We start from the raw sequence: 57,054 nt of genomic DNA, 5'->3' as shown, positions 1-57,054 counted from the left end.
GGTGGTAGTCGCGCGGGCTCAGGTACAGATTGGCGAAGCTGCCGTGTTCGAACTGGGCCGCCAGGGCCGCATCGCCGCCCACCAGGGCCGTGGTGCTGAAATTGTGGCCCTTGGCCTGGAAGATCTGGTCCTTGTCGATGCTGCCGAACTGGCTGATGCGGCCATCGACGGGGCAGATGTAGTCGGCCTTGGCCAGCGGGCGGGCATCGGGGCGCAGCGCGCGCGTGAAAAAGTCGTTGAAGCTCGTGTAGTGCGTGATGTCCGGGTCCAGCGCCTCATCCATGTTGACGTTGTAGCGGCCGACGAACCAGCGGATCAGCCGCGTGGTCATGGCGCCGCCCTTGGCACCGGCAATCCGGCCGGCAAAATTGGTCAACGCTCCCTTGGGCAGCAGATATTGAGGCAAAACGGCAAGACGGTCAGACACGATGGGAAGCCTTTGACGGGGATGATGGGAATTGGTGAAAACGCATTATAGCGGCGATGTGGCGCGCAATGATATGTACCGTATGCAAGGGTGCGTAGCACAGTCTGCCGCCGAATTTAATTTGCTATAGGAAATATTTTCAGGAAACTGTGCCAGTCGGAAAAAATTGCAGCACAATACGGCGGCCTGTTTTTTAGCTTTTAGCCATTTTTATTCAGCCAACTTTTTTAGCCAGGTCATGATGCCACGCCGTTGCCTTCGCCTTACCGTTGTTTGTTCCGCTGTCCTGTTTGCCTGGAATGCCCAGGCCCAGCAATCCGAAACGCCAGCCCCCACTGATGCCGCTGCCGCGCCGCTGAAGGCCGAGAAGCCCATGCAAACCGTGGAAGTCAAGGGTAGCGGCTATGATCCGCGTCGCGACGATACGGCCAGCAAGATGGTCGTGGGCAGCGAGGAAATCCTCAAGTATGGCGACACGAATGTCACCGACGTGCTCAAGCGCCTGCCCGGCATTACCGTGTCTGGCGCGGCCGGGCGCTCGGGCGGCGAAATCCGCATGCGGGGCCTGGGTAGCGGCTACACGCAGATTTTACTCAATGGCGAACGGGCGCCGGCCGGTTTTTCGCTCGATACCCTGTCGCCCGACGTCATCGAGCGCATCGAAATCCTGCATGCGGCCAGTGCCGAGTACAGCACCCAGTCGATCGCCGGCACCATTAACGTGGTGCTGAAAAAAGCCGTGAAAACAGCGCAGCGCGAGCTCAAGCTGGGTGTGCAGGGCAGCGACGTGAGCTTTTCGCCCAGCGTGAACGTGCAACTGTCCGACCGCGACGGCAATTTCTCCTACTCGCTGGCCGCTTCGCTGTTCCGCTACGACTACCATTACGACAATCCCGGACTGGAACTGGGCTTCGCGCCCGATGGCCGGCAAAATCTGCTGCGCCGCACGAATGGCACGGGCGATGGCCGCCCGGAAGGCATCAATCTGTCGCCGCGCCTGAACTGGGTGCTGGCCAATGGTGACAATGTGACGGCGCAATTCTTTTTCAATGGCGGGCGCTCGAACCACCGCAATTTCAGCCGCGCCGAGACGGAGCAGGGCTTGCGCCCAGACTACGACACCAACGCGGGCAGCTCGAGCAACCATAATGCCTTCGGCCGCAGCGACCTGACATGGATGCATAAGCTGGCTGGCGGCGCCCGGCTGGAATTGAAAGTGGGCGCCTCGGCCGCCCGCAATACGTCCGATAGCCTGCAGCAAGGCTTTATCGATGGCAGCGGCCTGGCGCTCGACCGCAAGGTGGGCGTGAAGGCGACGGAAAACGGCGTCAGTTCGACTGGCAAATATTCGACGCCCTTGCTGCCCGGCCACGCCCTGTCGATGGGCTGGGATGGCGCGTACACCGAGCGCGAGGAATCGCGCCGCCAGCGCGAAGCGGCCCTGGGCACCTTGGGCGCGCGTCCGCCCGTCAACAGCGACGAAGGTTTCGACGCCACGATCAAGCGCCTGGCCCTGTTTGTACAGGATGACTGGGAAATCACGCCGCGCTGGTCGATGTATGCGGGTGTGCGCTGGGAAGGCATCGATACGCGCAGCGCGGGCGACACTTATGACGAAGTGCAGCAGCGCACCAGCGTATGGAGCCCGCTGCTGCAAACCCTGTGGAAGTTGCCTGATACCAAGGGCGACCAGGTACGCCTGGCCTTGACGCGTACCTACAAGGCGCAGCCCACGTCGAGCCTGATTCCGCGCCGCAATACTTCGACCAACAATAGCCAGACGGACCCCGACCGCGAAGGCAATCCGTATCTGAAGCCGGAGCTGGCGCTGGGTATCGATGCCTCGTACGAGCACTACTGGGCCGAAGGCGCCTTGCTCAGCGCGCGTGCCTCGGCCCGCCGCATCGACGGCTACACGCGCCAGGGCTTGCTGTTCATCGATGACCGCTGGGTATCCACGCCCGTCAACGATGGCCGCGCAAATACGCAGACACTGGAACTGGAAGCGAAGTTCCCGCTGCGCGCCATGCTGGCCGCACCCGTGCCGGCCATCGACCTGCGCGCCAGCGTCAGCCGCAACTGGTCGCAGGTGGAACAGGTGCCGGGGCCGGACAACCGTCTCGACCAGCAAACGCCCGTCAGCGGCAACTTCGGTCTCGACTACAAGACGCCCGATGGCATGTTGACGACGGGCGGCAGCTTCAATTTCCGCAATGGCGGCCCCGTGCGCATCACCGAACGCCAGAGCGCCTACACGTCGCCGCGGCGCGACCTTGACATTTATGCGCTGTGGAAGTTCGATGCTAAGAATCAATTGCGCCTGGCCGTGTCGAACTTGCTGGCGCAAGACTTCGAAAGCACCACCACGTATGCGGACGCCAGCGGCACGATCGTGCGCAACAGCATTTCACCGAGTTCGCCGCAGGCGCGCGCGACCCTGGAAATGAAGTTCTGATGGCGATGTTTTCATGCTGAAAACTCCGGCCCGCATGCCCGCTGGCCTATAATCTCGGCAATCGCGCGCACGGCTGGTCCGTGCGCGCCACCTTTTCCTTTGCCAAGATTGCTTTCCCCATGACGTTTTCCTCCCTCGGCCTGATCGATCCCCTGGTCCGCAAACTTGACGAGCTCGGCTATGCCAAGCCTACGCCCGTGCAGGCGCAAGCGATTCCCGCCGTGCTGGCCGGGCGCGACCTGATGGCCGCCGCCCAGACGGGCACGGGCAAGACGGCCGGCTTTGCCGTGCCGCTGCTGCAGCGCCTGACCCTGGAAGGCGTGGTGGCGCCCCAGTGCGTGCGCGTGCTGGTGCTCGTCCCCACGCGCGAACTGGCCGAGCAAGTGTATGCCAGCTTCCGCAGCTATGGCGGCAACTTGCCGCTGCGCTGCTTTGTCGCCTATGGCGGCGTGCCTATCGAGCCGCAGATCAGCAAATTGCGCAAGGGCCTCGACGTGCTGGTCGCCACGCCGGGCCGCTTGCTGGATTTGCAGACGCAGGGCGCCGTCAAGTTCGAGCAAGTGCAGACTTTGGTGCTGGACGAGGCGGACCGCATGCTGGACCTGGGCTTTGAGCGCGAGCTCGATATATTGCTGATGACCATGCCCAAGCAGCGCCAGACCCTGTTGTTCTCGGCCACCTTCTCGGACGCCATCCGCGCCATGGCGAAAACCATGCTGAAGGATCCCGTCTCGGTGGAGGTCAGCGCGCGTAACAGCACAGTCAAAGCCGTGAAGCAATCGGTCATCGTGTGCGACAAGAAACGCAAGCCGGAACTGTTCCTGCACTTGCTGAAGAAAAAGCGCTGGGGCCAGGTCCTGGTCTTCGTCAAGACGCGCAAGGGCGTCGAGCTATTGGTGAATACCTTGCTGGAGCAGGGCGTGCGCGCCGATTCCATCCATGGCGACAAGACGCAGCCGAACCGCCTGCGCGCGCTGGCCCGTTTCAAATCCGCCGAGGTGCAAGTGCTGGTGGCTACCGACGTGGCCGCCCGTGGGCTCGATATCGACCAGTTGCCCGTCGTTGTCAATTTCGACTTGCCCACCGTGGCGGAAGACTATATCCACCGCATCGGCCGCACGGGCCGCGCGGGCGCCTCGGGTGTAGCGATTTCTCTCGTCTGCGCCGATGAAGTGGAGTTGCTGTCGGCCGTGGAAGCGCTGACCCGGCAAACCCTGAAACGCAACGAGGAGCCCGGTTTCGAGGCCGAGCACCGCGTGCCAGGCACGTCCGCCGGCGGCACCATCGAGAAAAAGGCCGTCAAGGTGCTGGCGCCGAAGGCGGCGGAGCGGGCCAAGAAAAGGCGCTTTTACAAATAATCAGGGACGCAAGGCGCGCTGCACGGATATGCCATTCGTGCCATCATGCGCTATGACCTCGATACCTTTGTTCCCGCTCAATACGGTGCTGTATCCCGATGGCTATCTGCCCCTGCAGATCTTCGAGGTACGCTATCTGGACATGATACGTCAGTGCATCATGGGCGAGCAGCCGTTCGGCGTGGTGCAACTGCTGGACGGCGCGGAAGTGCGTAAGCCGGGCCAGCAGGAAACCCTGGCGCCTGTGGGCACGTTGGCGCGGGTCGTCGACTGGGCCGCGCCCCTGTCGGGTTTGCTGCAAATCAAATGCATGGGCATGCTGCGCTTTCACATCGTTTCCAGCGAGCAGATGAAGCACGGCTTGTGGATGGCGCAGGTCGAAACCTTGCCGCCGGATAAAACCATTCCCATCCCGCAAGAGCAGCAGAACGTGGCTGACGCGTTGGGCGCCCTGATCCGCACCTTGCAGGAGGAAAAAATCCCGCCTGAACAAATGCCCTTGCAGCCGCCGTATCGCCTCGACGAGTGCGGCTGGGTGGCGAACCGCTGGTGCGAGCTGCTGTCCCTGAACGCCATGCAGAAACAGCTCCTGCTGAGCCAGGACAATCCCGTGCTGCGCCTGGAACTGGTGCAGGATATGCTCACGGAAAATGGCTTGCTGGAAGAGTAACACCTATCAAAACCTACTGCGCGTCGCGATTTGCGGCCTCCGATGCTCACTGTGCATCCGCACAGCTCCGCCTCTCAGCCACAACTCACATCCGCTCGCTACGGTTTTGTTAGGTGTCCTAGACACCGCATGCCGCATGTTTGCACACGTTTCCGTTGTGCTATTGCAATTTCTATTGAGAAATACTTTACGCTTTGCCTCCGCTGGCATAAGATAATGCCCCAGGGCAAGATTGCCTTGGGCAACATTCACGAGTACACGACAATGGCAAAAGTAAGCGCGGAACAGATCAATGCGGCAATGGAGGCGATGGCGGGCGAAGGCTTGGCGATCACGGTGCGCGCCTTGCGCGAACGGCTGGGCAACGGTGCCTGCCTGGGCACCATCAGCAAGCTCTTGCAGCGCCGCAAGGCGGGCGCGCAGCGCCAGATCGCTGCCGCTGCCGAACTGTCGCCCGTGCTGCAGCAAGCCATCCTCGATTATGTAGGACAGGAATTAAGCGCCAGCCACAGCGCGCATGAAGCCGAGATGAACGACAATCAACAGGAATTGATGGACCTGGCCAGCGAGAACGAGCGCCAGCAAGAGTTGCTCGACCTGCAGGCGGGCGAGCTGGAAACCTTGCGCGAGGAGCTCGAACGGGAGAGGCAGGTGGCGAACCAGGCCCGTACGGACCTGGCCAAGGCGCAACTGCGCCTGGAAGGCTTGCCGCGCCTGGAAGAGGCGGCCGAGCAGGCGCGCATGGACCTGGCCAAGGCGCAATTCAAGCTCGAAGGCATCCCCCGTCTGGAAGAGGCCGCCGAAGCGGCGCGCGCCGAACTGATCCAGGCCCAGCTGAAGCTGGAAAGCCTGACGCGCGTGGAAACGGAGCTGGCGGCCGCGCGCCTGGAACTGGAAGCGGAACGTGAAGAGCTGGGCGAAACGCGCGCCGAGCTGGACGAGGAGCGCACCCTGCGCATCAAGGCGCAGCAGTTCATCGTCGATCCCATCTTCAAAACCCCTGTCTGAGGACACCTGACCAAACCTGCTGCGCGTCGCGCTTTGCGGCCTGCGATGCTCACCGTACTGCAGTACGGTTGCGCTTCTTAGCCACAAATCACTGCCGCTCGCGACGGTTTTGTCAGGTGTCGATGCGTCGTAGGGATTGTGTCATGCGTGCTGAAACGGGCCTTGCTGGCTTAAAATGGCGCACTGTCGCGCCATGCCGTGCGATGCCTTGATCGCAAAGAAGGTTTATGTCTGTAGAAAAAGAAGTGCCGCTCCCGCTTGCGGCCACCCCCATATCGCCGCGCGCCTTGCCGCCCAGGCCGCCAGCAGCATTCAGCTCACCCGAAGCGGCACTTGCGCGCAAACAGGCACGCGAAGCCAAGGATGCGCAGGTGCGCGGCGTCACGTCCATCGAGGCCATGCGCGAGGCCATCAAGCAGGCGGCGCGTGACTTGCCCACCATCACCGAAGTGCCGCGCCTGGCCATGCTGGATGCCGCCGCCTTCCGCGCGCGCGCCGCGCTGGGCTTGCCCTTCTTGATGCGCGGGCTGGTGCAGCGCTGGCCCTTATCCCAGCTGGAGCCTGGCATCTTGCGCGAGCAGTTCAGCCACGTGCCCGTGCGCGCGCGCGTGGGCGACTACGTCAATACGGCGTTTGCGGCTGACCGCGCCATGCAGGATATGTCGATGGGGCAATACCTGGATCTGGTGGCAGAGGGAAAGTACGTGCTGCCGCCGTACCTGGGCAACCTGGAATTGCGCGAGCTGAACCGCCTGTGCCACTGGCCCACGTATTTCGACAAGATGGGCCCGCCACGCTTCTGGGTGGGGCCGGCCGGCACGGTGACGCCTTTGCATTGTGATTACGACGACAATATCTTCGCCCAAGTGTGGGGCCGCAAGCGTATCTTCCTGTCGCCGCCGCACCACGATGCCTTTCTCTATCCCAGCGAGGCGAACGCCATCCTGTTCGGCTCTCCGTTCGACCCGGAAGCGCCCGATTTCGAACGTTTTCCCCTGGCGCGCCAGGCCACCATGATCGAATGCCTCGTCGAGCCGGGCGACATGCTGTACGTGCCCGCCGGCTGGTACCACCAGGTGCGCGCGCTGACGTTTTCGCTGTCGTCGAATCGCTGGGCCAGGGCCGTGCCGCTGGCCTTGCACGGAGATGCGGTGCTGCGGCGGGCCGAGGAATAAACCTTATGACTGGACAGCCTTGCCGGCAGCGCGCACGCGGCGCTTGGGCCGCCACTCGCTGAGTATGCCTGCTGCGATGATCAATATCGCGCCCACGATGGCCAGGGCCGGCAGGCGCTCGCCGGCGATGCGGCCGATCACGCCGGCACACACGGGTTCGCCTGCGTAGATCAAGGTAGCCTTGGTGGCGGAGATGCGCTTTTGCGCCCAGTTCATCACATATTGAATCAGCGCGCTGGCGCAGCCCAGGGCCAGGACGCTGAGGAGGAAGGTCTTGCTGAGGACGGGTGGTGCTTCGCCCATGACGGGCATCAGCAGCAGGGCGATGAGGGATGCCGTCGCAAGTTGCACGATGGTCACGCGCAAGATGTTCAATTGCGGCGAGACGCGGCTGATGAGGATGATTTCCAGCGCGATGGCGATGGCGCCCACGGCCGTGATCAGCTCGCCCGTGCCAAAACCCATGCTCAAGCCATCCGTGCCGGTGAGCAGCAGCAAGCCGGCGAAAGCCAGCACCACGGCCGCCCACACGGCAGGGTGGGGCCGCTGCTTGAAGACCAGCCATTGCACCAGCGGCACGATGGGCACATAGAAGGCCGTGATGAAAGCCGACTTGCTGCTCGTGATATACATCAAGCCATAGGTTTGCAGCGCGTAGCCGCCAAAGATGCTCACGCCGATGGCCACACCCGTCAGCAACTCCGCTTTCGTCAACTGACGCAGCTGGCCGCGGCAAATCAGGGCGCCGATGCTGGCGGCCACCGCAAAGCGGGCGGCCACAAAGGCCAGCGGCCCGCTGACCGTCACGGCGTGCTGCACGATGAGAAAAGTGCCGCCCCAGATGAAGGTAATGGCGATCAGGGCCAGTTCGGGCAGGCCGACGGCGGGCGGGGGACTTGCGTGTGTTTTCATGGGACGCTATGCTATGAGCAAAATATTTCCCATCATCATAGGAGCAATATATTGCGCAGTCAAGCCGAGGCCGGTGGCGTGCTGGCACACCTGGCCAGAAATCTGCGGCGCTTGCGCCTGGCTGCCGGCCTGAGCCAGGAAGAGCTGGCGCGCAAGTCGGGCCTGAGCCGGCGCATGGTCAATGGCGTCGAGGCGGGCAGCACCAACATCAGCCTGGCCAACCTCGACCATGTGGCGGCCGCGTTGAACGTGGCCTTTGTCGACCTGGTCCAGCCGCCGCAGCAGCCGCACGACAGCCTGCGCGTGCTGATGTGGCAAAGCGCCTCGCAGGCAAGCCAGGCCGTGCTGCTGGGCGCGGCGCCCGCCAGCCGCCAGGTGGAACTGTGGTCGTGGATCCTGGCGCCGGGCGAGCGCTACGATGCCCAAGCCGATCCGGCCGGTTTCAGCGAAATGCTCTACGTGCTGGAAGGTGAGTTGCAGCTCGTGCTGGCGGCGGAAACCAGACGGCTGGCTGCGGGCGATTTTCTTGTTTTCAGCAGTGCGCAAGCGTATGCCTACGTCAATGCGGGCGAATCCACCTTGCGCTTTACGCGCAATGTGGCCAGCTGACGGCGCAGTTACTTGACGCCACACCCCACCAGCAACAGCATCGGCCGCTCACGCTCTTCCGCCAGGGCCGGCAACTGCGCGACCTGTGCGTCGGTGGGACCCCATTCTTCCACATGTTCCAGCTGGAAACCTGCGTGTAGCAAGGCATTCAAGGTCGTGCCCAGGGTGCGGTGCTGCTTGATCACGCCGGGCGCCAGCCAGTCCGACACGCGCGGGCCCTGCTGCTGGTAGCTGTCGACGGGCCAGCGCTTGCGGCCTTGCGCATCCGTCAGCCAGCCGGGCTGGCGGGGCGCCATGAAGATCGGGTGTTCGATGGAAAACACCAGCTTGCCGCCCGGTTGCAAACTCTGGCGAATGGCGGCCAGCAAGGTGGCAAAATCCTCGATGTAGTGGAACGCCAGCGAGCTGTAGACGAGGTTGTAGCTGGCGGGCGGCAAGGCCAGTTGTTCCAGGTCAAGCCGGGCATATTCGAGCGCCGCGTGCGTCCCCATGGCGTGCGCCTGCACCAGCATCTTTTCCGACACATCCACGCCCAGCACCCGCGCCGCGCCAGCCTCGGCAGCCCAGCGGCAGAACCAGCCATAGCCGCAGCCCAGGTCCAGCACGTTTTTTCCCTGTACCTCGGGCAGCATGGCGCGCAGGGCTGGCCATTCGGGGGCGCTGTCGAGTCCGCCGATGGAGCGGGGCAGTTGGCTGTAGGCCGTGAAGAAGGCGTCGTTGTCGTAGATATTCTGTGTCATGTGTCGAGATCCTTGGCCGGATGGCGCTTGGCGTGGCCGTTGCGTTGCGCCCGGTAAATGCCCGCGTGGCCGGAAAACAGATAGGCCACGACGCAGGCGATGGCCGCGTACACGCCGATCTCCGCGCCAAACAGTTCCATCGCCATCAGGGTCGAGGCGATGGGCGTGTTGGCGGCGCCAGCAAATACGGCGACAAAACCGATGGCGGCCAGCAGGGTGACGGGCTGGTGCAGCAGCGGGCCCAGCGCATTACCCAGGGTGGCCCCGATGAAGAACAGGGGCGTCACTTCGCCGCCCTTGAAACCCGTGCCCAGCGAGACGATGGTAAACGCCATCTTGCCCAGGAAATCGTATGCGGGCAGCGGTCCCTTCAGGGCATCGACGATGGTGGGAATGCCCAGACCGAGGTAGCGATCGGTGCCGATCAGCCACACGGCAAGTGCGATGATCACGCCACCGGCCAGCGGACGCAGCGGGGCGTAGCTGATCCAGCGCTTCATCAGCCCGCTCAAGCCGTGCGTGGCTTGCGCAAATATCTTACCGGTCACGCCGAACAGCACGCCCGCGATCACCATCGCGCACAGGGTCCAGGCGGAGAGGGCGGGGATCAGTGGCATGGCGTAATGCGTATGCTGGACGCCCCACAGCAGGCCCACCTGGTCGGCGATGACGGCGGCTGCCAGGCAAGGCAGCATGGCTTCATAGCGCAGGCGGCCGATGGCCAGCACTTCCAGGCCGAAGAGGGCGCCCGCCAGCGGCGTGCCAAAGACGGAGGCAAAGCCGGCGCTGATGCCGGCCATCAGGATGATGCGGCGGTCTTCATTGTTCAAGCGAAACATGCGGGTCAGCTGGTCGGCCAGCGCGCCGCCCATCTGCACGGCCGTGCCTTCGCGCCCGACAGAGGCGCCGAACAAATGCGAGAAGACGGTGCCGCCCAGTACCAGCGGCGCCATGCGCAGCGGGATGATTTTTTTCGGGTCGTGGATTTCATCGATGAGCAGGTTCGCGCCGCCTTCGACACTGCTGCCGTAGCGCAAATACAGCCAGCCGACGGCAAAGCCCGCCACGGGCAACAGCCAGATCAGCCAGGCGTGCGCCAGCCGCGTGCGCGTGGCCCAGTCGAGGGCGAACAGGAAGCCGGCCGAGGCCGACCCGGCCAGCACGGCAACAACAAAGGCCAGCAGCAGCCATTTCAACAGATGCCGTAACAGATCGGTGAGGGCGCTGAGGCGGTGCATCGTGCATCCAGTCAAGGCTGATGGGTGGGTGGTTCCTTAGAGGCCCAGTTCCGCCACCAGCGCCTGGCCGATGGCGCGCTGCTCGGCCAGGATGGCGCGCAAATGGTGGGGGCGCGTCTTGACATTCGTCATGACCACGCGCAGCACATTGGTCGGGCCAGGATAGCGCGTCGATTCCAGTACCGTGCGCGATACAAAGCTGTGGCCTTGCGCCTTTTGCCGGTTTTGCAGCTTGGCGTTGAGCGTGTTCAGTTGCGTGTTCAGTTCGGTCGCCGCGTCCACCTGGCCGCTGGCCAGCAAGCTTTCCATGCGCTGGCGCAAGTGCGCGGGCACGTAGCGGTAGGTCAGAATGAAGGTGTCGGAACGCGTGACGAGTTCGAAGTCCTGCTGGTCGGCCAGCAAGTCCTGCAACTGGCCCGACAGGGTGGCCGCCTGCTGCAGCAAGGTCGTGTAGCCGGAGACGCCCAGCACCTTGAACGAAGTCCACAGTTTCAAGGCATCGAAGCGGCGCGACCCTTCCAGCGACGTCTGGCCCAGGTCGCCCGAGTTGTCGCGCAAGATGTAGTTGGCGTTATGTTTCAGCAAGTTCAGGCTGGCGCTGTCCTTGAACAGCACCATGCTTTGCGCCATCGGCACCCACAGCAGCTTGTGCCCATCGATGACGACGGAGTCGGCCAGGGCTATGCCGTCATACAGCGCGCGGTATTGTTCCGCGATCAGCAGGGCGCCGCCCCAGGCCGCGTCCACATGGAACCAGATGCTTTCTCGCGCGGCAATGGCCGCCATGGCGGCCAGCGGATCGATGGCGCCCGTTTCCGTCGTGCCGGCGATGCCGATCATGGCGATGACCTTGATATTGCGCTGTTTTAAATCGGCAATGCTTGCTTCCAGCGCGGCGATATCGATGCGGTTGTCGCGGTCGACGGCCACCAGGTGCAGCGCGTTTTCGCCGAGCCCCAGGGTCGCCAGCGCCTTTTTCACGGAATAATGGCTGCGGGCCGAGCCGATCACGGCCAGTCCCGCGTAAGCTGATTCCTGCATGGCGGCAAACAGGCCCCGCTTGCGCGTGCCGGGCAACTGCTGTTCCAGCGCCACGGCCAGCGCCGTCAGATTGCCCATGGTGCCGCCATTGACGACATTGCCCAGCGCGCCGCTGGTGGCCGCCATGGCCTGCGTGTAGACGCTATCAGCCTGCTGGTACACTTGGCGGTGCAGCCAGCCGAGGATCTGTTTTTCGATCAGGGTCGACACATACGCCGTCTCGATCTTGACCTGGTTCTGGTTCAGGGTGGCCGTAAACGCTTCGGCCAGCACGCTGATCCAGGGCAGGGCCTGCGTCATGTGGCCGATGTATTGGGGATGGTTCAGCTGGGCCGTATTGGCCAGCACGGTGGTGTCGAGCTCTTGCAGGAATGCCGCCACGGGCATGCCGTGCGCGGGCAGGCAAGTGTCGGACAGTTGCGTCAGCAGTTCCGCATATGGCGTGTGCGGATACGGCGTGTCGCGCTCGGCGGCCAGCCAGCCGCCCAGCATGCGCAGCGCCTGCTGCAGGGGCGCAGGCGAGCGTTGCAGCGCATCGATGGAAAAATGCTGCTGCAGCAGCTGTTCGATAGGGGTATCGGTCATGGCGCCTTGTCTTCTGTACGGATTGCTGATGCCACGGTGACAAACGAATTGCGCCCAGGCGGAAGCGGGATTTTACCCGACTCCGCCTGAGCGCATCAGTTTGCTATTCCTGTCTGTGATCAGAAGTAGTTGAGACCCAGCGCCGACTTGACTTCATCGGCCGTGCGGGCCGCCACTTCGCGCGCCTTGAAGGTGCCTTCCTTGAGCATCTGGATGACTTGCCCCTTGTCCTTGGCGAATTCTTCGCGGCGGGCGCGGATCGGCGCCAGCATTTCCTGCAAGACCAGGTCCAGGCGCTTCTTGACGATGCTGTCGCCCAAGCCGCCGCGCACGTAATGGGCTTTCATTTCGGCCAGCGCCGCTTTTTCCGGGTCAAACGCATCCAGGTAGGTAAACGCGATATTGCCTTCCAGGTGGCCCGGGTCTTCCACGCGCAGGTGCAGCGGGTCGGTATAGACTTTTTTCACGGCGGCCGTGATTTCGGCCGAGGTTGCGCCCAAGTTGATGGTGTTGCCCAGTGACTTGCTCATCTTCGCCTTGCCGTCGATGCCGGGCAGGCGGCCGATGTCCGGCACCAGCGCCTTGCATTCCATCAATACTTCACGGTTGTACATGCGGTTGAAGCGGCGCACGATTTCATTCGTTTGCTCGATCATCGGGATCTGGTCTTCGCCCACGGGCACCACGCCCGCCTTGAAGGCCGTGATGTCAGCCGCCTGGCTGGCCGGGTAGGTCAAGAAGCCGGCCGGGATGTCGCGCTCGAAGCCGCGCAGGCGGATTTCTTCCTTGACGGTGGGGTTGCGCTCGAGGCGCGCCACGGTAACGATGTTCAGGTAGTAAAAGGTCAGCTCGGCCAGCTCCGGGATTTGCGACTGGATGAACACCGTGGTTTTCGTCGGGTCGATGCCGACGGCCAGATAGTCGAGCGCCACTTCGACGACATTGCGGTGCACCTTGTCGATGTCATCCATATTGTCCGTCAGCGCCTGTGCGTCGGCCAGCATGATGAATTGCTTGTAGCTGTTCTGGTAGGCGACGCGGTCGCGCAGGCTGCCCACGTAGTGGCCCAGGTGCAAGGGGCCGGTAGGGCGGTCGCCCGTCAGGATCACGGATTGCGAAGCGATGGCGGCAGCGGACAGCGGTGCGGCCGGGGTGTTGTCGGTGTCGGGAGTATCGGGAGTATTAGGCAAGCTCATCAAGTTTCCTTTTGAGCCGCCTGCATCGGGGATGATCCAGGCTGAGCCTGTTACGCCACCGATCGAGGCGGCGTGGATCAAATTCACATCACTATGCAGTGGCCGCGCGAAAGTGAGCGGGACCACCAATTCAAGCAGGCGTGTTGTGAAGGGATAAATTTCATGGCGTTATGGTTGCAGTTCGTGCGCGTTCTGTCAAGTTGCGCCCCGATTTATCTGCTGCGCTGCGTCAGAGGCTGGCCTACTGCAGAACTTGCTTTCCGGGTACTATTGCCGTTCGGCCACTTTTGCGTGGCATGAATCATTGGAGAACAGTATGCGCGTGTCGTCCCCCGTCCGGCTCACCGGCCTGGCCCTTGTTGTCAGTTCCCTATGCAGTCCCGTGCTTGCTGCGTCCTGGCAGCCGCAAACGCCACCCATGACGCCCGATATCGGCGCCAAGCTGGTGATACCCGACGTCAATGATTACGTCAAGCGCGTCGTGATGATCCCCATGCGCGATGGCGTCAAGCTGTACACGGTGATTGTCGTACCGAAAGACGCGAAAAGAGCGCCGATCATGCTCACGCGCACGCCGTACAATGCGGCCCGCCGCGCCCAGCGCGCGACCAGCGCCAGCATGCTGGCCACCTTGCCGCAAGGCGATGATACCCTGGTGGAAAACGGTTATATCCGCGTGTTCCAGGACGTGCGCGGCAAGCATGGCTCGGAAGGCGATTACGTCATGACGCGCCCCGTGCGTGGCCCGCTGAACAATACCAAGGTGGACAACGTCACGGATGCGTGGGACACCATCGACTGGCTGGTGAAGAATGTGCCGGAAAGCAATGGCAAGGTAGGCATGCTGGGTTCCTCGTACGAGGGACATACGGTGCTGATGGCCCTGGTTGACCCGCATCCGGCGCTGAAGGTGGCCATTCCCATGAGCGCCATGGTCGATGGCTGGCGCGGCGACGACTGGTTCCATAACGGCGCCTTCCGCATGCCCAGCTTGTCATACCTGGCGTGGCAGACAAGCGTGCGCGGCAGCGGCGAGGCACCCGTGACGGGCGTCTACGACGACTACGACGCGTACCTGCGCATCGGCTCGGCTGGCGCTTACGCGAAGAAATTCGGCATCGACAAGCTGACCTACACGAAAAAGCTGTTTGAACACCCGGCCTACGACAGTTACTGGCAAGAACAGGCGCTCGATAAAATCCTCGCGAAGCGCCCGCTGATCGTGCCGACCATGCACGTGGTGGGGCAGTGGGACCAGGAAGACATTTATGGTCCCTATGCCACCTACTCTGCGATGGAAGGGCGCGACAAGCACAACAACCTCAATTACCTGGCCATCGGCCCGTGGCGGCACAGCGGCGTCAACTATGACGGTTCCAGCCTGGGCGCCCTGAAGTTTGACGGCGATACGGCGCGCCAGTTCCGCGAAAAAGTCATGCAACCGTTCCTCAATCAATACCTGAAGGATGGCGCGCCGGACGCGAACACGGCGCCCGTGGTGTCGTACCAGAGCGGCACGAACCAGTGGCAGCGCCTGCAGCAGTGGCCGCTGGCCTGCGAGACCTGCGAGACCAAGCTGACGCCGATCTACCTGCAGGACGGTTCCAAACTGGGCTTTGCGGCGCCATCGGGCGCTGCGGATGCGGCTGAAGGCGCCTTCGATGAATACGTGGCCGACCCTGCGAAACCCGTGCCATTCGTCGCGCGTCCCGTGCGCCTGAACGATGCCGACGTGTGGAAGCCATGGCTGGTCAGCGACCAGCGCGGCTATGCGGACCGCACGGACGTGCTCAGCTACGTTTCCGAGCCCTTGAAAACGGCCGTGCGCATCGCCGGCGCACCGATGGTCAACCTGTTTGCCTCCACCAGCGGCACGGATGCGGACTGGGTGGTGAAACTGATCGACGTGTATCCGGACGAAGTACCGTCGCAGCCGGCCATGGGCGGCTACCAGCTGGGCGTGGCGATGGATATCTTCCGCGGGCGCTACCGCGACAGCTTCGAGCACCCGACGCCGATACCGGCGGGCAAAGTGGAGAGCTACCGCTTCGCCTTGCCGAACGCGAATCACGTCTTCCTGCCCGGTCACCGCATTGCCGTGCAAGTACAGTCGAGCTGGTTCCCTCTGTACGACCGCAATCCGCAAAACTACGTGCCGAACATCTTCCTGGCCGACCCAGGTCACTATAGAAAGGCGACGCAGCGCGTGTACCACGCGGCAGGGGCGGCCAGCGCCATCGAGTTGCCGATAGCGCCGCTCGACGCGCGCTAGCCGGCGCGCATGAGGATGGCGCCCGCCGCGATCATGGCGATGGCCAGGTAGCGGCGGGGGCTGATTTTTTCGCGCAGGAATAGTGCGGCAATGGCGATGGCGAACAAAATCGACGTTTCGCGCAGGGCCGCGATGGCGGCCACGGGCGCCTGCGTCATGGCCCACAGGGCCAGGCCATACGAGGCGAGGGTGCCGAAGCCGCCAAAGGCGGCCAGGCGCCATTGCGTTTGTGCATAGGCAAGCAAGTCGGCGGGGCGGCGCAACGCCGTCCACAGCAGCAGTCCGGTGCCGTTCAAGACAAAAATCCACATGGTGTAGGCGGCCGGCGCGCCGGACAGGCGCACGCCGATGCCATCGATCAGGGTATAGCTGGCGATGACGCAGGCGTTGCCCAGCGCAAAGGCGGTGGCGCCTCCCGTGTTTTTCGGCGTGCTGCCGATGGCGGGCAGGCGCGCGGCGAAGTACAGGCCGAAGATGCCCGCGCAGATGCAGGCGACGGCGCCCATCTGCATCGCAGACAGACGCTCGCCGATCAGCGGCCAGCTGGCCAGCGCGACGATGAGCGGTGCGCTGCCCCGCATCAGGGGGTAGGCATGGCTCATGTCGCCCGCCTTGTAGGCGGCCGCCAACAGAGAGTAATAGGCCAGTTGCGCCACGGCCGAGGCGGCCAGGTAGGGCCAGCTGGCGGGCGCGGGAGCATCGACAAAGGGCAAAACAGCCAGCGAAATCAGGGCCGCGCCCACTGACACGAGCACCGTGCTGAGAAAGGTATCCTTGCCCGACTTGACGATGGCGTTCCAGCTGGCGTGCAACAGGGCGGCAAATAAAACGACGGCGACGACCAAACCCGACATGCGTATGTCCTTAGCGCGGACGTATGCTGAGCGAGAGCAGTTCCTGGCGGTGATGGCGCTGGAAGGCGTCCATCACGGTGCCCGAGCGGCCCGCCTTGTCCAGCAGCTCGCGCAGGGTCGCCTGGTCTTCCGCCGTGAGCGACTTGCGCGACAGGTAGACGCCGCTCATGCCCCACGGTAGCTCGGGCAGGGCTTCCAGGCGCAGGCGGTCGGCGAGGCCATACACGCGCGCATCGTTCTGCGCCACGCCGGCCAAGATGGTGGGCGCCATGATGGTGGCATCGATGAAGCCGCTTTGCATCAGGCGCGCCACGGAGAGCGCATCAACTTCGTAGAACAGGCGTCCCTGGCTGCTCAGCTCCTTCGCCAGCGCCTGATACGGTGCACCATAGTCGTAGCCGCGCACGAGCGCCACGCGCAATTCGCGCCGCTCGATCAATTCCTGCATGGTGTTGATGGGTGTGCGCGTGCCCTGTAGCGAGATCAGCAGGGGGCGGCTGCCCAGCATGGGGATGAACAGGCCATGCTGGTCGCGCCGCAAGGTGCTGCTGGCAGGGATCAGCAAATCGGCCTTGCCCGCCTCGAACATCGCTTCCAGACGCGCACGGGGCACGGCCGTGAAGATGAAATTGCAGCCGAGCTTGGCGCCCAAGTTGCGCAGCAAGTCGGGATAGATGCCGCTGATGGTGGCGCCATTGACCACCACGCTGGCGCCGATGGCCGAGATGGGTACCTGGATGTCGCGCGAGCATTGCGCGCCCGCCAGCGACGGCAGCGCCAGCGCCAGCATGGCCACAGTTCGGCGCCAGGCGCTGGAATAAAAGTCAGTCATACCCATCCTTGCTCACCATCGTATCGCGGGCGTTGGCAACGTCCGCCTGATTATCCCATTCTCGCCTATTTATTTCTTAAATGCAATATTATCCCGCCGACTACTTTGTGGTGGAAACCATAAGTCTTGCCTGGCGTTGCGCCTTGAAGTAGCGCCAGGCCACCACGATGCCCAGGGTTTGCATGATGGCGCACAGGTAGAAGGTGCTGCCGATGCGCCAGTCTTGCGGCGGCAAGTGACTCACTTCGCCCAGGATCATGCTGCCGAGCAAAGGCATGATGATAATGCCCAGGCTGCTGATCGATTGCAGGGAACCCATCAGTTCTCCCTGTTCGCTGGCGGCGGAAGCCTTCGAGATGATGCCTTGCAGGGCCGGCCCGGCGGCAAAGGCCAGCAGGTTGCACAGGATCAGCGCATACATCATCCAGCCCTGCGTCGCCAGGCCGTACAGCAAATAGGTGAGGGCGCCCGAGGCCATGCCCAGCAAGGACAAACGCACTTCGCCAAAACGCTTGATGAGTATGCCCAGCAAGCCCGCTTGCACCACGGCCGCGCACAGGCCTACGCAGAACAGGGCGATGCCGTTCTGGCGCGGCGTCCAGTCGAAGCGGAAATGCGTGTACAGCACCCAGGTGGTATTGAGCATCATTTGCGCAAACGTCATCAGACCGAAGGCCAGCACCAGGCCGCGTATCTCCACGCGGCGCACCAGCTTCAGCAGGGCGGCAAACGGGTTGATGCGCGCCAGAGTGAAGGGTGCGCGCGGACCCGGCTGCAGCGATTCGGGTACGAAGAAATAGCCGTAGATGAAATTGGCGGCCGACAAGCCCGCCGCCACGTAAAACGGCAGGTGCAGATTGATTTCGCCCAGCAGGCCGCCCAGCATGGGCCCGCAAATGAAGCCCAGGCCGAAGGCGGCGCCGATCTTGCCGAAACTCTTGGCGAGGTTGTCGGGCGTGGAAATGTCGGAGGCATAGGCGGACGCGACCGACATGCTGGCCGACGAGACGCCGCCGATGATGCGGCCGATGAACAAACAGGCCAGATTTGGCGCCCAGCCCGTGGCGAGGAAATTGATGCCCATGCCGGCCATCGAGTACAACAGCACGGGACGGCGTCCCACGCGGTCGCTGATGGCGCCCAGCATGGGCATGAAGATGAATTGCAGCAAGCCGAAGACGGCCGCCATGATGCCGTACCAGAACGCTTGCGCTTCCTTGCCGCTGACAAAGTCGCCGATCAGGATGGGCAGCACGGGCACGACCAGGCCGATGCCCAGCATGTCGATGAAGACGCAGACGAGGATGAAATTGAGGTTGCCGCCGCGCGCGGGGGGGGGCGGGGAATGGCTGTCGGGGCTGGTTTTATCGGACATGCATGCTTTCGGCGTGTTGGCGTTACGCCGGCGCGTTGCAGGTTTCTGCTGACGCGCGGCGCGATAGCTGAGGCTTGCATTATAGACAGCATGGACCTTGCTGGCTATCGCCACCCATGTCAGAGCGCAGTTCCCCATTCGTCGGCAAAGACGGCGCGGAAATCCGTCAGCACGGCCAGCCGCTGTTCGGCCAGGGCGCGGCCGGCCGCCGTCTGCATCTTGCCGGGCAGTTTGTCGAGCTTGGTAACGATATGGTCGAGCGCATATGCCTTGTCGTCGAGCGGACGCTGCTGAGCCAGCGGATCGGTGCCATGCGCCAGCGCGCTATCCATGCGCGCGGCCGTGTAAAACAGGCGCGCCAGTCCCACGGCGCCCAGCGCGTCGATACGGTCGGCATCCTGCACGATCTGCGCTTCGATCGTGTGCGGCGGCAGATTGGCGGAAAAACTGTGCGTCTCGATGGCGTGGGCCACGCCAGCCAGTTTTTCTGGTGGGAAATCCAGTTCCGCCAGCTGGCGGCACGCCAGCGCGGCCGCCTGGCGCGAGGCCAGGTGGCGCTCGGGGTGGTTTTTCGGCAGGTTGACCAGGTCGTGCAGATAGCAGGCAGCCATCACAGTGAGGGCGTCGGCTTGCGCATGGTCTTGCAGCAGGACGCTGGCGTTGCGCCAGACGCGCTGCAGGTGGTTGAGGTCGTGGGCGCTGTCATCGCCCAGGCCAGCCGTGGCCAGCGCCAGCAGGCGTGGTTGCCATTGAGAAAGCAAAGAGTGCATGGTTCAAAGTCGTAAAAAGCAGGGGCCGCCAGTGTGGCATAAAACGCCGCTGCATGCGGTGGGCGCCCGACACGCCAGCGTGCCGTATTCGCCACATAAGTTGCATTTTTGAAAAGTGCAAATCAGACGAGCGCTCTTTTTTAGTGCATGTAAAATTTACATGAGGTAACATTGCCGCACGGAAATTAGAGGCATAAGCTAATTGCGAGAAAGTATTTGCAAAAACATATAAGCGGCAGCCATTCCAGCGTGCGTGGCCCGTCATCTGCAGGGCCTACGCGCAGCGTGTCTTGGCTTGCGCCCCAGGCGAATTAACTAAAGGATTATCATGAACACCATTTCCAGCGACACTGGCGCAACCGTTGCCAAGGCTGCCGAATACCTGGCTTTTACCCTGGGCCAGGAAGAGTATGGCATCGACATCCAGAAAGTCAGCGAAATCCGCAGCTATGAAACGCCGACCCGCATCGCCAACGCGCCCGAGTTCGTCAAAGGCGTGGTCAACCTGCGCGGCATCATCGTGCCGATCGTCGACATGCGCATCAAGTTCAACCTGGGAACGCCCAGCTATGACCAGTTCACCGTCGTCATCATCCTCAATATCGGCAACCGCGTCGTCGGCATGGTCGTCGACCGCGTCTCCGACGTCACCACCCTGATGCCGGAACAGATCAAGCCGGCGCCGGACATGGGCCGTTCGATCAACACGGAATACGTGATCGGCCTGGGCACCATCGACGAGCGCATGCTGATCCTGGTCGATATCGACCAGCTGATGTCCAGCGCCGACATGGGTTTAATTGAGAAGCTTGCTGCTTAAGTTCTTCCCGCCGGTCTTTTTGACCGGGTTTGTCGGAAACAATTGACCCCAAGCATTGTTTGCTTTTTCTGCAAGGCGCACGCTAACGCATTTCCTGGCGCACGGTTCAGCCGAACCGTGCGCCAGTTTCACTTCAGTTTCACTTTTTACGCCCGTTTCGCCATGGCAGCCAGCCCGCACCAGCGCGAAACTGCCAGCCATGGCATCAGGGCTCTTTAGGATAGTCACATGAATTTATTACGCAACGTCAGCATCGGTGTCCGTCTCGGGCTCGGTTTTGCCGTGATTCTGCTGTTTTCCATGCTCATTACGGGCATCAGCGTCTGGCGTTTGCACGACGTGGCCAGTGCCACGCGCGTCATGATGGAGCAACCGCTGGCCAAGGAACGCTATATTTCCGACTGGTACGGCCGCATCGACAGCGCCGTGCGCCGCACCATCGCCATTGCCCGCAGCAGCGACACTTCGCTGAGCGGCTATTTCGCCGAAGAATCGAAAGTCTCGTCGTCCAGCTCGGCCGAGCTGCAAAAGAAAATCGAGGCGCTGATCGACAAGCCAGAGGAAAAAGCCATGTTCGCGGGCTTGCTGGAGCAGCGCAAGGTGTACATCAGTTCGCGCGACCAGGTCTACAAGCTGAAGGGGGAAGCGCAAGTCGACGCCGCCAATGAGGTGTTTGAAAAGACCTTCGTGCCGGCCGCCGCGAAATACCAGAAAATGGTCTCGGACTTGCTGGAACATCAGCGCGCCGCGATCGACACGACGGCGCGCGAGATCGACGCTGTCGCCAATACCAGCCGCAAGCTGATGCTGGCGCTGGCCGCGCTGGCGCTGGCTTTTGGCGTCGTCTGTGCCTGGGTCTTGACGATGGGCATCGTGCGTCCTTTGCGCACGGCCGTGGACATCGCCCGCAAGGTGGCCGATGGCGACTTGACGGCGCAGATCGACGCCAGCGCCAAGGATGAAACCGGGCAATTGCTGCAAGCGTTGAAAGACATGAACAGCAGCCTGCTCAATATCGTGGGCGAAGTGCGCAGCGGCACGGACAGCATCGCCACGTCGTCGACACAGATTGCTGCCGGTAACCAGGACCTGTCTTCCCGCACGGAAGAGCAGGCCGGTTCGCTGGAAGAGACGGCGTCGTCGATGGAAGAGCTGACCAGCACCGTGAAGCAGAATGCGGACAATGCGCGCCAGGCCAACCAGTTGGCGGCGTCGGCGGCGCAAGTGGCCGTCAAGGGTGGCGAAGTCGTGGCGCAGGTGGTGGGCACGATGGAATCGATCAACGCTTCGTCGAACAAGATCGTCGACATCATCAGCGTCATCGATGGCATCGCCTTCCAGACGAACATCCTGGCGCTGAATGCGGCCGTGGAAGCGGCACGTGCTGGCGAGCAGGGCCGCGGCTTTGCCGTGGTGGCGTCCGAAGTGCGCAACCTGGCCCAGCGTTCGGCCAGCGCCGCGAAAGAGATCAAGACCCTGATCGGTGCTTCGGTGGAGCAAGTCAACGCGGGCAGCATGCTGGTGGCGCAAGCCGGTTCGACCATGAACGACATCGTCGACAGCGTGCAGCGCGTGAGCGACATCATCACGGAAATCACGGCAGCGAGCAGTGAGCAAAGCGTGGGCATCGATGAGATCAACCGCGCCATCGGCCAGATGGATGCCGTGACGCAACAAAATGCGGCCCTGGTGGAAGAGTCGGCGGCCGCCGCCGAATCGATGCAGCACCAGGCGCACAACCTGGCGCAAGTCGTCAGCGTGTTCAAGCTGAATGGCCAGCAAGCCAAGGTCGGCGGAGCGAACGCACTGAAACGCCCGGCAGCGCTACAAACTGCCTTGCGCATCGGCACACACTGATAGCGCCGCGGCTGCCCCGTGCAGCCGCAACCCCTTTTATATAGTCTGGTTCCGCTTTTTTAGGATATTCACATGAATTTGTTAAGAAACGTCAGTATTGGTGTGCGCCTCGGCCTGGGTTTTGCCGTGATTTTGCTGTTTTCCATGCTTATTACCGGCATCAGCGTGTGGCGCTTGCATGACGTGGCCATGGCCACGCGCAACATGATGGAATTGCCGCTGGCGAAGGAACGCTATATTTCCGACTGGTACGCGAAAATCGACAGCGGCGTGCGCCGCACGACGGCCATCGCGCGCAGCAGCGACACGACACTGGGCGCGTATTTCGCGGAAGAAGCCAAGCAATCGTCCGTCGTATCGGGCGAACTGCAAAAGAAAATCGAAGCCTTGATTTCCAGTCCGGAAGAAAAGGAACTGTTCCGCCTCGTGAGTGAACAGCGCAAGGTGTACCTCGATTCGCGCGCGCAAGTGTCGAAGCTGAAGGCCGATGGGCAGGAAGCGGAAGCGGAGCAAGCTTTCCAGAACGTCTTCGTGCCCGGTTCGACGAAATACCTGAAAGTGGTCAACGACATGCTGCAGCACCAGCGCACCAGCATCGACACGACGGCGCGCGAGATCGACGAAGTCGCCAAGACGAGCCGCAACTTGCTGCTGACCCTGGCTGTGCTGGCACTGGGCTTTGGCGTCGTGTGCGCCTGGTTGTTGACGATGGGTATCGTGCGTCCTTTGCGCACGGCCGTGGACATCGCCCGCAAAGTGGCCGATGGCGACTTGACGGCGCAGATCGACGCCAGCGCCAAGGATGAAACCGGGCAATTGCTGCAAGCGTTGAAAGACATGAACACCAGCTTGCTCAACATCGTCAGCGAAGTGCGTACGGGCACGGACAGCATCGCTACCTCGTCGACGGAAATTGCCGCCGGTAACCAGGATCTGTCGAGCCGCACGGAAGAGCAGGCCGGTTCGCTGGAAGAGACGGCTTCGTCGATGGAGGAGCTGACCAGCACCGTCAAACAGAATGCGGACAATGCGCGCCAGGCCAACCAGTTGGCGGCGTCGGCGGCGCAAGTGGCCGTCAAGGGTGGCGAAGTCGTGGCGCAAGTGGTGGGCACGATGGAATCGATCAACGCTTCGTCGAACAAGATCGTCGACATCATCAGCGTTATCGATGGCATCGCCTTCCAGACGAACATCCTGGCGCTGAATGCGGCCGTGGAAGCGGCACGTGCAGGCGAGCAGGGCCGCGGCTTTGCCGTGGTGGCGTCCGAAGTGCGCAACCTGGCCCAGCGTTCGGCCAGCGCCGCGAAAGAGATCAAGACCCTGATCGGTGCTTCGGTGGAGCAAGTCAACGCGGGCAGCATGCTGGTGGCGCAAGCCGGTTCGACCATGAACGACATCGTCGACAGCGTGCAGCGCGTGAGCGACATCATCACGGAAATCACGGCAGCGAGCAGTGAGCAAAGCGTGGGCATCGATGAGATCAACCGCGCCATCGGCCAGATGGATGCCGTGACGCAACAAAATGCGGCCCTGGTGGAAGAGTCGGCGGCCGCCGCCGAATCGATGCAGCACCAGGCGCACAACCTGGCCCAAGTGGTCAGCGTGTTTAAATTGAATGGCCAGCAGGCCACGGTCAGCGGTTTGAAAGGTGTAAAACGTCCTGCAAGCAAGGAAGCCAAGCCTGCCTTGCAGATCGGCCGCGCCGCTTAATCTTTCTCGCCCCAGCCGGCTATCGCCAGCTGCGACAGCCGGTCCGCCTCGCCATTCCTGTGGCGCGGCAGCCAGCGCAAGCTCACATCAGTGAATTGTTCCAGCAGGGCCACCACGGTGGCCCTCTGCGTTTCCAGTCCCTTGGCGCCGACCGGCGTCGTTCCCAGCACATCATTGATCACCACCTGGCTGTCGCCGTACAGCAGCAGTTGCACGGGCGGCGGGCGCACGCCGAGCGCCGCACGCAGCACGGCCGTCAGGGCCGCATATTCCGCGTCGCTGCTGCTGCCATAACCGGCCGCCTCGCTCACTTCGATACGCTCGCCATGCGGCCCCAGCAGCAGGGCGCCTATGCCCAGCTTGCCCGGGTTCGGATGGGCGGAACCGTCGAACCAGCCGCGCCAGGCCAGCGGGCCGCCGTGGTCCTGGCGCTTGAGCGCCAGCTGCGCGCGGCGTGCCTGCATCTTTGCCTCCTTGCGTAGATTGCGCGCCTGGGCTTCCGCCGTCATGGCTTGAGCAGCAAGGTATCGATGAGGCTGCCGATCCAGCACACGGCCAGCACGCCCACGGCCACCGTCATGGCGGGTCCGTCATTGGCGGAGAGCAGCTCCACTTTTTCCATGATCAGCTGCACGTCGAGGGGCAGGGCGCCACTGTCGATCTGTGCCATAAGCTGGTCCAAACGTGCCATGATCTGGCGCAATACGAGCACCAGCGCGACCAGGGCCGGCACGAAAAAGAGGCAGCCGCGCGCCTTGCGTTTTAATAAGAAATGCCCGCTGCCGGGAAACACCAGCGCCGACAGCAGCAGGGCGAGATTACGCTTGGAAGGAGGAGAGCCGCTCATGCGCGCCTTTTGTAGAAGAAAGAGCGGCTCATCATACTATTGCCAGCCGAATTTGCGCAGATACACGCGTTTCATGAACGTCGTCAGCACCGTGTAGCAGACCAGGATGCCCAGCAGCCAGGGGAAGTAGCCCAAGGGCAAGGCTTGCAGCTTGAAGTAAGTCGCCAGCGGACCCATCGGCAGGAATACGCCCACGGCCATGATGGCGGTGGTGGCCACCAGCAGTGGCACGGAGGCGATGCTGTCGATGAAGGGCAGCTTGGGCGTGCGGATCAGGTGCACGATCAGGGTTTGCGTCAGCAAGCCCACGACGAACCAGCCGGACTGGAACAGGGTTTGCTGTTCCGGCGTATTCGCGCCAAATACATGCCACATCAAAATAAAGGTGCTGATGTCGAAGATCGAGCTGATGGGGCCAAAAAAGACCATGAAGCGGCCGATGTCGCGCGGGTTCCAGCTCAGTGGCTGCTGGATCAGTTCGGCGTCCACGTTGTCGAACGGGATGGCGATCTGCGACACGTCATACAGCAGGTTTTGCACCAGCAAGTGCAGCGGCAGCATCGGCAAAAACGGTAAAAAGGCGCTGGCCACCAGCACGGAAAACACATTGCCGAAGTTCGAGCTGGCCGTCATGCGGATGTATTTGAGCATGTTGCTGAAGGTGCGCCGGCCTTCCAGTACGCCTTCTTCCAGCACCATCAGGCTCTTTTCCAGCAGGATGATGTCGGCCGCCTCCTTGGCGATATCGACGGCCGAATCGACGGAAATGCCGATGTCGGCCGCGCGCAGGGCGGGCGCGTCGTTGATGCCGTCGCCCATGAAGCCGACGATATGGCCGTTGCCGCGCAGGGCGCGCACCAGGCGCTCCTTGTGCAGCGGGCTGAGCTTGGCAAACACGGTATTGTCTTCGGCTGCCCTGGCCAGGGTGGCATCGTCCATGTCGTCGAGTTGCGGGCCTTGCAGCACGCCATGCACGGCCAGGCCCACTTCGCGGCAAATCTTCGCCGTCACCAGGTGGTTGTCGCCCGTCAATACCTTCACGGTCACGCCGTGTTCCGCCAGCGCGCGCAGGGCGGGCGCCGTCGATTCCTTCGGCGGGTCGAGAAACGCGACGTAGCCGATCAGGGTCAGCGCCGTTTCATCGGCTACGCCGTACACGGTTTTATGCGGCGGCACTTCCTTGACGGCCACGGCCACCACGCGCAAGCCTTCCGCATTCAAGCCGTGCGTGGTTTCCAGCACCTTTTCCAGCAGGGCGGCGTCGAGCGCAATATTCACGCCGCCCAAGCGCAGATGGCTGCAGGCGGCGAGGATTTCCTCGACGGCGCCCTTGCAGATCAGTTCATGGTGATCGTCGCGTTCGGAAACGACGACGGACATGCGGCGGCGCACGAAATCGAACGGGATTTCATCGACTTTCACGTAATCTCGGGCCAGCTGCATTTCCGTCTGCAATTCCACATGGTCGAGCACGGCGCGGTCCAGCAGGTTTTTGAGGCCCGTCTGGTAGTGGCTGTTCAAATAGGCGAATTGCAGCACTTCATCGGACGGCTGGCCGAACACGTCCGTGTGGCGCTCGAGCACGATTTTGTCCTGCGTCAGGGTGCCCGTCTTGTCCGTGCACAGCACATCCATGGCGCCGAAGTTCTGGATCGCATCCAGGCGTTTCACGACGACTTTCTTTTTCGACAGTTTCACGGCGCCCTTGGCCAGGGTGCTGGTGACGATCATGGGCAGCATTTCCGGTGTCAGGCCCACGGCGACAGAGAGGGCGAACAAAAACGCTTCCATCCAGTCGCCCTTGGTCCAGCCATTGATCAGGAACACGAGCGGCGCCATCACGAGGGCGAAGCGGATCAGCAGCCAGCTGACGCTGTTGACGCCCGCTTCGAAGGCCGTCGGCGTGCGCTCGGTAGCCGTCACGCGCGTGGCGATCGTGCCGAAATACGTCCGGTTGCCGGTCGCCAGGACCAGCGCCGTGGCGGCGCCCGAGATCACATTCGTGCCCATGAACAGCAAATTGGCCAGTTCCATCGGGTCTTTACCATTGCTATCGGCCAGCTCGGCCATCTTTTCCACGGGCAAGGATTCACCCGTCATGGCGGCCTGGCTGACGAACAGGTCTTTTGCGGAAAGCAAGCGGCAGTCGGCGGGAATCATGTCGCCGGCCGACAGCACGATGATGTCGCCCTGCACCAGCTGGCGGATGGGCAGCTCGCTTTGCTGGCCATTGCGCAGCACGGTGGCCGTATTGCTGACCATGGCTTTCAGGCGTTCGGCGGCCCGGTTCGAGCGGCCTTCCTGCACGAAGCGCAGCAGGGTCGACAAAATCACCATGGTGCCGATGACGATGGTCGCCTTCGGGTCTTCCGTCAGGTAGGAAACAATCGCCAGGACGGTGAGCAGCAGGTTGAACGGATTCTTGTAGCACAGCCACAGGTGCTGGTACCAGGCCAGCGGTTTTTCATGCTCGACCTCGTTCGGCCCCGTTTGCGCGCCGATGACTTGCGCTTCAGCATCGCGCAAGCCTTCCAGGCGCGTATGCAGGCGGTTCAGGGCGCTATCCAGGCCTTCATGGGCGGCGGCCAGCAGCTGGCGCGCCAGATGGTCGGGCACGGGGCGGGCCGTGCTGTTTTCCAGCGGCATGGCGCGGCGGCGGAAGTTGCCGGCCGTATGGCGCTTGCGCAGGAACGATTCGAATAAGCGGGTGAAGAGATTCATGCTCTTCCTTTCACGGCGAGGTGTTGACGGGCGGCGCAGCCGCAGGCAAGACTTGCGTGCCGCAAGCGTACCATGAGCAGCCACGGTGCTTGAGGGCAATCCGGGTCAGTAGCCGGTCGCGATCGGAAAGAGGGGGGGGCGCGGCCAGACTGGCCGCACGAGACACCGCACCTTGCTCAGCAAGGCACGGAGGAAACGGAATTCCGCGTTGCTTGCTGCTTAGCTGCCGAGGCAATCACCGATACAAGATCGGCTACTGTCACTAGAACAAGTACCCACGTGGGACTCCGTAAATGAATAATGAGGGCATCTTATGGATGGGCTGCAAAGGTGTCAACTGAAGAAATCTTAGGTTTCCAAAGTGTAATGTGGGTGTTGCAAATCATCGAGGGCGCAGGCCAAGGGCGCGAAAAACTTGTCCAGTATGCCTTTGTCCGGCGCCGATAATTCCGCTGTCAGTGCTTCCAGATAGGAATTTCCAGCCGAACGCTCCCAGTCGATGGCAAAGCCGGCCCGGCGGCACAGTTCCGTGTGCACCAGCAGCATGGTGCGGCCATTTCCGTCAAGAAACGGATGGCCCCAGGCAAAATAGCCCATGACCGTGCCAGGCTTTTTGCGCATGGCGTCCGCATCGGAGGCCAGGCGGAGTCCATATTCCACCGCTCGTCTCGACAGGTCCGACTGCTCGAACTGGACCCTAGTACCTTTTGTGACATGCTTTCCCACGCCCAGCGCTTCCCGGTCCTGGCCCGCCCAGGGATAGAAATCGCTGAACAGTATCTTGTGTACATGCAGAAACGTGGCATAGCTGATGTCCCTGGAGCGCTGCGCCGCCAGATAGGCGAGTGCCTGTTCAAGGTTGGCGCTAAAGAACAAATGCTCTTGCACCTTTATCATCCCTGATGCGGCCAAGCCTTCAACATTGCGTAAATAGCCCTGCGTTGCGGCGTCGCCAAATGGATCGAACATGGCATGTTTGCGGTGCGGCGGGGCGCAGTGCAAGCCGTCTTTTTCGAGCAGGTAATTGCTCATCAGCCTGGCCATTTGCCTGCCGTTGATCCGCCGGGCCTTGAACAGCGCGACGAGCAGTTGGCCCACCTGGTCGAGCTGAACGCTGTCGCCTGCGGCCCGCGTCACCGCCTCGGCCCAGGCGTCGAGCCGGGAATGGCTGCTGACGATATGGTGGGAGCTGGCGGCCAGGTTGACAAAATCCTTTACATTCTTCGTGGGAAGCAACGCGAGGTCGCCATCATTGATCGGTTGAATAATTGCATTACGAATCTTGTCTGAAACCGTCATACATCTCCCCGGATGAAGTCCATCTATTCATCCGTCATTTTATCATTATTTCCCTTTATTATCAGTAACTTACAGTGAATTCGGCAGGCGATCCGGCATGGCGTTTCCGTTTCCTGGCCGGCCCCCTGGCGGGTGCAAATTCGGCCAGCTAATCACGCCTGGATGTGCACCATCGCCAGCGAATCGGAGAGGATTTGCCACAAGGCCGCGTGACGCTGCTGCAGGGCGGCGCCGCCCGCGTAGATCAGCTCCACGTGCAAGCTGTCGACGATGCCCAGGTAGGCTTGCGCATACAGGTCGATGCGTTGCGGCGCGAGGGCGGGCGCCAGCCGGCCCAGGCTGGCCACGTAATGCTGCTGCAACTGTGCCAGCAAGGCTTCGTAGCCCGTGCCGACTTCGATGCGCAGGTTGGCGGGCGGCAGGTAGGCCGTGCGCAGCAAAAAGCGCAGGTGCGCCGAATCGGCATAGCGCTGCGCCATGCGGTCGCAATACAGGGCGCCGGCCTGCTGGCCGCCGGGCGCCGCCAGCGCCGCTTCATCGGCGAAGCAGGCATCCATGAAGGCTTGCTCTTCGGCCAGCGCGTCGGCAAACACGTCGAGGAAGAGCGCATCCTTGCCGGCGAAGTGCGAGTACAACGAAGCCTTGCGCATGCCCGCCTGCTCGGCGATGTCGCTGAGGGACGAGGCGTCGTAGCCGTGTTCGGAAAAGTGCGCGACGGCGACGGCACAGATGTTATCGGCCGAGGCCGAGCGTTTTTTCATCATTGGGGTGATAGTGTGTGAGGCGTCAGTGCGCTCCCAGGCTGGTGGCATGGACCGGATGGACGCGCGCAGTGGCCAGGGTCAGCCATGATACCAGCAGGCCGGCCACGGTCAAGAACAGCAGCCAGGGCAGTGGCCCCCATTCGGACAGGCTGGCCGCCAGCGGCGTGGCCAGGGACGACAAGGTCATCTGGATGGCGCCCAGCAGCGCGGCCGTGGAGCCGAGCGCGCGCTGTTGCGAGCCCATGGCCATGGCCATCAGCGCCGCTTCCGCGATGCCCAGGCCAAACAGGGCCACGAACATGCCTGGCACGACGGCGGCGATGCCCGCTCCCGCCCAGGCACCAAGCAGGGCCAGTCCCGCGCCGCCCAGCATGGCCATGCTGCCCGCCACGCTCAAGCGCGCCACGCCGCATGTCTCCACCAGGCGGCCGCTGGCCATGGCACCGAGCAGCACGGCCACGCCCGTAGCGCCGAAGACGAGGCCGAAGTTGCCGGCGGACAGGCCGAAATCGCGCTGGTACACGAGCGACGCGCCGCCGATATACGCAAACAGGAAAAAGAAGGTGGCGGACAGGGCCAACGCTGGCAGCAGGAAGGTGCGGTCCAGCGCAATGCGCGCATATGTGCGGTGCATGCCTTTTGGTGAAACACGGCGTGCGCGGGACAGGGTTTCCGGCAGGAACAACGCGCTATTGAGCAAGGTGACGCCGCCCAGCGCGGCCAGGGCCAGCATCACGGCGCGCCAGCCATACTGCGCGTCGAGCAAGCCGCCGACAGCGGGCGCCAGCACGGGCGCCAGGCCCACGATGGTCATCAACAAGGCAAACAGCTGCGCCGCCTGCACGCCATCGGCCACGTCGCGCACCATGCTCATCACCACCACCAGGGTCAGCGCCGCGCCCAGGCCTTGCAAGGTCCGCGCCAGCAGCAGGGTGCTCAGTTGATCCGCCTGCGCCGCCCACACGGCCGCAAGAATGTACACGGCGATGCCGCTCAACAGTGGGCGGCGCCGGCCCAGCATGTCCGTCAGCGGCCCGCACAGCAGTTGCCCGCCGCCCAGGGCCAGCAGGAAGACGGTCAGGCTCAGCTGCACATTCGCATACGAGGTGTGCAGCTCGCGCGCCATGGCCGGCATCGACGCCAGATACATGTCGATGCCAGCCGGGCCGAGCACGGCCACCAGGGCCAGGGAAGCCGCCAGCCCAAGACTGGCGGCGGGAAGAGTGGTTTGCTGCTGCATTGCGCTTCCTTCGTTCGTTAAAAAACGGGGCATGGACGCCGCCGTGTTTTTTATTGTACACTTACTGCCTACCGGTAGGTAGCTTGTTCAATAAATGAAAAGGATGAGAACGATGAAAGAAGAAACAATGACGGGCGGGTTGCCGCTGATGGGGGAGACGGCATGACGGAAGTGGGAATCTCGCTCAGCGGCGTGGCTGTCGCGCTGCTGTTTGCCGCATGGAGTTCGCACCGCGCCCGCTGCGAGCGGCGCGATGTCGTGTTGCTGACAACACTGGGCACCGTGCTGGGGCTGCCGGGTGCGGTCTTGCTGGCGTTGTAAAGCGGCGCATAAAAAAAACGGCAGACCTTGCGGCCTGCCGTTCTGTGTTCCTCTTGCCCGGCTAGCCGGGCAAATGGCGTTTACTCTTCTTCATAAGAGCTGATCGGCGCGCAACCGCAGAACAGGTTGCGGTCGCCGTACACGTTGTCGGCGCGGCCGACCGGTGGCCAGTATTTGCGCTGGCGCAGGGACGCGACGGGGTAGGCGGCGATTTCGCGGCTGTATTTGCGTTCCCAGTTGTCCGACATCAGCACCTGCGCCGTGTGCGGCGCGTTTTTCAGCGGGTTGTCGTCGTGGTCGAATTCACCGCTGGCGACCTTGGCGATTTCCGCGCGGATGGCGATCATGGCGTCGATGAAGCGGTCGATTTCCACTTTCGATTCGCTTTCCGTCGGCTCGATCATCAGGGTGCCCGGCACGGGGAAGCTCATGGTCGGCGCATGGAAACCGAAGTCCATCAGGCGCTTGGCCACGTCTTCGTTGCTGATGCCGGTGGCGTCCGTGATCGGGCGCAGGTCCAGGATGCACTCGTGCGCGACCAGGCCGTCATGGCCCGAGTACAGCACCGGGTAGTGCGGCGCCAGGCGGCGCGCGATGTAGTTCGCCGCCAGAATCGCCGTCTCGGTGGCTGCCGTCAAGCCTTCCGCGCCCATCATGGCGATGTACATCCACGAAATCGGCAGGATGCTGGCCGAGCCGAATGGCGCGGCGCTGACGGCGCCGATGCCGGCGGCATCGCGCTGGTAGCCCGACGAACGCTGGTTCGGCAGGAATTTCGCCAGGTGGGCGCCCACGCCGATCGGGCCGACGCCTGGTCCGCCGCCGCCGTGCGGGATGCAGAAGGTCTTGTGCAGGTTCAGGTGGGACACGTCGCCGCCAAACGAGCCGGGAGCGGCCACGCCGACCAGCGCGTTCATGTTGGCGCCGTCGATGTAGACCTGGCCGCCGTGCGAGTGGATGATCTCGCACAGTTCCTGGATGCCTTCTTCAAACACGCCGTGGGTGGATGGGTAGGTGACCATCACGCAAGCCAGGTTGGCGCTGTGCTTTTCCGCTTTCGCCTTCAGGTCGGCCAGGTCCACGTTGCCGTTGGCGTCGCAGCTGGTGACGACCACCTGCATGCCGACCATATTGGCCGACGCGGGGTTGGTGCCGTGCGCCGACGATGGAATCAAACAGATGTTGCGGTGGCCTTCGCCGCGCGACTCGTGATACGCCTTGATCACCAGCAGACCTGCGTATTCACCCTGCGAGCCGGCGTTCGGCTGCAGCGAGACGGCCGCGTAGCCCGTCAGCGCGCACAGCATTTCTTCCAGCTGTGCGATCATTTCGCGGTAACCGACCGTTTGCGCGTCGGGCGCGAACGGGTGGATGTTCGAGAACTCGGGCCAGGTGACGGGGATCATTTCCGACGTCGCGTTCAGCTTCATGGTGCACGAGCCGAGCGGGATCATGGTGCGGTCCAGCGCCAGGTCCTTGTCTGCCAGGCTGCGCAGGTAGCGCAGCATTTCGTGTTCCGAGTGATAGCTGTTGAAGACGGGGTGGGTCAGGTAGGCGCTCTCGCGTGCCAGGTTCGCCGGCAGCGCGCTGGTGACGCCCGCTTCGACGGCGTCCAGGTCCGGGGCGGCAGGCGCGTTGGCCAGGCCGTGCGCGAACACCTTCCACAGCAGCGCGATATCGTCGCGCGTGGTGGTTTCATCGAGCGACACGCCCACGTGGGTATTGTCGATCTTGCGCAGGTTGACGCCGTGGTGCAAGGCCGTCGCGTGCAGTTGCGCCGCATCGGCCACGTTGATGGTCAGGGTGTCGAAGTAGCTCGCGTTGACGACGCCATAGCCCAGGGTTTTCAGGTTGGCGGCCAGCACGCCCGTGTAGCGGTGCACGCGCTGGGCGATCTGCAGCAGGCCGGCAGGGCCGTGGTAGACGGCGTACATCGAAGCCATCACGGCCAGCAGCACTTGCGCCGTGCAGATGTTGGACGTGGCTTTTTCGCGGCGGATATGCTGTTCGCGCGTTTGCAGGGCCAGACGGTAGGCCTTGTTGCCTTGCGCATCGACGGTCACGCCGACCAGGCGGCCCGACATATTGCGCTTGAATTCATCGCGCGTGGACAAATAGCCGGCGTGCGGGCCGCCGAAACCGAGCGGCACGCCGAAACGCTGGCTGTTGCCGACGACGGCGTCGGCGCCCCATTCGCCAGGAGGGGTCAGCATGGTCAGGGCCAGCAGGTCGGCCGCGACGATGACCATGGCGCCATTCGCATGCAGTTTTTCCACGCCGGCGCGGTAGTCGCGCACCACACCGTTGACGCCAGGGTATTGCAGCAGCACGCCGAAGCACGCGTCCAGCGCTTCGATTTCCGCCGGGTCGAAGGTGCGCACCTCGATGCCGATCGGCTGGGCGCGCGTCTGCACCACTTCCAGCGTTTGCGGCAGCACGTCATTGGCTACATACAGCACGTTCGACTTCGATTTGCCCACGCGCTGGATCAGGGTCATCGCCTCGGCGGCGGCCGTGCCTTCGTCCAGCATCGAGGCGTTCGAGATGCCCATGCCGGTCAGGTCCGTGATCACTTGCTGGAAGTTCAGGATCGCTTCCAGGCGGCCTTGCGAAATCTCGGGCTGGTAGGGCGTGTACGCCGTGTACCAGGCCGGGTTTTCAAAGATGTTGCGCAGCACGACGCCAGGCGTGAAGGTATTGTAATAACCTTGGCCGATCAGGGATTTCAGCACCTGGTTCTTGCCGGCGATGGCTTTCAGGCGCGACAGCGCTTCCTGTTCCGGCATCGGCTGCGAGTATGCGCCCAGGGGCAGGGCGCCCTTGTTGCGGATGTTGGCCGGCACGAGGGCGTCGATCAGCGCGGCGCGCGATGGATAGCCGAGGGCCGCCAGCATGGCTTGCTGTTCGGTGGCAGAAGGGCCGATGTGGCGGGCGATGAAGGCATCGCGTGCTTCGAGTTGGGTCAGGCTGGTGCGGGTCATGATATAGAGGCCAAAAAAGACTGAAAAACCGGGAGGCGGCGCGCGGGCGCTGCTGGAAAAAAGCAAACGGGCCGCAAGCGCGGCCCGTGAGTCAAACGCGATTAGGCGCTGGTGGTGGCGCCATAGGCGGCAGCGTCGAGCAAACCGTCCAGGGCCGACACGTTGGCTGGCTTGATCTTGAACAGCCAGTTGGCGTAGGCGTCGGCGTTGATCGATTCAGGCGAGTTGACCACGTCGTCGTTGACGGCCACGACTTCGCCGGCGATCGGCGCGTAGATGTCGCTCGCTGCCTTGACCGATTCCACCACGGCGGCGTCGTCGCCGGCGCCGTAGGTGTTGCCCACGGTTGGCAGTTCGACGAAGACGATATCGCCCAGGGCGTCCTGCGCGTACTCGGTGATGCCGACGGTGATCGTGCCGTCGCCTTCAAGGCGTACCCATTCGTGGGAAGCGGTGTACTTCAGGTCTGCAGGAATGTTCATGTGTGGCTCCAGATGGTAAGTGTTCGTTATTGATTATGGTTGTACGGTCTTGCGGGCGGTTCTATAAATACGCTTACGCAGCCAGGATTTTACCGTTACGCACGAAAGGCAGCTTGACGACGGAAGCGGTCAGTTGCTTGCCGCGGATTTCCACGTGCACGGTGTCGCCCACGTTCACGCCGTTCGGCACGCGCGCCAGGGCAATCGCTTCCTGCATCGTCGGGCTGAAGGTGCCGCTGGTGATTTCGCCCGTGGCTTCGCTTCCGGCGATGATGACTTTCTGATGGGCGCGCAGCACGCCGCCTTTTTCGCGCAGGATCAGGCCCACGAATTGCGCATTCTGGCCTTTGGCCAGCAGGGCCGCCTTGCCGATGAAGTCACGCTCGCTGACCAGGTCGATGGTCCAGGCCAGGCCCGCGTCGAGCGGGTTGACGGTTTCATCCATGTCCTGGCCGTACAAATTCATGCCCGCTTCCAGGCGCAGGGTGTCGCGCGCGCCGAGGCCGGCCGGCTTGACGCCGGCAGCTGCCAGGGCGTTCCACAGCGCTTCCACCTGGGTCGCGGCCACGCCGATCTCGAAGCCGTCTTCGCCCGTGTAGCCGGTGCGCGCCAGCATGACTTCGCCGAAGGCCGTGTCCTTGACAATGACGACGTTGAATGGCTTGATGGCTTCGGAAGCGGCTTGCGTCTCTGGCAGTATCTGCCATACCTTGGCGCGCGCGTTGGGGCCTTGCACGGCTACCAGGGCCATGGCGTCATTGCCGTCGCGGCGCTGGGTAATCGTCAGGCCGCTGTTGGTGTTGGTATTTTGCTGCTGCATCCAGGCCACGTCTTTTTCCGCCGTGCCCGCGTTGACGACGAGGCGGAACCAGTTTTCGTTGAAGAAGTAGACGATCAGGTCATCGATGACGGTACCTTCGGCATTCAACATGCACGAGTACAGCGCCTTGCCCGACACTTGCAGCTTGTCGACGTTGTTGGCCAGCAAGCCGCGCAAAAAGGCGCGCACGTTCGGGCCTTCGATATCGACCACACACATATGGGACACGTCGAACATGCCGGCGTCGCCGCGTACGGCGTTGTGCTCTTCGATTTGCGAGCCGTAGTTGACAGGCATGTCCCAGCCGCCGAAATCGACCATGCGGGCGCCGAGGGCACGGTGGGCGTTATTGAGTGGGGTCGCTTTGAGCGTCATTGAATCCTCGGGACGAAGGTAAAGGGGAAGTTAACAGAACACACGGAGCCAAACACGGCTTTCCGGCGTGATCACTGACCCCCCTGTCCTTTGTACCTGAGAGATTACGGGAGCTTGCCCCGTGCGCCCCTTCGGTGGGCCGCCGGCGTAAAGCCGCGGCCGCTCTCCAGAGTTGAGCTAAAGATGTCGCCAAAGCAACAGCTTCAGTCCGCCTGATCGGTCCTTTTGCCTGAGAGTTTTTGGGTAGTGCCCCTTCGGCGGCAACGCGGGGTTGCCCTCTCCCGATCAAGTGGGAGGAATATATGCCAGCAGGGTGTTTCTGTCAATCTGAAAAGACGTTGCCAAATTGCTGCAAAAGCCGCAGTTTGCGGGGGCTGCGAGGGCGCTTGGGGCCTGCGCAAGTGGGCGCCCCGCCGCGCGGGAATGCGCTATGATGAAGTTCTGGCTTTCTTGCGGGTGGCTGCCATGAATAATACGCAAAACGAGACACAAAACAACACCGAGCAGCACGGCTACTTTACTCTCTCGGGCGACGTCAACAGTGACATGGTGCGGCGCGTCTTCAATGCCGTGGCCGACATCACGGAAGACAAGCTCACCGCCGCGCACATTCTGATCCAGTCCAACGGCGGCTATGTCAGCGATGGCATCTGTCTGTACAACTTCCTCAGCAAGTTGCCGCTCGACATCATCACCTATAACGCGGGCGCCGTAGCGTCCATCGCCGTCACTCTGTTCCTGGCGGGACGGCACCGCCATGCCAGCGACACGGCCCGCTTCATGGTGCACAAGTCACATGCGACAGCCTCGCCCGGTTCCCGCCCCGACGCGCTCAGCATCATCGTCGAGGGCTTGCGCGCCGACGACATGCGTACCGAACGCATCCTGCGCGGCCATGTCAATCTGACGGAAGAGCAATGGCAGGTGCACGCGTATTCCGACCTGCACCTGACGGCCGACCAGGCGCTGGAAGTGGGTATGGTTGAGTCGATCCGCGATTTTGCGCCGCCCAAGGGCAAGCGCCTGACGAATATCTGAGGCCCGGGCGCTGGTCAGGCGGATGGTTTTGCATGGAAATTTTGTAATGGAATGTAATTCTTCGCTGCAGCACAGCAAAAGCCGCGCGGAACAGGGCTGAGTCGTGGCATAGTGCAAGCTGATGATGAAATAAGCGCATGCACGATGACTTGGTGGAATGGAATTTCTTTTGCGGCCGATATGTCCGTGATGGGGCCGGCGGGCGTGGCCATCGCCTTATGGCTGCTCGTGTCGCGCCAGTGGCGCCTGGTGCTCAGCTGGAGCCTGTGGTACGGCGGCGGCCTGGCCCTCGTGGTGCTGTCGAAGCTGGCCTTCATGAGCTGGGGCGTGGGCAGCAGCGTGCTCGATTTTACGGGTTTCAGCGGCCATGCCATGCGGGCAGGCGCCGTATTTCCCGTGCTGATGTATGTGCTGTTGCAGCGGGCTGAACCGCGCTGGCGCCATGCCGGCGTGCTTGTCAGCGTGTCCTTTGCCGTGCTGGTGGCCATTTCGCGCGTGGCCGTGCATGCGCACAGCGTGTCGGAAGCCGTCAGCGGCTGCGTACTGGGCCTGGCGCTGGCGCTGGGCTTTATGTGGAATGCCCGTGGCGCCGTCAATTTCGCCGTCAGCCATGCGCTGGCCCTGGCCAGCCTGGTGCTGATGGTAGTGCTCAGCTTCAAGGCGGAACCCATGCCGACCGAGCAATGGCTGCAGAAACTGGCGCAGGTTCTGTCCGGTCATGAGCACGTTTTTTCCCGCGAAGACTGGAAACTGGCGCAGGATGGCCGCCCAGCCCGTTAAGATGGTGCTGGCTGGCACTTGATGCTGCTGTTTTTTGGCCAGAAAAGCATCAGGAAATGGTATGATGAACCACTTTTCTGCGGTGAGTGGCCAGGCTGCCGTCGCAATGGTGTATCTGAACTGAATAGGAACCGGGTTCACCGATCTCAACCGCCAGCATAGGCCAGGAACTCTAAAACACGTGCGTCTCTCTTCCATCAAGTTGTCGGGATTTAAGTCTTTCGTCGATCCCACCAATTTCCAGGTGCCAGGCCAGCTCGTGGGCGTGGTCGGGCCGAATGGCTGCGGCAAGTCGAACATCATCGACGCCGTGCGCTGGGTGCTGGGCGAATCGAAAGCATCGGAATTGCGCGGCGAGTCGATGCAGGACGTCATTTTCAATGGCTCCACCCACCGCAAGCCGGCCGGGCGCGCTTCCGTGGAACTGGTGTTCGACAATAACGATGGCAAGGCGTCCGGCCAGTGGGGCCAGTACGCCGAGATCGCCGTCAAGCGCACCCTGACGCGCGACGGCACCTCCACCTATTACATCAATGGCCAGCCCGTGCGCCGGCGCGACATCCAGGATATTTTCCTTGGCACGGGCCTTGGCCCGCGCGCCTACGCCATCATCGGCCAGGGCATGATTTCGCGCATCATCGAATCGCGTCCCGAAGAATTGCGCGTCTTCCTGGAAGAGGCGGCCGGTGTCTCCAAATACAAGGAACGCCGCCGCGAGACGGAAAACCGCCTGCAGGACACGCGCGAGAACTTGCTGCGCGTGGAAGACATCTTGCGCGAACTCAATGCCAACCTGGAAAAGCTGGAAGCGCAGGCGGCCGTTGCCACCCGTTTCCACGCCTTGCAGGCGGACCAGGAAGAAAAGCAGAAATTGCTGTGGCTGCTGCGCAAGAACGAGGCGCAAAACGAGCAGACGCGCTATTTCCGCGAAGTGGAACAGGCGCAGACGGACCTGGAAGAACAGACGGCCAAGCTGCGCAACGTCGAACTGACGCTCGAGCAGATGCGCCAGGCGCACTTTGCCGTGGGCGACCGTTTGCATACGGCGCAAGGCCATTTGTACCAGACGAATGCGGAAATCGGCAGCCTGGAAGCGCAGATCAAGTTCGTCATCGAATCGCGCGCCCGCCTGCAGGCGCAGCTGGCGACCCTGACGGCCCAGCGCGACCAGTGGAACAGCCAAGGCAGCGAATACCAGGAACAGATCGAAGAGGCGGAATTCCATCTCGAGGAACTGGCCGCCAAGGTGGAACAATCGCAAATGATGGCCGAGCAGAAGGGCGAACAATTGCCCGAGCTGGACGCCGCCTGGCGCGCCGCGCAGAACAAGAGCACGGAATCGCGCGCCCGGATCATGCAGGCCCAGCAGCAGCTGGAACTGGAATCGGCGCACCAGCGCAACGCCTCGAACATCCTGGCCAGCCTGTTGACGCGCCGCGAGCGCCTGCAGCAGGAAAAGAACAGCCTCAGTTTGCCCGACAGCAGTCACCTGGAAAACCTGAAACTGCAGCTGGAAGAAAAGCAGCAAACCTTGGAAGAACAGGGTTTCTATCTGGAAGAAGCGCTGGAGCAGCAGCCCAAGCTGGAGCAGGAGCGGGCAGAAGCGCAAGCGCAGGTCAATGCCGAGACGGCCGCCAACGCCCAGCTGGAAGCGCGTCTTTCCGCTTTGAAACAATTGCAGGAACGGGTACAGACGCAAGGCAAGGTCCAGCCCTGGTTGAAAAAGCACGAGCTCGACACCTTGCCGCGATTGTGGCAAAAGCTGCAGATCGAGGCGGGCTGGGAAGCGGCCATGGAATCGATCCTGCGCGAGCGCACGTCGGCCCTGCAACTGTCGAATATCGACTGGGCCAAGGCATTCTTTGCCGACGCGCCGCCAGCCAAGCTGGCCCTGTACGCGCCATCGACCGTGGCGCCGCTGCCCCAGCAGGAAGTGGCTGGACTCAAGCCCTTCCTGAACTTGCTCAAACTCAACGATCCGGGCTTGCGCGGCTTGCTGCAGGACTGGTTGTACAACGCCTACGCCGTGGAAGACGCGGCCGAAGCTTTGGCGGAACGCGCTAAATTGCCGCCGGGCGGCTATTTCGTCACGCGCGCCGGTCACGTGGTCACGGCCACCAGCGTGCGTTTCTATGCGGCCGATTCGGAGCAGGAAGGCATGCTGGGCCGCCAGCAGGAAATCGAGAATATCGGCAAGCAGTTGCGCGCCCAGCAATTGTTGGCCGAAGAGGCGCGCGCCCGTTCCGTGCGGGCCGATGCGGCCGTGGGAGCCTTGACGCGCAATCTGTCCGACTTGCGCCTGCGCATACAGCAACTGACGTCGTCCGTGCATACTTTGCAACTGGACGTGGTGAAACTGTCGGAAGTGGAAGCGCGCTTCAACCAGCGCAGCACGCAGATCGGCGCGGACCTGGCCGAGATCGCCGCGCAGGAAGCGGAGCAGATGCAGACCAAGCTGGAGTCGGAAGAAAAATTCGAACAGCTGGACATGGAACTGGGCAACCTGCAGGAAGCGCACGAAGACGGCCATACGGACTTCTTGCAGAAGGAACAGCTTTTGTCCGAAGCGCGCGAAGCCTTGCGCGACCTGGAACGCGCTGCCAAGGATACGGAATACGCGGAAAAAGCCCACCGCGCGAAGATCGAAGAATTGCGCCGCAATATCGCCACGGCCAGCACGCAGGCGCAGCAAGTGACGGCCAGCCTGCAGGCGGGCGAACTGGAGCTGGCCAACCTGGAAAGCGGCGCGGCCGCCGACGGCTTGCAGGACTTGCTCGAGCGTCGCACCACGCAGGAGCGGGCGCTGGCGGACGCGCGCCACGAACTGGACCAGATCACGCAGCAGTTGCGCCTGTCCGAAGATGCGCGCACGCAATCGGAACGCAGCCTGCAGCCGCAGCGCGACAAGATCATGGAAATGCAGCTCAAGGAACAGGCCGCGCGCCTGAACCAGGAGCAATTCGCCCAGCAATTGCTGGAATCGGGGGCCGACGAGGCCGCCCTGACGGAAAAATTGCATCCGGAAATGCGCCCATCGTATCTGCAGGGCGAAGTCACGCGTTTGACGAATGCCATCACCTCCCTTGGCGCCGTCAACCTGGCCGCGCTGGACGAACTGGCGCAGGCATCCGAGCGCAAGAATTTCCTCGATGCCCAGAATGCCGACCTGACGGAAGCGATCAACACCCTGGAAGACGCGATCCACAAGATCGACAAGGAAACGCGCGACTTGCTGCAAGACACATTCGACAAGGTCAACCATCACTTTTCGGAGCTGTTCCCGATTCTGTTCGGCGGCGGCCAGGCCAAGTTGACCATGACGGGCGACGAGATTCTCGATTCCGGTGTACAAGTCATGGCGCAGCCGCCCGGCAAGAAAAATGCCACCATCCACCTGTTGTCCGGTGGAGAGAAGGCGCTGACCGCGACCGCATTGGTGTTTTCCATGTTCCGCTTGAATCCGGCGCCGTTCTGCCTGCTCGACGAAGTCGATGCACCGCTGGACGATTCGAACACGGAACGCTTCTGCCGCATGGTCAAGCGCATGTCCGACCAGACCCAATTCCTTTTCATTTCGCATAACAAGATTGCGATGGAAATGGCCCATCAATTGATCGGTGTGACGATGCAGGAGCAGGGCGTATCGCGCATCGTGGCGGTGGACATGGAGTCCGCCGCAAATTTTGCAACCGAGGCACAAGCAGCATGACAGACCTTCAAATTACCTTGTTCGGCGCCGGCGGCGTCTTTATCGTCGGCGTTTTTTCGTACAATAAATGGCAGGAATACAAGGCCAAGAAAAGCGTGGAACGGGCCTTTTCCACCGACCATGACGATGTACTGATGCGCGAGGGCGACGCCCCCGCAGTAGAGGCCCAGGAACCCGTGCTGCGCCAGGAACCGCGCTTCGATGCGGCGCCTGCCGCCAAGGCCGAACCGTCGTTCGGCGCGCCGCCAGCGGCCGTTGTACCGGACGCGCCCGTGCACGCAGAACCGTCGCTCGGCGATGCCGGCGCGGAAGCTGCTGCCCCAGTTGTACCAGTGCAGCAAGAAGTCAGCGCCGCCAGCGAACAGGCGACCAGCCTGGTCGACCCGCTGATCGATTGCCTGCTGCCCCTGTCGCTGGAAGCGCCCGTGCGCGGCGACAAGATACTGCCCGTGCTGCAAACCCTGCGCCTGGTGGGCAACAAGCCCGTCCACTTCATCGGTTTGCACGTGAATGGCGACTGGGAACCGATCACGCATGGCGGTGTCTATACCAAGATGCAGGGCGGGGTGCAGCTGGCCAGCCGCAGCACGGCCTTGAATGAACTCGAATACTCGGAACTGGTCACGCGCCTGCGCGGCGTCGCCGACGAGATCGGCGCCGAGCCGGAAGTGCCCGACATGATGGAAGTGATGGCTGAAGCGCGCAATCTGCACCGCTTCGTTGCCGGCCACGACGCCCAGCTGGGCGTGAACCTGCACACGAATGGCGCGCCATGGGCCATTTCCACCTTGCTGTTCGCCCTGGAAAAGCAGGGCTTCGACGTGCGTCCGGACGGCCGTTTCGTCATGCCGGACGGCGACGGCAGCTATCTGTTCTCGCTGTCGACGAATGTCACCCTGGCCGAGGAAACGACGCCGCGCCTGACTCTGCTGCTGGACGTGCCCTGCGTGGCGCCGGCACGCGACGGTTTCGGCGCCATGGTCGCTTGCGCCAAGGCACTGGTGGGCCGCCTCGATGCGACCATCGTCGACGATTACAACCAGGCCTTGTCGGACGCGGCGCTGGCCGAGATCGCCGGCCAGGTGCAAGAGTTTTACCAGGAAATGGACGCGGCCGACATTCCGGCCGGTTCCACCCGCGCCCTGCGTTTATTTAGCTGAAGAATCCCGCAACAATGACTGATCCGATCAACCAGGATGCCGCCCAGCGCGTCCTGGCACTCACTGCCGAACTCAATCGGCATCTGCACGCCTACCACGTGCTCGACAATCCCACCATCCCAGACGCCGAGTACGACAAGCTGTTTGTCGAACTGCAGGCGCTGGAAGGGGCCCATCCTGAGTTGCTTCAACCAGACTCGCCCACCTTGCGCGTGGGCGCAGCGCCGCTGCCGCAGTTCGAGCAAGTCACGCACACGGTGCCGATGCTGTCGCTGAACAATGGTTTCTCCGACGACGATATCGTCAACTTCGACCGCCGCGTGCGTGAAGGCCTGGGCCTTGATGCGCAGGACGTCGCGTATGCGGCCGAAGTGAAATTCGACGGCCTGGCCATCAACCTGCGCTATGAAAATGGCCTGTTCGTGCAGGCGGCCACGCGCGGCGACGGCGCCACCGGGGAAGACGTGACGGCGAATATCCGCACCATTTCCGGCATTCCTTTGCGCTTGCATGGCGACAAGATTCCGGCCGTGCTCGACGTGCGCGGTGAAGTGATGATGTTCAAGGCCGATTTTGCCCGTATGAACGAACGCCAGCGCGAGGCGGGCCAGAAGGAATTCGCCAACCCGCGCAACGCGGCGGCCGGCAGCCTGCGCCAGCTCGATTCGCGCATCACGGCGCAGCGCAAGCTGCGTTTTTATGCGTACGGCATCGGCGCCCTCGATGGCGCCGCCATGCCGGTGTCGCATTCGGCCTTGCTGGACTGGTACGTAACCCTGGGCATACCCGTGTCCAGGGAGCGCAAGGTGGTGCAGGGCGCGCAGGGCTTGCTTGCATATTACGCCGATATCGGTGCGCGCCGCCCTACCTTGCCTTATGAAATCGACGGCGTGGTCTACAAGGTGAACGCGACGGAAGACCAGCAGGAGCTGGGCTTTGTCTCGCGCGCACCGCGTTTTGCGCTGGCGCACAAGTTCCCCGCCGAAGAGGCGTTGACGCAGGTGCTGGGCATCGATATCCAGGTGGGCCGCACGGGCGCCATGACGCCCGTGGCGCGCCTGGCGCCCGTTTCCGTGGGCGGCGTGACGGTCACCAACGCCACCTTGCACAATGAAGACGAAGTGCTGCGCAAGGATGTGCGCGTGGGCGATACCGTCGTCGTGCGCCGTGCTGGTGACGTGATTCCCGAAGTGCTGTCCGTGGTGCTGGAAAAGCGCCCGGAACCGGCGCCGCCGCCGTTCAAGATGCGGGAAACCTGCCCCGTGTGCGGCTCGCACGTGGTGCGCGAAGAGGGCGAGGCGATTGCGCGCTGCTCGGGTGGCCTGTTCTGCTCGGCGCAGCGCAAGGAAGCGTTCCGCCATTTCGCGGGCCGCCGCATGATGGATATCGAAGGCCTGGGGGAACGTTATATCGATACCCTGGTCGAACTGGAATACGTGCATGGTCTGGCTGACCTGTACAGCCTGACCCTGGATAAATTGCTGGAAATGAAAGTGCGCGCCGACGAGCGCGACGGTTCGACGCCAGAGACAGTACAGCAAGGCAAGATTCCCACCAAATGGGCGGAAAATCTGCTTGCCGGTATCGAAGCGAGCAAGCGTCCGCCGCTCGAACGTTTCCTGTTTGCGCTGGGCATCCGCCACGTGGGAGAGTCGACGGCCAAGACCCTGGCCGAGTGGCTGGGCAGCCTGGCGTATGTGCGGCAGGCGCCGGCGGCCTTGCTGCGCGTGCTGCCCGATATCGGCGGCACGGTGGCGGTATCGATTGCCGATTTCTTTGCCGAAGAAAAGAACCAGCAGGCGCTGCAGGCTTTGCTGGACGCGGGTGTCACGCCCCAGGGCGAACACGCGCCCAGCGCCAAGCTGCGCACGCAACTGGAGCAAACGACGCTGCTGGCGGCGATCGGTATCCCGAAGCTGACGGAACCGCGCAGCAAGCAGCTGGTGGAGCGTGGCGTGACCCTGGCCAGCCTGGCGGCTCAGGGTGCCAGCTTCCACGCGGGCTTGCCCGCTGCCGTGGCCGAAGCGCTGGCGCAATGGCTGGCCGATGAGAGCAATGTCAAGCTGCTTGCTCAACTGGACGCCCTGCGAAATGAATTACTGTCACAATTGCCTGAAATATCAGTCGCTGGTGGCAAGCTGGACGGCAAGACTTTTGTCTTGACGGGCACCTTGCCCAACATGAGCCGCGATGAGGCCGCTGAGCTGATCGAGGCGGCCGGCGGCAAGGTCAGCGGTTCCGTGTCGAAGAAGACGGGTTATGTCGTGGCCGGTTCGGACGCCGGCAGCAAGCTGGCCAAGGCCCAGGAATTGGGCGTGGCCATCCTCGACGAGGCTGGTTTGCTGGCCTTGCTCGCGCAAGACTAATCATTAAAATATTACAGAAGACCCATGAAAAAAATCAGAAAAGCAGTCTTTCCCGTCGCCGGCCTGGGCAGCCGTTTCTTGCCAGCGACCAAGGCGCAACCGAAGGAAATGTTGCCCATCGTCGACAAGCCGCTGATACAGTACGCGGTGGAAGAAGCCGTGGCGGCGGGTATCACGGAAATGATCTTCATCACAGGACGCAACAAGCGCGCCATCGAAGACCATTTCGATACGGCCTACGAGCTGGAGTCGGAATTGGAAGCGGCTGGCAAGCGCCAGTTGCTCGACATGGTGCAAAACGTCATTCCCAAGCACATCAATTGCATTTACATACGCCAGTCGGCGCCGCTTGGCCTGGGGCATGCCGTGCTGTGCGCCCGTCCCGTGATTGGCGACGAGCCATTTGCCGTCTTGCTTGCTGACGACTTCATGGATGTGGAAGAGGGCGTGCGCCCCGTATTGGCGCAGATGACCGATGTCTTCCAGTACGAGAATTGCTCGCTGCTGGCGGTGCAGGATGTGCCGCGCGCGGAAACCAAGCAGTACGGTATCGTGTCGGCAAAAAATTATCAGCCTGACCTGGAACTGGTCTCGGCCATCGTGGAAAAGCCTGCGCCCGAAGAGGCGCCATCGACCCTGGCCGTGGTGGGCCGTTATGTGCTGACCAGCCGTATCTTTAATCACCTGGAAAATATCGGCACGGGCGCCGGCGGCGAAATTCAGTTGACGGACGGCATCGCCGCCCTGATGCGCGAAGAGCGCGTGCTGGCTTACCGCTACCAGGGCCAGCGTTATGATTGTGGCTCCAAGCTTGGTTACCTGAAGGCGACAACGGCGATGGGCATGAAACATCCGGAAACGGGTGCGGCCTTCCGTACTTACTTGCAAGAACTGCAATCGGTACTGGAAACAAAATGACGGTACGTGAAATCCTCAAGATGGGCGATCCGCGCCTGCTGCGCATGGCCGAACCCGTGCGTGAATTTGATACGCCCGAATTGCATGCCTTGATCGCCGACATGTTCGACACCATGCACGCGGCCAATGGCGCTGGCCTGGCGGCGCCGCAGATCGGCGTCAACCTGCAACTGGTGATCTACGGCTTCAAACAGAATCTGCGCTATCCCGACGCGCCGCAAGTGCCGGAAACCGTGCTGATCAATCCTGTGCTGACGCCTTTGTCGGAACGCAAGGAAGAGGGTTTCGAGGGTTGCCTGTCCGTGCCCGGCCTGCGCGGCAGCGTGCCGCGCTGGAGCGAGCTGCACTACGAAGGCGTGGATCAGTTCGGTCAGCCCATCAGCCGCGATTGCGATGGTTTCCATGCCAGGGTGGTACAGCATGAAGTCGACCATTTGCACGGCATTTTGTATCCGATGCGTATCGTCGATTTTACGCAGTTTGGCTACACGGAAGTGATGTTCCCCGATTTGGATCCGAACGACGACGACTGATCGGCGGCTGAGAAACGCCCATGCCTGCGTTGCATTGCCCTGAATGTTTTTCAGGCGCCTCGTGGTTGTTACTGTCAAACAAAAATGGCCGCGCAGCATGAGCTGGGCGGCCATTTTTTTATGCCTGAAGCAAACCTAGCGCACCTTGCGGCTGCTGCCCAGGTTATCGAGCAAGGCTTTCAATTCATCCTGCATGGCATCCGTCAGGTTCAGGAAGCGGCAGCCGATTTGCACCTGTTCGCCCAGCAGGAAGGAGCGGAAGGTGCGCGACAGGCGGATTTCCAGGTCGGCGATCATGACCTTGTTTGGTCCCAGTTCCAGGCGCACGCGCGACAGTTTGCGCCCCACGTACAGACCGACCGTGTCGCGCGGATGGGCGCGCATGCCGATGCCGCCGGCCGAGAAATCATACAGTTGCAATTCATACGGACGACCCTCGAGCACGAAGGCGGCCAGATAGTACACGCCCAGCGGCGTTTCCAGGCGGGTCGATTCGCGCCGTTCCAGCACCAGGCAATGACTGGGGAAGTTGGTCAGGTAAACGTTCGGCCGCTCGGGATACGCTTGCCATTCGCCATTGATGGTGAATTGCAATTTGGCGCTTTGCACCCACGATACAAACGTGGCGCCACCAGGCGGCAGGGTCGCACCCTCATTGAGTTCCAGCACGAATTGCGGCAAGTCGTCGTCGACGGACAGAATGCGCGCCATGATGACGTCTTCGCCACCCGCCGGGTAGATGGAAATGGCGTCGCCGTTGTCAGCCAGGCTGCACAGGGTTTCGCCGATATCCCACGGATCGCTCATATGGTGCGGCTTGGTGCCGGGGGCCATCGGCTCGGACACGTCGGCCAGGCTGGGCGCGCCTTTGCGCAGGGGATTGGGGATGGGATCGTTCACGACAGCGTATCTCTTTTGTTCTGATGGGGAATAGTGTATAGGTTTAAAGCAATATTTACTAAGTAAATCACAATAATTGTTTTTATATCACTATATTCCTGTTGCTTATGTGACTAAGCATGCCGCGCGGCATGCCATCTTGACGTCGCCGCTTAAAACTGTTCGTCCGCGCTCAGGTAGCGCCATTGCCCCGTTGGCAAGTCGCCCAGCTTGACCTTGCCGATGCGCACGCGTTTCAGTCCCAGCACTTTCAGACCGACGGCTTCGCACATGCGGCGGATCTGGCGTTTCTTGCCTTCGCGCAGGGTAAAGCTCAGCTGGTCTTCATTTTGCCAACGCACCTTGGCCGGCAGCAAAGGCTTGCCGTCGAGCCACAGGCCGTGGTTGAGCTTTTTCAGTTCGCTGTCGGGCAGGGTGCCGCCCTTGGAGTAGCTCACGCGTACCAGGTATTCCTTGTCGATATCGGTATCGTGGCCGATCAGCTGTTTGGCCACGCGCCCATCCTGCGTCAGGACCAGCAAGCCGACTGAATCGATGTCCAGGCGACCCGCCGCCACCAGGCTGCGCAGCTGGGTCGGGTGGAACTGTTCCGGGCTGCGGTCTTCCGCCCAGCGGTTTTCCGCCTTGATCAGGGCCACGGCGGGCGTGTAGCCGTCTTCGGCCTGGCCGCTGACATAGCCGACGGGTTTGTTGATCAGCACGGTGACGCGCTTCGATTGCTCGGCCGCCGCCTGGCGTTCCACGGTGACTCTCTGGCTGGGGTAGACCTTGCTGCCCAGCTCGGACACCACCTTGCCATCCACGCGGACCCAGCCGCGCGCGATCCATTCATCGGCTTCGCGGCGGGAGCACAGACCCAGTTCGGACATGCGTTTAGACAAGCGTAATAATTCTTCGGTCATGTTGTTTCAGTTTCAGTAAGGGTAGGCGCTGCGCGGAAAGTCTACACTTTCAGCGCGTCGAGTAAATCGGTTTCCAGCAATATCTGGTTGCGGGCATTGTTGAGCGCGGGGCCGTCGACGAGGAAGACGTCTTCGACCCGCTCGCCCAGGGTCATGATCTTGGCTGTGTGCAAGTTGATGCGGTACTTGGTCAGCACGTTGGCGATCGCATACAGCAGGCCCGTGCGGTCGTTGGCGGCCACCGACAGCAAATAGTATTGACCCTTTTCATCGGGCCGCAAATCCACGGTCGGCTGGAAGGGGAAGGTGCGCGACAGGCGCGACAGCCGTCCCTTGCCCGGCGGCGGCAGCGGCGCTTGCGACTGCAGCAGCTCGCCCAGCTCATGCTCGATCAGGCTGATGATGTCGCGGTAGCTCTTGGCGAAGTTCTGCTCCGTGACCAGGAAGGTGTCGAGCGCATAGCCATTTTTCGTCGTGTGGATCTTCGCGTCGAGGATGCTGAAATTCTTGCGGTCGAAATAGCTGCAGATGCGCGCGAACAGGTCGGGCTGGTCGGGAATGTACACGGCTACCTGCAAGCCTTCGCCGATGGGCGCCAGCCGGCATTTTACCACCGGCAACTTGCTGTCGAGCTTGTCATACAGCGAGCGCGTCTGCCAGGCGATGTCGGAGGCGTCGTGGCGCAGAAAATACGCCACGTCCAGCTGCTGCCACAGTTTCAGATGCGCGTCCGGCGGCAAGCCGTACAGGCGCAGGGTGGCCAGCGCTTCCTGCTGGCGGTTTTTCAGCTCGCGGTCGGCCGTGTGCGGCTCGCCACCCAGCACGCGCAAGGTGATCTTGTACAAGTCTTCCAGCAGCTTGCCCTTCCAGGCATTCCACACTTTCGGGCTGGTGCCGCGGATGTCGGCCACCGTCAGCAGGTACAAACCCGTCAGATGGCGCTCGTCCTTGACCACTTTTGCAAAGGCGGCAATGACGTCGGGATCGGACAGATCCTGCTTTTGCGCCACTTGAGACATGGTCAGGTGATTTTCCACCAAGAAAGCCACCAGTTCCGTGTCTTCTTCCGACAGGCCGTGGTCCTGGCAGAACTGGGTGGCGTCGGCCACGCCCAGCTTCGAATGGTCGCCGCCGCGGCCCTTGGCGATGTCGTGAAACAGGGCCGCCACATACAGCAGCCACGACTGCGAGAAATCGGCCATCAGCTGGCTGCAGAACGGGTATTCGTGCGCGTGTTCGCTCATGGTGAAGCGGCGCATGTTGCGCACCACCATCAAAATGTGCTGGTCAACCGTGTACACATGGAACAGGTCGTGCTGCATCTGGCCCACGATGCGGCGGAAATTCGGCAGGTAGCGCCCCAGGATGCTCATCTCGTTCATGCGCCGCAGCGCATGGATGATGCCCACGGGAGCTTTCATGATGCGCAGGAACAGGGCGCGGTTGACGGGGTCCTGGCGGAAGGCGGCGTCGATCTTGAAGCGTGCGTGCCACAGGGCCCGCGTGGCGCGCGAGGTCATGCCTTTCAGGGCAGGGCGCTCCGTCATCAGGACAAAAACTTCCAGCATGGCCGACGGGTATTGTTCAAACGTATCGTCGGCGCTGATGTCGATCAGGCTGTTGACTTCATTGAAGCGTTCGTTGATGGGCATAGCCACGTCATCTTGCGGAAACAGGCGCGCTTCGATGTTTTGCAGCAAAATCGTATTGAGCTGGGTCACCGTCTTGGCGGCCCAGTAATAGCGCTGCATGAGGAATTCGCTGGCGCGGCGCATGTGCGGCCCGCTGCCCGTGGCTTGCAAGCCCAGCGATTCCGCGATCGCCGTCTGTACGTCGAACACCAGACGGTCTTCGCGCCGTCCAGCATGCAGGTGCAGGCGCACGCGGATATCCTTGAAGGCGCGCTCCTTTTCCATCAGCTGGCGCGCTTCCGTCAGGGTGATCAGACCGCCCGTGGCCAGGGTGCGCCACGAGTTCGCCAAGCCGGCCGCCTTGGCCACCCACAGGATGACCTGCAAGTCGCGCAGGCCGCCGGGGCTTTCCTTGCAGTTCGGTTCCAGGCTGAACGCCGTGTCTTCGTATTTCGCATGGCGCTGGCGCATTTCCGCCGTTTTTGCCTGGAAAAACGCCTGCGGGTCCATGGCCGCGTCGTAGCGCTGCTGCAATTGCGCGAACAAGTCCGCGTTGCCGCACACGAGGCGCGCCTCGAGCAAGCTCGTTTGCACGGTGATGTCGGCCTTCGATTCGACCAGGCATTCATCGACCGTGCGGATGCTGTGGCCGATTTCCAGGCCCAGGTCCCACAGCAGTTGCACCAGTTCCTCGAGTTTTTCCTGCGTGGCCGCATCGGGCGCCTGTTGCAGCAGGATCAGCAGGTCGACGTCGGAATACGGAAACAGTTCGCCGCGGCCATAGCCGCCCACGCCCACCAGCGCCGTGCCGGGCGGCAAGCCCGCTTCCTGCCAGGCGCGCGCGAGCACGCCGTCGACGCTGTGGCGCAGGCTGCGCAGCAGTTTTTCAGGCTTGCCGTCGGCCTGGAAGGCCGCAATGACGACCTGGCGGTCGGCTTTCAGTTGCTGCTTCAGCTGTTCCCGAACTTGCTTTTTCATCTGGGCCCTGGGTGGCGGTGGGTCGGGTGGGGGCGGGCTTGCTTAGTTACACTGATTTACACTGATCAGGCTTTATTGCCGATCAAGGCGGGCGGCGGCGGCATGCCGGGCGAGACGGTCAGTACTTCATAGCCCGTTTCCGTCACCAGCACCGTGTGTTCCCATTGCGCCGACAGGCTGCGATCCTTGGTTTTGATGGTCCAGCCATCGTTCATTTCACGGATTTCGCGGCGGCCCGAGTTGATCATCGGTTCGACGGTGAAAATCATGCCCGCTTCCAGGCGTTCCAGGGTGCCAGGTTTGCCGTAATGCAGCACTTGCGGTTCTTCATGAAAGACCTTGCCGATGCCGTGGCCGCAGAATTCGCGCACCACGCTGTAGCCGGCTTTTTCCGCGTGCTGCTGGATGGCGTGGCCGATATCGCCCAGGTGGGCGCCCGGCTTGATCTGGTCTATGCCCAGCCACATGCACTCATAGGTGATTTCCGACAGGCGCTTGGCCAGGATGGTGGGCGTGCCGACGAGGAACATGCGGCTGTTGTCGCCGTGGTAGCCATCCTTGATGACGGTGATGTCGAGGTTGACGGAGTCGCCGCTTTTGAGGACCTTGTCGCCGGGGATGCCATGGCAGATGACGTCGTTGACGGAGGTGCAGATGGCTTTCGGGTAAGGCGTGTAGCCGGGCGGGCAATAGTTCAGCGGGGCAGGGATGGTGCCTTGTACGTTGACCATGTATTCGTGGCACAGACGGTCCAGTTCGCCCGTCGTGACGCCGACCTTGACGAAGGGGGTGATGTAGTCGAGCACTTCGGCGCCGAGTTTGCCGGCAACGCGCATGCCTTCGATGTCGGCGGCGGTATTGATACGGATGGTGGACATGGTGTAATTCGCAATCTGCAAGAATTCGGGTGAAAAGCACAGACGAATCTCAGTGTATGAAGAAAAGTCTGCAAATATGTCGAAATTATAAACGAGGCGCCCTGTATCCGCCGCCTCCATCCTATGGCTGGCAGGTGATTTTTGCGGGAAAACCCATGGCGGATACGCATTGCACCAGTGTGGTGCAATGCTTGCCATCGCTGCGCGCGCGATTTGCGCCGTGGACTTGATGAAATGGGCATTTCGGTGTAGAATCCCGGGTTGCTTGAATTCTCTTTAAAGCAATGCAGTAAAACAGTGTCTTTAATTTATATAAACACGCGAATCCGGTCGACAAGGGTGCCTGTATGGTGACTGATCGGATTCCAGACCCAACCCTGGAGTTAATAATGTCCGTAACAATGCGCGAAATGCTGGAAGCCGGTGTCCACTTTGGTCACCAAACCCGTTTTTGGAATCCAAAAATGGCACCGTTCATCTTCGGCCATCGCAACAAGATCCACATCATCAACCTGGAAAAAACCATGGCGATGTACCAGGACGCAATGAAGCACGTGCGTCAACTGGCTGCAAACCGTGGCACCATCCTGATGGTTGGCACCAAGCGTCAAGCTCGCGAAATCATCGCTGCTGAAGCACAACGCGCTGGCGTGCCTTTCGTTGATCAACGTTGGTTGGGCGGCATGCTGACCAACTTCAAAACGATCAAAACCTCGATCAAGCGTCTGAAGGACATGGAAGTGATGGTCGAAGACGGTTCGATCGAGAAGCTGTCGAAAAAAGAAGCGCTGATGTTCTCCCGCGAAATGATCAAGCTGCAAAAATCGATCGGCGGCATCAAGGACATGGGCGGCATTCCTGACGCAATCTTCGTTGTGGACGTCGGCTACCACAAAGGTGCGATCACCGAAGCAGCTAAACTGGGTATCCCGGTCATCGGCGTTGTCGATACCAACCACTCCCCAGAAGGCGTGAACTTCGTGATCCCAGGTAACGATGACTCGTCGAAAGCCATCATGTTGTACGCTCGCGGTGTTGCTGATGCAATCATCGAAGGCCGTGCAGCTGCCGGTAACGAAGTTGTTGAAATGGTTAAAGCAGCCGCTGGCGACGAATTCGTCGAAGTAAACGAACAGGCTTAATGGCCAGGCTATCGCAAGATAGCCGTTTGTAAGCACAGCAGTAAGGGAAAAGGGGTGGCAGCAGCTCCCCCTTTTTTTTAACAAAAAAACGATAGTGACCGCTGGCGAGGCATGCATGCCCGGCCGCGACTATCTACTCACCGAATCAGGAGAAACACATGGCAGCGATTACAGCAGCGATGGTAGGCGAATTGCGCGGCAAAACCGACGCACCAATGATGGAATGCAAAAAAGCACTGACCGAAGCCGATGGCGACATGGCTCGTGCGGAAGAGATCCTGCGCGTCAAGCTGGGCGGCAAGGCATCGAAAGCATCGGCACGCATCACCGCTGAAGGCGTCGTGGCAACCTACATCGCCAATGGCGTAGGCGCCCTGGTCGAAGTGAACTCGGAAACCGACTTCGTTGCGAAAAACGACGATTTCCTGGCACTGGCCAACAACGCTGCCCGTCTGGTAGCAGAACACAACCCGGCTGATGTCGCTGCCCTGCTGGCCCTGCCACTCGATGGCAAGACCCTGGAAGAAGTGCGCGCTGCCCTGATCGGCAAAATCGGCGAAAACATGACCATCCGCCGCTTCCAGCGTTTCGAAACCAGCAACAAGCTGGCGTCGTACCTGCACGGTTCGCGCATTGGCGTGATCGTCGAATTCGACGGCGCCGATGAGCAAGTCGGTAAAGACGTGGCCATGCACATCGCAGCCATGAAGCCAGTGTCGCTGTCGTCGAACGAAGTTCCGGCGGAACTGATCGAAAAAGAGCGTTCGGTTGCCCAACTGAAAGCCGAAGAAGATGCAGCCAAAGCGGCCGCCGAAGGCAAACCAGCGCAATCGCCGGAAATCCTGGCCAAGCGCCTGGAAGGTTCCGTGCAGAAGTTCCTGAAAGAAGTTTCCCTGCTGAACCAGGCTTTCGTGAAAAACGACAAGCTGTCGGTTGAGCAAATGCTGAAGGCGGCTAACACCAGCGTCAAAGGTTTCGCCATGTACGTAGTGGGCGAGGGCATTGAGAAGAAGCAAGACGACTTCGCAGCAGAAGTCGCAGCACAGATGGCTGCCTCCCAGGGAGCGTAAGTAAAGCGGGCCGAGAGGCCCGTTTTTTTGGCCCGCCCGCACCTGTCGTGCCGGGCGGCGGCATGGGCAGCCCCGCGCGCCTATCCGGCGCTGCAAGGCGCTGCGCCATGTCATACTCGAATAACCTCATTTATGGAGCCCCAGCTCATGTCAAAACCAGCCTACAAGCGCGTCCTCCTCAAGTTGTCCGGCGAAGCCCTGATGGGTGATGATCCCTACGGCATCAACCGCGCCACGATCGAGCGCATGGTGGCCGATGTGGCCGAGGTGGCGAAGTTGGGTGTGGAACTGGCAATCGTGATTGGCGGCGGCAATATCTTCCGCGGCGTCGCGCCCGGCGCGCAAGGCATGGACCGTGCCACCGCCGATTACATGGGCATGCTGGCCACGGTGATGAATGCACTGGCCCTGGCTGATGCCATGCGCCACGTCGGCATTACCGCGCGCGTCATGTCGGCCATCGGCATCGAACAAGTGGTCGAGCCGTACGTCCGCCCGAAAGCCCTGCAATACCTGGAAGAAGGTAAAGTGGTCGTCTTCGCCGCCGGCACCGGTAATCCGTTCTTCACCACCGACACGGCAGCCGCCCTGCGCGGTTCCGAGATCAGCGCCGAGATCGTCCTGAAGGCCACCAAGGTCGACGGCGTCTACACGGCCGATCCGAAGAAGGATCCGAACGCCACCCTGTTCCACACGATTACGTTCGACGACGCCATCGCCAAGCACCTGCAAGTGATGGATGCCACTGCATTCGCCCTGTGCCGCGACCAGAAACTGCCGATCAAGGTGTTTTCGATCACGAAACCAGGCGCCCTCATGCGCGTCATCATGGGCGAAGATGAAGGCACCCTGGTGCACGTATAGAAATAAGGAGCACCGAGAAACCGTCCATGGCTGCGTTGCAGCGCCTCGCCGTACTATTCGTACTGTCGTCGGCGCCGCGCCTTGCCCTGAACGGTTTTCGGCACTCCCGACTGCGCGGGCTTGTTTCCTGAGTCCGGCAAAGTAGAATATTCATTATTATCAAGACAAGGAGTACAGTAATGTCCTTAGCTGACGTTAAAAAGAGCACCCAGGAACGCATGACGAAGTCGCTGGAAACACTGCGGGCCGATTTGGCCAAAGTGCGTACCGGCCGCGCCCATACGGGTATCCTGGACCACGTGATGGTCGATTACTACGGTTCGCCGACGGCGCTGACCCAGGTCGCCAACGTGACCCTGATCGATGCGCGCACCATCGGTGTGCAGCCGTACGAAAAGAAGATGGCCAACACCATCGAAAAAGCCATCCGCGACGCCGACCTGGGCTTGAACCCATCGGCACAGGGCGACCTGATCCGCGTTCCGACGCCGCCGCTGACGGAAGAGCGCCGCAAGGAAATGGTCAAGCTGGTCAAGAGCGAAGCGGAAGACGCGAAGATTGCCGTACGTAACATTCGCCGCGATGCGAACGAGTCGCTGAAGAAACTGGTCAAGGAAAAAGCCTGCTCCGAGGACGATGAGCGCCGCTCGTCGGAAGAAGTGCAGAAGCTGACGGACAAGTTTATTGCCGACATCGACAAGATGGTGATCGACAAAGAAAAAGAAGTGCTGACGGTCTAGTTTTCAGTTTTCTGACGCTGCCCGGGAAAGCATGGCTTTTCCGGGCAGTGCTATTTGGCGCATAATAGCTATCTTTTATTTTTGGTATTCGTGTTTTCATGATCTATTCGAGTTCGACAACAGCAGTACCTGAGGTGGGCACGGTGCCGCGCCATGTGGCAATCATTATGGATGGCAATGGCCGCTGGGCAACCAAGCGCTTCCTGCCCCGCGTGGCTGGCCACGTCAAGGGCGCTGACGCCGTGCGCGGCATCGTCGAGACTTGCCTCGAACGGGGCGTCGAATATCTGACCCTGTTTGCCTTCAGTTCGGAAAACTGGCGCCGCCCGGAAGAAGAGGTGTCGATGCTGATGCGCCTGTTCGTTACCATGCTGGAACGCGAAGTGGTCAAGATGCACGCCAGCGACATCCGCCTGAAGGTGGTGGGCGACCTGTCGCGCTTCAATGGAGAGCTGCAAACCCTGATCGCCAATGCGGAGCGCAAGACGGCGAACAACACGCGCCTGACGGTATCCATCTGCGCCAATTATGGCGGCCGCTGGGACATCATGCAGGCAGTCAACAAAATGACGGCCGAGGCAGCAGCCAATGGCCAGCCCGCCGGACACGCTTACACGGAAGAGCAACTGGCGCCGCACCTGGCCATGGCCTACGCGCCCGAGCCGGACCTGTTCATCCGCACGGGCGGCGAGCAGCGCATTTCCAATTTCCTGCTGTGGCAACTGGCGTACACTGAGCTGTTTTTTACCGAGACTTTCTGGCCCGACTTCAATGACGAGTGCCTCGACGCGGCAATCGCGTCTTACCAGCAGCGCGAACGGCGCTTTGGCCGTACCAGCGCGCAATTAACTGAAAAGACAAACTGATGCTGAAAACACGGATAATCACCGCCCTTGTCTTGTTGGCGGTCTTGCTGCCGGTTCTGTATCTGAATTATTTCCCCGCTTTCGCCGTGATCGCCACGGCGTTCTTCGGCGCCGCCATCTGGGAAAGCTTCCGCATCTTCAAAAATCGCCAGGCGCTCCTGATCGCCGCCATCTGGACTGCCGCCTTCGCTTATACGTTTTTTGTCGGTAACGGCATGGCGCAGCTCAATTTCTGGTTCGCCCTGTGCGTGGCCATCTGGCTGATCCGCTTCGTGCCTTCGCTGGCGACGGGCTTGCCGCCGACCGAAGGCCTGGGCAATACCTTGCTCAGCCTGGTGTACCCGGTGACCATCGTCGGCTGCTTCGTCGCCATCATCGCCCTGTTCCTGCACAGCCCTTTGTACCTGCTATCCGTCATGGCCCTCGTGTGGATCGCCGATATCGGCGCCTATTTCTCGGGCAAGGCTTTCGGCAAGCGCAAGCTGGCGCCAAGTATTTCTCCTGGGAAATCTTGGGAAGGCGCCATCGGCGGTGGCATCGCCGTGCTGCTCATCGCCGCCATCACCATCGTGGCCGCGCCATCACTGCCGGTCTTGCAAGACACCTTTGCCGTGCAGCTGCAATTGCGCCGCGGCTGGCTGTTGGCCTTGCTGGTGTTGCTGCTGATCGTCGCCGCGAGCATTGTCGGCGACCTGTTCGAATCTCAATTGAAGCGCCGCGCCGGCATCAAGGACAGCAGCAACCTGCTGCCTGGCCATGGCGGCGTACTTGACCGTATCGACGCGCTGATCCCGGTCCTGCCATTTGCCGCCCTCGTGGCCAGCT

The 57,054-nt window shown here is 61.9% G+C and carries 47 protein-coding genes, 1 pseudogene and 2 riboswitches (2 of these 50 only partly in view); of the genes and pseudogenes, 24 read left to right on the top strand and 24 right to left on the bottom strand.

Going from position 1 to position 57,054, the window contains the following annotated elements; genetic code table 11:
* Positions 1 to 427 carry the 5' portion of an archaetidylserine decarboxylase gene (gene asd / locus ACQ4WY_RS26285; RefSeq protein WP_436506619.1) on the bottom strand. Its footprint begins 422 nt before the window's first position, so the window shows 427 of its 849 coding nt (coding positions 1-427); its start codon is at positions 425 to 427; its stop codon lies off the left edge, out of view.
* A 373-nt stretch (positions 428 to 800) separates the two neighbouring features.
* Between asd and ACQ4WY_RS26280 the strand changes: the two genes are divergently transcribed.
* From ACQ4WY_RS26280 to ACQ4WY_RS26260, 5 genes are all read left to right on the top strand, one after another.
* Positions 801 to 2,882 carry a TonB-dependent receptor plug domain-containing protein gene (locus tag ACQ4WY_RS26280; RefSeq protein WP_436506618.1) on the top strand — a complete coding sequence of 694 codons (2,082 nt, stop codon included), beginning with the start codon at positions 801 to 803 and terminating at the stop codon, positions 2,880 to 2,882.
* A gap of 119 nt (positions 2,883 to 3,001) precedes the next feature.
* Positions 3,002 to 4,240, top strand: a complete 1,239-nt coding sequence (locus tag ACQ4WY_RS26275; RefSeq protein WP_436506617.1) for a DEAD/DEAH box helicase — start codon at positions 3,002 to 3,004, stop codon at positions 4,238 to 4,240.
* Between the two features lie 52 nt (positions 4,241 to 4,292).
* The gene (locus tag ACQ4WY_RS26270) at positions 4,293 to 4,910 is read left to right on the top strand and encodes an LON peptidase substrate-binding domain-containing protein (RefSeq protein ID WP_436506616.1); all 618 of its coding nucleotides are present in this window, start codon (positions 4,293 to 4,295) and stop codon (positions 4,908 to 4,910) included.
* A 264-nt stretch (positions 4,911 to 5,174) separates the two neighbouring features.
* Positions 5,175 to 5,918: a DNA-binding protein gene (locus tag ACQ4WY_RS26265; protein ID WP_436506615.1), complete on the top strand. Its 744-nt coding sequence runs from the start codon at positions 5,175 to 5,177 to the stop codon at positions 5,916 to 5,918.
* A gap of 227 nt (positions 5,919 to 6,145) precedes the next feature.
* Positions 6,146 to 7,093 carry a cupin-like domain-containing protein gene (locus ACQ4WY_RS26260; protein ID WP_436506614.1) on the top strand — a complete coding sequence of 316 codons (948 nt, stop codon included), beginning with the start codon at positions 6,146 to 6,148 and terminating at the stop codon, positions 7,091 to 7,093.
* A gap of 3 nt (positions 7,094 to 7,096) precedes the next feature.
* Here the strand turns inward: ACQ4WY_RS26260 and ACQ4WY_RS26255 are convergent, their stop codons facing one another.
* Positions 7,097 to 8,005, bottom strand: coding sequence for a DMT family transporter (locus ACQ4WY_RS26255; protein ID WP_436506613.1), 909 nt, complete (start codon positions 8,003 to 8,005; stop codon positions 7,097 to 7,099).
* Positions 8,006 to 8,056: 51 nt separating this feature from the next.
* On the opposite strand from ACQ4WY_RS26255, the gene ACQ4WY_RS26250 reads away from it, so the two are divergent.
* Positions 8,057 to 8,614 carry a helix-turn-helix domain-containing protein gene (locus ACQ4WY_RS26250; RefSeq protein WP_436506612.1) on the top strand — a complete coding sequence of 186 codons (558 nt, stop codon included), beginning with the start codon at positions 8,057 to 8,059 and terminating at the stop codon, positions 8,612 to 8,614.
* A gap of 8 nt (positions 8,615 to 8,622) precedes the next feature.
* Here ACQ4WY_RS26250 and ACQ4WY_RS26245 read toward each other — a convergent pair whose 3' ends face one another.
* The 4 genes from ACQ4WY_RS26245 to trpS form a co-directional block, all read right to left on the bottom strand.
* Positions 8,623 to 9,354 carry a class I SAM-dependent methyltransferase gene (locus tag ACQ4WY_RS26245; RefSeq protein WP_436506611.1) on the bottom strand — a complete coding sequence of 244 codons (732 nt, stop codon included), beginning with the start codon at positions 9,352 to 9,354 and terminating at the stop codon, positions 8,623 to 8,625.
* The gene (locus tag ACQ4WY_RS26240; RefSeq protein WP_436506610.1) at positions 9,351 to 10,592 is read right to left on the bottom strand and encodes a voltage-gated chloride channel family protein; all 1,242 of its coding nucleotides are present in this window, start codon (positions 10,590 to 10,592) and stop codon (positions 9,351 to 9,353) included. The genes ACQ4WY_RS26245 and ACQ4WY_RS26240 overlap by 4 nt, the downstream gene beginning before the upstream one ends.
* A 36-nt stretch (positions 10,593 to 10,628) precedes the next feature.
* Complete coding sequence (locus tag ACQ4WY_RS26235) at positions 10,629 to 12,218, bottom strand: pyridoxal-dependent decarboxylase (RefSeq protein WP_436506609.1); 1,590 nt, start codon at positions 12,216 to 12,218, stop codon at positions 10,629 to 10,631.
* 119 nt (positions 12,219 to 12,337) lie between these two features.
* The gene (gene trpS / locus ACQ4WY_RS26230) at positions 12,338 to 13,414 is read right to left on the bottom strand and encodes a tryptophan--tRNA ligase (protein ID WP_436506608.1); all 1,077 of its coding nucleotides are present in this window, start codon (positions 13,412 to 13,414) and stop codon (positions 12,338 to 12,340) included.
* A 316-nt stretch (positions 13,415 to 13,730) separates the two neighbouring features.
* Here trpS and ACQ4WY_RS26225 point away from each other — a divergent pair, with 316 nt between their 5' ends.
* The gene (locus ACQ4WY_RS26225) at positions 13,731 to 15,686 is read left to right on the top strand and encodes a CocE/NonD family hydrolase (protein ID WP_436506607.1); all 1,956 of its coding nucleotides are present in this window, start codon (positions 13,731 to 13,733) and stop codon (positions 15,684 to 15,686) included.
* Here the strand turns inward: ACQ4WY_RS26225 and ACQ4WY_RS26220 are convergent.
* From ACQ4WY_RS26220 to ACQ4WY_RS26205, 4 genes are all read right to left on the bottom strand, one after another.
* Complete coding sequence (locus ACQ4WY_RS26220) at positions 15,683 to 16,540, bottom strand: EamA family transporter (RefSeq protein ID WP_436506606.1); 858 nt, start codon at positions 16,538 to 16,540, stop codon at positions 15,683 to 15,685. The genes ACQ4WY_RS26225 and ACQ4WY_RS26220 overlap by 4 nt on opposite strands.
* Positions 16,541 to 16,550: 10 nt before the next feature.
* The gene (locus tag ACQ4WY_RS26215) at positions 16,551 to 17,372 is read right to left on the bottom strand and encodes a substrate-binding periplasmic protein (protein WP_436506605.1); all 822 of its coding nucleotides are present in this window, start codon (positions 17,370 to 17,372) and stop codon (positions 16,551 to 16,553) included.
* 100 nt (positions 17,373 to 17,472) lie between these two features.
* Positions 17,473 to 18,747, bottom strand: coding sequence for a TCR/Tet family MFS transporter (locus tag ACQ4WY_RS26210; protein WP_436506604.1), 1,275 nt, complete (start codon positions 18,745 to 18,747; stop codon positions 17,473 to 17,475).
* Between the two features lie 119 nt (positions 18,748 to 18,866).
* The gene (locus ACQ4WY_RS26205) at positions 18,867 to 19,517 is read right to left on the bottom strand and encodes an HD domain-containing protein (protein ID WP_436506603.1); all 651 of its coding nucleotides are present in this window, start codon (positions 19,515 to 19,517) and stop codon (positions 18,867 to 18,869) included.
* Positions 19,518 to 19,845: 328 nt separating this feature from the next.
* On the opposite strand from ACQ4WY_RS26205, the gene ACQ4WY_RS26200 reads away from it, so the two are divergent.
* Positions 19,846 to 20,337: a chemotaxis protein CheW gene (locus ACQ4WY_RS26200; protein ID WP_035818113.1), complete on the top strand. Its 492-nt coding sequence runs from the start codon at positions 19,846 to 19,848 to the stop codon at positions 20,335 to 20,337.
* Here ACQ4WY_RS26200 and ACQ4WY_RS26195 read toward each other — a convergent pair.
* A complete protein-coding gene (locus tag ACQ4WY_RS26195; protein WP_436506602.1) occupies positions 20,314 to 20,538 on the bottom strand; it encodes a hypothetical protein in 225 nt (74 codons plus the stop codon). The two genes, ACQ4WY_RS26200 and ACQ4WY_RS26195, sit on opposite strands and share 24 nt — an antisense overlap.
* Positions 20,539 to 20,565: 27 nt before the next feature.
* On the opposite strand from ACQ4WY_RS26195, the gene ACQ4WY_RS26190 reads away from it, so the two are divergent.
* Complete coding sequence (locus tag ACQ4WY_RS26190) at positions 20,566 to 22,194, top strand: methyl-accepting chemotaxis protein (protein WP_436506601.1); 1,629 nt, start codon at positions 20,566 to 20,568, stop codon at positions 22,192 to 22,194.
* Between the two features lie 72 nt (positions 22,195 to 22,266).
* Positions 22,267 to 23,904 (top strand): methyl-accepting chemotaxis protein, encoded by a 1,638-nt coding sequence (locus tag ACQ4WY_RS26185; protein WP_436506600.1) that lies wholly within the window; start codon positions 22,267 to 22,269, stop codon positions 23,902 to 23,904.
* Here the strand turns inward: ACQ4WY_RS26185 and ACQ4WY_RS26180 are convergent.
* The 6 genes from ACQ4WY_RS26180 to ACQ4WY_RS26155 form a co-directional block, all read right to left on the bottom strand.
* A complete protein-coding gene (locus tag ACQ4WY_RS26180; protein ID WP_436506599.1) occupies positions 23,901 to 24,368 on the bottom strand; it encodes a ribonuclease HI family protein in 468 nt (155 codons plus the stop codon). The genes ACQ4WY_RS26185 and ACQ4WY_RS26180 overlap by 4 nt on opposite strands.
* A 41-nt stretch (positions 24,369 to 24,409) precedes the next feature.
* Positions 24,410 to 24,751, bottom strand: a complete 342-nt coding sequence (locus tag ACQ4WY_RS26175) for a DUF6677 family protein (RefSeq protein ID WP_436506598.1) — start codon at positions 24,749 to 24,751, stop codon at positions 24,410 to 24,412.
* 36 nt (positions 24,752 to 24,787) lie between these two features.
* Positions 24,788 to 27,472 carry a magnesium-translocating P-type ATPase gene (mgtA, locus tag ACQ4WY_RS26170; RefSeq protein WP_436506597.1) on the bottom strand — a complete coding sequence of 895 codons (2,685 nt, stop codon included), beginning with the start codon at positions 27,470 to 27,472 and terminating at the stop codon, positions 24,788 to 24,790.
* A gap of 348 nt (positions 27,473 to 27,820) precedes the next feature.
* A complete protein-coding gene (locus tag ACQ4WY_RS26165; protein ID WP_436506596.1) occupies positions 27,821 to 28,771 on the bottom strand; it encodes a Fic family protein in 951 nt (316 codons plus the stop codon).
* Between the two features lie 152 nt (positions 28,772 to 28,923).
* Positions 28,924 to 29,532 carry a TetR/AcrR family transcriptional regulator gene (locus tag ACQ4WY_RS26160; protein WP_436506595.1) on the bottom strand — a complete coding sequence of 203 codons (609 nt, stop codon included), beginning with the start codon at positions 29,530 to 29,532 and terminating at the stop codon, positions 28,924 to 28,926.
* 25 nt (positions 29,533 to 29,557) lie between these two features.
* On the bottom strand, positions 29,558 to 30,775 hold the full coding sequence (locus ACQ4WY_RS26155; protein WP_436506594.1) for a Bcr/CflA family efflux MFS transporter: 1,218 nt from the start codon (positions 30,773 to 30,775) through the stop codon (positions 29,558 to 29,560).
* Between the two features lie 162 nt (positions 30,776 to 30,937).
* Between ACQ4WY_RS26155 and ACQ4WY_RS26150 the strand changes: the two genes are divergently transcribed.
* On the top strand, positions 30,938 to 31,096 hold the full coding sequence (locus ACQ4WY_RS26150) for a hypothetical protein (protein ID WP_353657576.1): 159 nt from the start codon (positions 30,938 to 30,940) through the stop codon (positions 31,094 to 31,096).
* A gap of 80 nt (positions 31,097 to 31,176) precedes the next feature.
* On the opposite strand, the gene gcvP is transcribed toward ACQ4WY_RS26150, so the two are convergent.
* From gcvP to gcvT, 3 genes are all read right to left on the bottom strand, one after another.
* Complete coding sequence (gene gcvP / locus ACQ4WY_RS26145; protein ID WP_436506593.1) at positions 31,177 to 34,077, bottom strand: aminomethyl-transferring glycine dehydrogenase; 2,901 nt, start codon at positions 34,075 to 34,077, stop codon at positions 31,177 to 31,179.
* Between the two features lie 101 nt (positions 34,078 to 34,178).
* Positions 34,179 to 34,559: a glycine cleavage system protein GcvH gene (gcvH, locus tag ACQ4WY_RS26140; protein ID WP_436506592.1), complete on the bottom strand. Its 381-nt coding sequence runs from the start codon at positions 34,557 to 34,559 to the stop codon at positions 34,179 to 34,181.
* A 73-nt stretch (positions 34,560 to 34,632) separates the two neighbouring features.
* Entirely contained in the window at positions 34,633 to 35,754 is a 1,122-nt protein-coding gene (gcvT, locus tag ACQ4WY_RS26135; RefSeq protein ID WP_436506591.1) for a glycine cleavage system aminomethyltransferase GcvT, read from the bottom strand.
* Positions 35,755 to 35,827: 73 nt separating this feature from the next.
* A riboswitch (glycine riboswitch) is annotated at positions 35,828 to 35,934 on the bottom strand.
* Positions 35,935 to 35,961: 27 nt separating this feature from the next.
* A riboswitch (glycine riboswitch) is annotated at positions 35,962 to 36,048 on the bottom strand.
* A 171-nt stretch (positions 36,049 to 36,219) separates the two neighbouring features.
* Here gcvT and ACQ4WY_RS26130 point away from each other — a divergent pair.
* The 7 genes and pseudogenes from ACQ4WY_RS26130 to def all read left to right on the top strand — a co-directional run bounded on the left by ACQ4WY_RS26130 (position 36,220) and on the right by def (position 46,258).
* Positions 36,220 to 36,792 (top strand): ATP-dependent Clp protease proteolytic subunit, encoded by a 573-nt coding sequence (locus ACQ4WY_RS26130; protein WP_353657572.1) that lies wholly within the window; start codon positions 36,220 to 36,222, stop codon positions 36,790 to 36,792.
* A 144-nt stretch (positions 36,793 to 36,936) separates the two neighbouring features.
* Positions 36,937 to 37,356, top strand: a pseudogene (locus ACQ4WY_RS26125) (phosphatase PAP2 family protein); the annotation flags it as partial.
* Between the two features lie 397 nt (positions 37,357 to 37,753).
* On the top strand, positions 37,754 to 41,281 hold the full coding sequence (gene smc / locus ACQ4WY_RS26120) for a chromosome segregation protein SMC (RefSeq protein WP_436506590.1): 3,528 nt from the start codon (positions 37,754 to 37,756) through the stop codon (positions 41,279 to 41,281).
* Positions 41,278 to 42,441, top strand: a complete 1,164-nt coding sequence (locus tag ACQ4WY_RS26115) for a cell division protein ZipA C-terminal FtsZ-binding domain-containing protein (protein ID WP_353657569.1) — start codon at positions 41,278 to 41,280, stop codon at positions 42,439 to 42,441. The genes smc and ACQ4WY_RS26115 overlap by 4 nt, the downstream gene beginning before the upstream one ends.
* Positions 42,442 to 42,455: 14 nt before the next feature.
* Positions 42,456 to 44,807, top strand: a complete 2,352-nt coding sequence (gene ligA / locus ACQ4WY_RS26110) for an NAD-dependent DNA ligase LigA (protein ID WP_436506589.1) — start codon at positions 42,456 to 42,458, stop codon at positions 44,805 to 44,807.
* A 24-nt stretch (positions 44,808 to 44,831) separates the two neighbouring features.
* A complete protein-coding gene (galU, locus tag ACQ4WY_RS26105; protein WP_353657567.1) occupies positions 44,832 to 45,725 on the top strand; it encodes a UTP--glucose-1-phosphate uridylyltransferase GalU in 894 nt (297 codons plus the stop codon).
* Complete coding sequence (gene def, locus ACQ4WY_RS26100; protein WP_034752265.1) at positions 45,722 to 46,258, top strand: peptide deformylase; 537 nt, start codon at positions 45,722 to 45,724, stop codon at positions 46,256 to 46,258. Before galU ends, def begins: the two co-directional genes overlap by 4 nt.
* 135 nt (positions 46,259 to 46,393) lie before the next feature.
* Here def and ACQ4WY_RS26095 read toward each other — a convergent pair whose 3' ends face one another.
* The 4 genes from ACQ4WY_RS26095 to map form a co-directional block, all read right to left on the bottom strand.
* Positions 46,394 to 47,158 carry a flagellar brake protein gene (locus tag ACQ4WY_RS26095; protein WP_436506588.1) on the bottom strand — a complete coding sequence of 255 codons (765 nt, stop codon included), beginning with the start codon at positions 47,156 to 47,158 and terminating at the stop codon, positions 46,394 to 46,396.
* A 152-nt stretch (positions 47,159 to 47,310) separates the two neighbouring features.
* Positions 47,311 to 48,060: a pseudouridine synthase gene (locus ACQ4WY_RS26090; protein ID WP_353657565.1), complete on the bottom strand. Its 750-nt coding sequence runs from the start codon at positions 48,058 to 48,060 to the stop codon at positions 47,311 to 47,313.
* Between the two features lie 41 nt (positions 48,061 to 48,101).
* Positions 48,102 to 50,669, bottom strand: a complete 2,568-nt coding sequence (locus ACQ4WY_RS26085; RefSeq protein WP_436506587.1) for a [protein-PII] uridylyltransferase — start codon at positions 50,667 to 50,669, stop codon at positions 48,102 to 48,104.
* A 65-nt stretch (positions 50,670 to 50,734) separates the two neighbouring features.
* A complete protein-coding gene (map, locus tag ACQ4WY_RS26080) occupies positions 50,735 to 51,547 on the bottom strand; it encodes a type I methionyl aminopeptidase (RefSeq protein ID WP_436506586.1) in 813 nt (270 codons plus the stop codon).
* Positions 51,548 to 51,936: 389 nt separating this feature from the next.
* On the opposite strand from map, the gene rpsB reads away from it, so the two are divergent.
* The 6 genes from rpsB to ACQ4WY_RS26050 all read left to right on the top strand — a co-directional run.
* Positions 51,937 to 52,689, top strand: coding sequence for a 30S ribosomal protein S2 (gene rpsB / locus ACQ4WY_RS26075; protein ID WP_071077760.1), 753 nt, complete (start codon positions 51,937 to 51,939; stop codon positions 52,687 to 52,689).
* A 158-nt stretch (positions 52,690 to 52,847) separates the two neighbouring features.
* A complete protein-coding gene (tsf, locus tag ACQ4WY_RS26070; protein ID WP_101480897.1) occupies positions 52,848 to 53,759 on the top strand; it encodes a translation elongation factor Ts in 912 nt (303 codons plus the stop codon).
* Between the two features lie 147 nt (positions 53,760 to 53,906).
* On the top strand, positions 53,907 to 54,623 hold the full coding sequence (gene pyrH / locus ACQ4WY_RS26065) for a UMP kinase (protein ID WP_034752258.1): 717 nt from the start codon (positions 53,907 to 53,909) through the stop codon (positions 54,621 to 54,623).
* A gap of 179 nt (positions 54,624 to 54,802) precedes the next feature.
* Positions 54,803 to 55,363 carry a ribosome recycling factor gene (frr, locus tag ACQ4WY_RS26060; protein WP_436506585.1) on the top strand — a complete coding sequence of 187 codons (561 nt, stop codon included), beginning with the start codon at positions 54,803 to 54,805 and terminating at the stop codon, positions 55,361 to 55,363.
* 98 nt (positions 55,364 to 55,461) lie between these two features.
* Entirely contained in the window at positions 55,462 to 56,229 is a 768-nt protein-coding gene (gene uppS, locus ACQ4WY_RS26055; protein WP_436506584.1) for a polyprenyl diphosphate synthase, read from the top strand.
* On the top strand, positions 56,229 to 57,054 hold the 5' portion of the coding sequence (locus ACQ4WY_RS26050) for a phosphatidate cytidylyltransferase (protein ID WP_436506583.1). The gene runs 8 nt beyond the window's last position; the window shows 826 of its 834 coding nt (coding positions 1-826); it begins with the start codon at positions 56,229 to 56,231; the stop codon falls past the right edge of the window. The genes uppS and ACQ4WY_RS26050 overlap by 1 nt, the downstream gene beginning before the upstream one ends.

Source organism: Janthinobacterium salmonicoloratum, from assembly GCF_051380845.1.
Taxonomy (GTDB): domain Bacteria; phylum Pseudomonadota; class Gammaproteobacteria; order Burkholderiales; family Burkholderiaceae_D; genus Janthinobacterium; species Janthinobacterium lividum_F.
This window is presented reverse-complemented; position numbering and strand designations above follow the sequence as displayed.

What these genes read in the sequence shown, in the direction of transcription:
- ACQ4WY_RS26280 (WP_436506618.1), top strand. Translation starts at nt 801, where the DNA reads ATGCAAACCGTGGAAGTCAAGGGTAGCGGCTATGATCCGCGTCGCGAC.
- ACQ4WY_RS26275 (WP_436506617.1), top strand. Translation starts at nt 3,002, where the DNA reads ATGACGTTTTCCTCCCTCGGCCTGATCGATCCCCTGGTCCGCAAACTT.
- ACQ4WY_RS26270 (WP_436506616.1), top strand. Translation starts at nt 4,293, where the DNA reads ATGACCTCGATACCTTTGTTCCCGCTCAATACGGTGCTGTATCCCGAT.
- ACQ4WY_RS26265 (WP_436506615.1), top strand. Translation starts at nt 5,175, where the DNA reads ATGGCAAAAGTAAGCGCGGAACAGATCAATGCGGCAATGGAGGCGATG.
- ACQ4WY_RS26260 (WP_436506614.1), top strand. Translation starts at nt 6,146, where the DNA reads ATGTCTGTAGAAAAAGAAGTGCCGCTCCCGCTTGCGGCCACCCCCATA.
- ACQ4WY_RS26255 (WP_436506613.1), bottom strand. Translation starts at nt 8,005, where the DNA reads ATGAAAACACACGCAAGTCCCCCGCCCGCCGTCGGCCTGCCCGAACTG.
- ACQ4WY_RS26245 (WP_436506611.1), bottom strand. Translation starts at nt 9,354, where the DNA reads ATGACACAGAATATCTACGACAACGACGCCTTCTTCACGGCCTACAGC.
- ACQ4WY_RS26240 (WP_436506610.1), bottom strand. Translation starts at nt 10,592, where the DNA reads ATGCACCGCCTCAGCGCCCTCACCGATCTGTTACGGCATCTGTTGAAA.
- ACQ4WY_RS26235 (WP_436506609.1), bottom strand. Translation starts at nt 12,218, where the DNA reads ATGACCGATACCCCTATCGAACAGCTGCTGCAGCAGCATTTTTCCATC.
- trpS (WP_436506608.1), bottom strand. Translation starts at nt 13,414, where the DNA reads ATGAGCTTGCCTAATACTCCCGATACTCCCGACACCGACAACACCCCG.
- ACQ4WY_RS26225 (WP_436506607.1), top strand. Translation starts at nt 13,731, where the DNA reads ATGCGCGTGTCGTCCCCCGTCCGGCTCACCGGCCTGGCCCTTGTTGTC.
- ACQ4WY_RS26220 (WP_436506606.1), bottom strand. Translation starts at nt 16,540, where the DNA reads ATGTCGGGTTTGGTCGTCGCCGTCGTTTTATTTGCCGCCCTGTTGCAC.
- ACQ4WY_RS26215 (WP_436506605.1), bottom strand. Translation starts at nt 17,372, where the DNA reads ATGACTGACTTTTATTCCAGCGCCTGGCGCCGAACTGTGGCCATGCTG.
- ACQ4WY_RS26210 (WP_436506604.1), bottom strand. Translation starts at nt 18,747, where the DNA reads ATGTCCGATAAAACCAGCCCCGACAGCCATTCCCCGCCCCCCCCCGCG.
- ACQ4WY_RS26205 (WP_436506603.1), bottom strand. Translation starts at nt 19,517, where the DNA reads ATGCACTCTTTGCTTTCTCAATGGCAACCACGCCTGCTGGCGCTGGCC.
- ACQ4WY_RS26200 (WP_035818113.1), top strand. Translation starts at nt 19,846, where the DNA reads ATGAACACCATTTCCAGCGACACTGGCGCAACCGTTGCCAAGGCTGCC.
- ACQ4WY_RS26195 (WP_436506602.1), bottom strand. Translation starts at nt 20,538, where the DNA reads ATGGCTGGCAGTTTCGCGCTGGTGCGGGCTGGCTGCCATGGCGAAACG.
- ACQ4WY_RS26190 (WP_436506601.1), top strand. Translation starts at nt 20,566, where the DNA reads ATGAATTTATTACGCAACGTCAGCATCGGTGTCCGTCTCGGGCTCGGT.
- ACQ4WY_RS26185 (WP_436506600.1), top strand. Translation starts at nt 22,267, where the DNA reads ATGAATTTGTTAAGAAACGTCAGTATTGGTGTGCGCCTCGGCCTGGGT.
- ACQ4WY_RS26180 (WP_436506599.1), bottom strand. Translation starts at nt 24,368, where the DNA reads ATGCAGGCACGCCGCGCGCAGCTGGCGCTCAAGCGCCAGGACCACGGC.
- ACQ4WY_RS26175 (WP_436506598.1), bottom strand. Translation starts at nt 24,751, where the DNA reads ATGAGCGGCTCTCCTCCTTCCAAGCGTAATCTCGCCCTGCTGCTGTCG.
- mgtA (WP_436506597.1), bottom strand. Translation starts at nt 27,472, where the DNA reads ATGAATCTCTTCACCCGCTTATTCGAATCGTTCCTGCGCAAGCGCCAT.
- ACQ4WY_RS26165 (WP_436506596.1), bottom strand. Translation starts at nt 28,771, where the DNA reads ATGACGGTTTCAGACAAGATTCGTAATGCAATTATTCAACCGATCAAT.
- ACQ4WY_RS26160 (WP_436506595.1), bottom strand. Translation starts at nt 29,532, where the DNA reads ATGAAAAAACGCTCGGCCTCGGCCGATAACATCTGTGCCGTCGCCGTC.
- ACQ4WY_RS26155 (WP_436506594.1), bottom strand. Translation starts at nt 30,775, where the DNA reads ATGCAGCAGCAAACCACTCTTCCCGCCGCCAGTCTTGGGCTGGCGGCT.
- ACQ4WY_RS26150 (WP_353657576.1), top strand. Translation starts at nt 30,938, where the DNA reads ATGACGGAAGTGGGAATCTCGCTCAGCGGCGTGGCTGTCGCGCTGCTG.
- gcvP (WP_436506593.1), bottom strand. Translation starts at nt 34,077, where the DNA reads ATGACCCGCACCAGCCTGACCCAACTCGAAGCACGCGATGCCTTCATC.
- gcvH (WP_436506592.1), bottom strand. Translation starts at nt 34,559, where the DNA reads ATGAACATTCCTGCAGACCTGAAGTACACCGCTTCCCACGAATGGGTA.
- gcvT (WP_436506591.1), bottom strand. Translation starts at nt 35,754, where the DNA reads ATGACGCTCAAAGCGACCCCACTCAATAACGCCCACCGTGCCCTCGGC.
- ACQ4WY_RS26130 (WP_353657572.1), top strand. Translation starts at nt 36,220, where the DNA reads ATGAATAATACGCAAAACGAGACACAAAACAACACCGAGCAGCACGGC.
- ACQ4WY_RS26115 (WP_353657569.1), top strand. Translation starts at nt 41,278, where the DNA reads ATGACAGACCTTCAAATTACCTTGTTCGGCGCCGGCGGCGTCTTTATC.
- ligA (WP_436506589.1), top strand. Translation starts at nt 42,456, where the DNA reads ATGACTGATCCGATCAACCAGGATGCCGCCCAGCGCGTCCTGGCACTC.
- galU (WP_353657567.1), top strand. Translation starts at nt 44,832, where the DNA reads ATGAAAAAAATCAGAAAAGCAGTCTTTCCCGTCGCCGGCCTGGGCAGC.
- def (WP_034752265.1), top strand. Translation starts at nt 45,722, where the DNA reads ATGACGGTACGTGAAATCCTCAAGATGGGCGATCCGCGCCTGCTGCGC.
- ACQ4WY_RS26090 (WP_353657565.1), bottom strand. Translation starts at nt 48,060, where the DNA reads ATGACCGAAGAATTATTACGCTTGTCTAAACGCATGTCCGAACTGGGT.
- ACQ4WY_RS26085 (WP_436506587.1), bottom strand. Translation starts at nt 50,669, where the DNA reads ATGAAAAAGCAAGTTCGGGAACAGCTGAAGCAGCAACTGAAAGCCGAC.
- map (WP_436506586.1), bottom strand. Translation starts at nt 51,547, where the DNA reads ATGTCCACCATCCGTATCAATACCGCCGCCGACATCGAAGGCATGCGC.
- rpsB (WP_071077760.1), top strand. Translation starts at nt 51,937, where the DNA reads ATGTCCGTAACAATGCGCGAAATGCTGGAAGCCGGTGTCCACTTTGGT.
- tsf (WP_101480897.1), top strand. Translation starts at nt 52,848, where the DNA reads ATGGCAGCGATTACAGCAGCGATGGTAGGCGAATTGCGCGGCAAAACC.
- pyrH (WP_034752258.1), top strand. Translation starts at nt 53,907, where the DNA reads ATGTCAAAACCAGCCTACAAGCGCGTCCTCCTCAAGTTGTCCGGCGAA.
- frr (WP_436506585.1), top strand. Translation starts at nt 54,803, where the DNA reads ATGTCCTTAGCTGACGTTAAAAAGAGCACCCAGGAACGCATGACGAAG.
- uppS (WP_436506584.1), top strand. Translation starts at nt 55,462, where the DNA reads ATGATCTATTCGAGTTCGACAACAGCAGTACCTGAGGTGGGCACGGTG.